General features: G+C 53.8%; 58 protein-coding genes and 3 pseudogenes (2 of these 61 cut by a window edge). 29 read left to right on the top strand and 32 right to left on the bottom strand.

All coding sequences use genetic code 11. From position 1 onward, the window contains the following. The 3 genes from G7064_RS05945 to G7064_RS05935 all read left to right on the top strand — a co-directional run. Positions 1-673 carry the 3' end of a TonB-dependent receptor gene (locus G7064_RS05945; RefSeq protein WP_166072866.1) on the top strand. 1,886 nt of this gene lie to the left of the window's left edge, so only the last 673 of its 2,559 coding nucleotides appear in the window; its start codon lies off the left edge, out of view; the stop codon is at positions 671-673. A gap of 146 nt (positions 674-819) precedes the next feature. Further along, positions 820-1,356 (top strand): ATP-dependent protease subunit HslV, encoded by a 537-nt coding sequence (hslV, locus tag G7064_RS05940; RefSeq protein WP_133272147.1) that lies wholly within the window; start codon positions 820-822, stop codon positions 1,354-1,356. 135 nt (positions 1,357-1,491) lie between these two features. Further along, complete coding sequence (locus tag G7064_RS05935) at positions 1,492-2,463, top strand: deoxyhypusine synthase family protein (protein WP_133274616.1); 972 nt, start codon at positions 1,492-1,494, stop codon at positions 2,461-2,463. Between the two features lie 78 nt (positions 2,464-2,541). Here G7064_RS05935 and G7064_RS05930 read toward each other — a convergent pair whose 3' ends face one another. Beyond that, on the bottom strand, positions 2,542-3,429 hold the full coding sequence (locus tag G7064_RS05930; RefSeq protein ID WP_166072865.1) for a DUF3667 domain-containing protein: 888 nt from the start codon (positions 3,427-3,429) through the stop codon (positions 2,542-2,544). Between the two features lie 133 nt (positions 3,430-3,562). Here G7064_RS05930 and G7064_RS05925 point away from each other — a divergent pair, with 133 nt between their 5' ends. Both G7064_RS05925 and G7064_RS05920 read left to right on the top strand, forming a co-directional pair. Continuing rightward, positions 3,563-3,982, top strand: a complete 420-nt coding sequence (locus G7064_RS05925; protein ID WP_166072864.1) for a helix-turn-helix domain-containing protein — start codon at positions 3,563-3,565, stop codon at positions 3,980-3,982. A 71-nt stretch (positions 3,983-4,053) separates the two neighbouring features. Beyond that, a complete protein-coding gene (locus G7064_RS05920; protein WP_166072862.1) occupies positions 4,054-4,815 on the top strand; it encodes an SDR family NAD(P)-dependent oxidoreductase in 762 nt (253 codons plus the stop codon). 71 nt (positions 4,816-4,886) lie between these two features. Here the strand turns inward: G7064_RS05920 and G7064_RS05915 are convergent, their stop codons facing one another. The 5 genes from G7064_RS05915 to G7064_RS05895 all read right to left on the bottom strand — a co-directional run bounded on the left by G7064_RS05915 (position 4,887) and on the right by G7064_RS05895 (position 9,294). Then, positions 4,887-6,269, bottom strand: a complete 1,383-nt coding sequence (locus G7064_RS05915) for an OmpA family protein (RefSeq protein WP_166072861.1) — start codon at positions 6,267-6,269, stop codon at positions 4,887-4,889. 186 nt (positions 6,270-6,455) lie between these two features. Continuing rightward, entirely contained in the window at positions 6,456-6,917 is a 462-nt protein-coding gene (locus tag G7064_RS05910) for a hypothetical protein (protein WP_133272152.1), read from the bottom strand. Positions 6,918-7,029: 112 nt separating this feature from the next. Continuing rightward, the gene (locus G7064_RS05905; protein WP_133272153.1) at positions 7,030-7,596 is read right to left on the bottom strand and encodes a 2'-5' RNA ligase family protein; all 567 of its coding nucleotides are present in this window, start codon (positions 7,594-7,596) and stop codon (positions 7,030-7,032) included. Positions 7,597-7,602: 6 nt separating this feature from the next. Further along, entirely contained in the window at positions 7,603-8,187 is a 585-nt protein-coding gene (locus tag G7064_RS05900) for a DinB family protein (RefSeq protein ID WP_166072860.1), read from the bottom strand. A gap of 105 nt (positions 8,188-8,292) precedes the next feature. Beyond that, a complete protein-coding gene (locus tag G7064_RS05895; protein WP_166072859.1) occupies positions 8,293-9,294 on the bottom strand; it encodes an SMP-30/gluconolactonase/LRE family protein in 1,002 nt (333 codons plus the stop codon). A 192-nt stretch (positions 9,295-9,486) separates the two neighbouring features. Here G7064_RS05895 and G7064_RS05890 point away from each other — a divergent pair, with 192 nt between their 5' ends. Further along, positions 9,487-9,645, top strand: a complete 159-nt coding sequence (locus tag G7064_RS05890; RefSeq protein WP_133272155.1) for a DUF2256 domain-containing protein — start codon at positions 9,487-9,489, stop codon at positions 9,643-9,645. Between the two features lie 70 nt (positions 9,646-9,715). Here the strand turns inward: G7064_RS05890 and G7064_RS05885 are convergent, their stop codons facing one another. Continuing rightward, complete coding sequence (locus tag G7064_RS05885) at positions 9,716-10,588, bottom strand: HAEPLYID family protein (protein ID WP_166072858.1); 873 nt, start codon at positions 10,586-10,588, stop codon at positions 9,716-9,718. 209 nt (positions 10,589-10,797) lie between these two features. Between G7064_RS05885 and G7064_RS05880 the strand changes: the two genes are divergently transcribed. From G7064_RS05880 to G7064_RS05835, 11 genes and pseudogenes are all read left to right on the top strand, one after another. Next, positions 10,798-12,078 carry an MFS transporter gene (locus G7064_RS05880; protein ID WP_166072857.1) on the top strand — a complete coding sequence of 427 codons (1,281 nt, stop codon included), beginning with the start codon at positions 10,798-10,800 and terminating at the stop codon, positions 12,076-12,078. A gap of 407 nt (positions 12,079-12,485) precedes the next feature. After that, a complete protein-coding gene (locus tag G7064_RS05875; protein WP_133272158.1) occupies positions 12,486-13,235 on the top strand; it encodes a ferritin-like domain-containing protein in 750 nt (249 codons plus the stop codon). A gap of 48 nt (positions 13,236-13,283) precedes the next feature. Next, positions 13,284-14,177, top strand: coding sequence for a ferritin-like domain-containing protein (locus G7064_RS05870; RefSeq protein ID WP_166072856.1), 894 nt, complete (start codon positions 13,284-13,286; stop codon positions 14,175-14,177). Positions 14,178-14,359: 182 nt separating this feature from the next. After that, positions 14,360-15,658, top strand: a complete 1,299-nt coding sequence (locus G7064_RS05865; protein WP_166072855.1) for a DUF5686 and carboxypeptidase-like regulatory domain-containing protein — start codon at positions 14,360-14,362, stop codon at positions 15,656-15,658. Continuing rightward, positions 15,658-17,012, top strand: a pseudogene (locus G7064_RS05860) (DUF5686 family protein). Before G7064_RS05865 ends, G7064_RS05860 begins: the two are co-directional and overlap by 1 nt. Positions 17,013-17,245: 233 nt before the next feature. Next, positions 17,246-18,865 carry an amidase gene (locus tag G7064_RS05855; protein ID WP_166072853.1) on the top strand — a complete coding sequence of 540 codons (1,620 nt, stop codon included), beginning with the start codon at positions 17,246-17,248 and terminating at the stop codon, positions 18,863-18,865. A gap of 82 nt (positions 18,866-18,947) precedes the next feature. Then, the gene (locus tag G7064_RS05850; RefSeq protein WP_166072852.1) at positions 18,948-20,168 is read left to right on the top strand and encodes a hypothetical protein; all 1,221 of its coding nucleotides are present in this window, start codon (positions 18,948-18,950) and stop codon (positions 20,166-20,168) included. Positions 20,169-20,239: 71 nt separating this feature from the next. After that, a pseudogene (locus tag G7064_RS23220) lies at positions 20,240-20,740 on the top strand (ATP-binding cassette domain-containing protein); the annotation flags it as partial. Positions 20,741-20,937: 197 nt separating this feature from the next. Next, positions 20,938-21,978 carry an ABC-F family ATP-binding cassette domain-containing protein gene (locus G7064_RS23215; protein WP_410505541.1) on the top strand — a complete coding sequence of 347 codons (1,041 nt, stop codon included), beginning with the start codon at positions 20,938-20,940 and terminating at the stop codon, positions 21,976-21,978. A gap of 8 nt (positions 21,979-21,986) precedes the next feature. Beyond that, positions 21,987-22,145, top strand: a complete 159-nt coding sequence (locus G7064_RS23210; RefSeq protein WP_410505548.1) for an ABC transporter C-terminal domain-containing protein — start codon at positions 21,987-21,989, stop codon at positions 22,143-22,145. A gap of 187 nt (positions 22,146-22,332) precedes the next feature. Further along, positions 22,333-22,881: a YybH family protein gene (locus G7064_RS05835; protein ID WP_166072850.1), complete on the top strand. Its 549-nt coding sequence runs from the start codon at positions 22,333-22,335 to the stop codon at positions 22,879-22,881. Between the two features lie 294 nt (positions 22,882-23,175). Here the strand turns inward: G7064_RS05835 and G7064_RS05830 are convergent, their stop codons facing one another. Both G7064_RS05830 and G7064_RS05825 read right to left on the bottom strand, forming a co-directional pair. Next, positions 23,176-23,442 (bottom strand): hypothetical protein, encoded by a 267-nt coding sequence (locus tag G7064_RS05830; protein WP_166072849.1) that lies wholly within the window; start codon positions 23,440-23,442, stop codon positions 23,176-23,178. 69 nt (positions 23,443-23,511) lie between these two features. Next, positions 23,512-24,726, bottom strand: a complete 1,215-nt coding sequence (locus G7064_RS05825; protein WP_166072848.1) for an exo-beta-N-acetylmuramidase NamZ domain-containing protein — start codon at positions 24,724-24,726, stop codon at positions 23,512-23,514. A 153-nt stretch (positions 24,727-24,879) separates the two neighbouring features. On the opposite strand from G7064_RS05825, the gene G7064_RS05820 reads away from it, so the two are divergent. From G7064_RS05820 to G7064_RS05810, 3 genes are all read left to right on the top strand, one after another. Next, positions 24,880-26,208, top strand: a complete 1,329-nt coding sequence (locus G7064_RS05820) for a DUF5103 domain-containing protein (RefSeq protein WP_166072847.1) — start codon at positions 24,880-24,882, stop codon at positions 26,206-26,208. Between the two features lie 346 nt (positions 26,209-26,554). Further along, positions 26,555-28,036, top strand: a complete 1,482-nt coding sequence (locus G7064_RS05815) for a M48 family metalloprotease (RefSeq protein ID WP_166072846.1) — start codon at positions 26,555-26,557, stop codon at positions 28,034-28,036. 94 nt (positions 28,037-28,130) lie between these two features. Beyond that, entirely contained in the window at positions 28,131-29,576 is a 1,446-nt protein-coding gene (locus G7064_RS05810; protein ID WP_166072845.1) for a M48 family metalloprotease, read from the top strand. Positions 29,577-29,615: 39 nt separating this feature from the next. Here G7064_RS05810 and G7064_RS05805 read toward each other — a convergent pair whose 3' ends face one another. The 4 genes from G7064_RS05805 to G7064_RS05790 all read right to left on the bottom strand — a co-directional run bounded on the left by G7064_RS05805 (position 29,616) and on the right by G7064_RS05790 (position 32,317). Further along, entirely contained in the window at positions 29,616-30,128 is a 513-nt protein-coding gene (locus G7064_RS05805; RefSeq protein ID WP_166072844.1) for a hypothetical protein, read from the bottom strand. Positions 30,129-30,329: 201 nt separating this feature from the next. Next, positions 30,330-30,539, bottom strand: a complete 210-nt coding sequence (locus G7064_RS05800; protein ID WP_166072843.1) for a zinc ribbon domain-containing protein YjdM — start codon at positions 30,537-30,539, stop codon at positions 30,330-30,332. Positions 30,540-30,658: 119 nt separating this feature from the next. Then, entirely contained in the window at positions 30,659-31,756 is a 1,098-nt protein-coding gene (ychF, locus tag G7064_RS05795; RefSeq protein WP_166072842.1) for a redox-regulated ATPase YchF, read from the bottom strand. Positions 31,757-31,975: 219 nt separating this feature from the next. Beyond that, complete coding sequence (locus G7064_RS05790; RefSeq protein ID WP_133272170.1) at positions 31,976-32,317, bottom strand: DUF3276 family protein; 342 nt, start codon at positions 32,315-32,317, stop codon at positions 31,976-31,978. 307 nt (positions 32,318-32,624) lie between these two features. Here G7064_RS05790 and G7064_RS05785 point away from each other — a divergent pair, with 307 nt between their 5' ends. After that, positions 32,625-33,539, top strand: coding sequence for a DUF58 domain-containing protein (locus G7064_RS05785; RefSeq protein ID WP_133272171.1), 915 nt, complete (start codon positions 32,625-32,627; stop codon positions 33,537-33,539). 26 nt (positions 33,540-33,565) lie between these two features. Here the strand turns inward: G7064_RS05785 and G7064_RS05780 are convergent, their stop codons facing one another. Beyond that, the gene (locus G7064_RS05780; RefSeq protein WP_166072841.1) at positions 33,566-34,204 is read right to left on the bottom strand and encodes a DNA-3-methyladenine glycosylase family protein; all 639 of its coding nucleotides are present in this window, start codon (positions 34,202-34,204) and stop codon (positions 33,566-33,568) included. A gap of 16 nt (positions 34,205-34,220) precedes the next feature. Beyond that, the gene (locus G7064_RS05775; protein WP_133272173.1) at positions 34,221-34,880 is read right to left on the bottom strand and encodes a metallophosphoesterase family protein; all 660 of its coding nucleotides are present in this window, start codon (positions 34,878-34,880) and stop codon (positions 34,221-34,223) included. A 475-nt stretch (positions 34,881-35,355) separates the two neighbouring features. Between G7064_RS05775 and nhaA the strand changes: the two genes are divergently transcribed. Further along, a complete protein-coding gene (gene nhaA / locus G7064_RS05770) occupies positions 35,356-36,540 on the top strand; it encodes a Na+/H+ antiporter NhaA (RefSeq protein ID WP_166072840.1) in 1,185 nt (394 codons plus the stop codon). On the opposite strand, the gene G7064_RS05765 is transcribed toward nhaA, so the two are convergent. After that, positions 36,537-37,586: a threonine aldolase family protein gene (locus G7064_RS05765; protein ID WP_166072839.1), complete on the bottom strand. Its 1,050-nt coding sequence runs from the start codon at positions 37,584-37,586 to the stop codon at positions 36,537-36,539. The two genes, nhaA and G7064_RS05765, sit on opposite strands and share 4 nt — an antisense overlap. A 105-nt stretch (positions 37,587-37,691) precedes the next feature. On the opposite strand from G7064_RS05765, the gene G7064_RS05760 reads away from it, so the two are divergent. After that, on the top strand, positions 37,692-38,060 hold the full coding sequence (locus G7064_RS05760) for a hypothetical protein (protein WP_133272176.1): 369 nt from the start codon (positions 37,692-37,694) through the stop codon (positions 38,058-38,060). Positions 38,061-38,162: 102 nt separating this feature from the next. On the opposite strand, the gene G7064_RS05755 is transcribed toward G7064_RS05760, so the two are convergent. Beyond that, on the bottom strand, positions 38,163-38,657 hold the full coding sequence (locus G7064_RS05755) for a metallophosphoesterase family protein (protein ID WP_166072838.1): 495 nt from the start codon (positions 38,655-38,657) through the stop codon (positions 38,163-38,165). 232 nt (positions 38,658-38,889) lie between these two features. On the opposite strand from G7064_RS05755, the gene G7064_RS05750 reads away from it, so the two are divergent. Then, a complete protein-coding gene (locus G7064_RS05750) occupies positions 38,890-39,591 on the top strand; it encodes an NUDIX hydrolase (RefSeq protein ID WP_133272178.1) in 702 nt (233 codons plus the stop codon). 22 nt (positions 39,592-39,613) lie between these two features. Beyond that, entirely contained in the window at positions 39,614-40,102 is a 489-nt protein-coding gene (locus G7064_RS05745; RefSeq protein ID WP_166072837.1) for a hypothetical protein, read from the top strand. Here G7064_RS05745 and coaD read toward each other — a convergent pair. From coaD to G7064_RS05730, 3 genes are all read right to left on the bottom strand, one after another. After that, the gene (gene coaD, locus G7064_RS05740) at positions 40,099-40,581 is read right to left on the bottom strand and encodes a pantetheine-phosphate adenylyltransferase (protein WP_133272180.1); all 483 of its coding nucleotides are present in this window, start codon (positions 40,579-40,581) and stop codon (positions 40,099-40,101) included. The genes G7064_RS05745 and coaD overlap by 4 nt on opposite strands. Positions 40,582-40,669: 88 nt before the next feature. Beyond that, positions 40,670-41,557: a DUF3822 family protein gene (locus G7064_RS05735; RefSeq protein WP_166072836.1), complete on the bottom strand. Its 888-nt coding sequence runs from the start codon at positions 41,555-41,557 to the stop codon at positions 40,670-40,672. Positions 41,558-41,743: 186 nt separating this feature from the next. Beyond that, positions 41,744-42,238 (bottom strand): NUDIX domain-containing protein, encoded by a 495-nt coding sequence (locus G7064_RS05730; protein WP_165963507.1) that lies wholly within the window; start codon positions 42,236-42,238, stop codon positions 41,744-41,746. Positions 42,239-42,284: 46 nt separating this feature from the next. Here G7064_RS05730 and G7064_RS05725 point away from each other — a divergent pair, with 46 nt between their 5' ends. The 3 genes and pseudogenes from G7064_RS05725 (at position 42,285) to G7064_RS05715 (ending at position 45,065) form a co-directional block, all read left to right on the top strand. Next, positions 42,285-42,719: a PaaI family thioesterase gene (locus G7064_RS05725; RefSeq protein ID WP_133272183.1), complete on the top strand. Its 435-nt coding sequence runs from the start codon at positions 42,285-42,287 to the stop codon at positions 42,717-42,719. 291 nt (positions 42,720-43,010) lie between these two features. After that, positions 43,011-44,422 (top strand): annotated as a pseudogene (locus G7064_RS05720) (ATP-dependent RecD-like DNA helicase). A 106-nt stretch (positions 44,423-44,528) separates the two neighbouring features. Next, positions 44,529-45,065 (top strand): DUF1573 domain-containing protein, encoded by a 537-nt coding sequence (locus G7064_RS05715; protein ID WP_166072835.1) that lies wholly within the window; start codon positions 44,529-44,531, stop codon positions 45,063-45,065. Between the two features lie 85 nt (positions 45,066-45,150). Here the strand turns inward: G7064_RS05715 and G7064_RS05710 are convergent, their stop codons facing one another. The 5 genes from G7064_RS05710 to G7064_RS05690 form a co-directional block, all read right to left on the bottom strand. After that, complete coding sequence (locus G7064_RS05710; RefSeq protein WP_166072834.1) at positions 45,151-45,528, bottom strand: DUF423 domain-containing protein; 378 nt, start codon at positions 45,526-45,528, stop codon at positions 45,151-45,153. A gap of 85 nt (positions 45,529-45,613) precedes the next feature. Next, positions 45,614-46,294 (bottom strand): YggS family pyridoxal phosphate-dependent enzyme, encoded by a 681-nt coding sequence (locus G7064_RS05705; RefSeq protein WP_166072833.1) that lies wholly within the window; start codon positions 46,292-46,294, stop codon positions 45,614-45,616. A gap of 70 nt (positions 46,295-46,364) precedes the next feature. Continuing rightward, positions 46,365-47,417, bottom strand: a complete 1,053-nt coding sequence (locus tag G7064_RS05700; RefSeq protein ID WP_166072832.1) for a vWA domain-containing protein — start codon at positions 47,415-47,417, stop codon at positions 46,365-46,367. Between the two features lie 78 nt (positions 47,418-47,495). Continuing rightward, on the bottom strand, positions 47,496-48,398 hold the full coding sequence (locus tag G7064_RS05695) for a hypothetical protein (protein WP_166072831.1): 903 nt from the start codon (positions 48,396-48,398) through the stop codon (positions 47,496-47,498). A gap of 68 nt (positions 48,399-48,466) precedes the next feature. After that, positions 48,467-49,369, bottom strand: a complete 903-nt coding sequence (locus tag G7064_RS05690; protein WP_133272189.1) for a DUF58 domain-containing protein — start codon at positions 49,367-49,369, stop codon at positions 48,467-48,469. A 37-nt stretch (positions 49,370-49,406) separates the two neighbouring features. On the opposite strand from G7064_RS05690, the gene G7064_RS05685 reads away from it, so the two are divergent. Continuing rightward, positions 49,407-49,805 carry a DUF4296 domain-containing protein gene (locus tag G7064_RS05685; protein ID WP_166072830.1) on the top strand — a complete coding sequence of 133 codons (399 nt, stop codon included), beginning with the start codon at positions 49,407-49,409 and terminating at the stop codon, positions 49,803-49,805. Position 49,806: 1 nt separating this feature from the next. Here G7064_RS05685 and G7064_RS05680 read toward each other — a convergent pair whose 3' ends face one another. From G7064_RS05680 to egtB, 7 genes are all read right to left on the bottom strand, one after another. Continuing rightward, entirely contained in the window at positions 49,807-50,157 is a 351-nt protein-coding gene (locus tag G7064_RS05680; protein WP_166072829.1) for a tRNA-binding protein, read from the bottom strand. Positions 50,158-50,178: 21 nt separating this feature from the next. Then, positions 50,179-50,769, bottom strand: a complete 591-nt coding sequence (locus G7064_RS05675) for a DUF922 domain-containing protein (RefSeq protein ID WP_166072828.1) — start codon at positions 50,767-50,769, stop codon at positions 50,179-50,181. A gap of 113 nt (positions 50,770-50,882) precedes the next feature. Continuing rightward, positions 50,883-51,860 (bottom strand): MATE family efflux transporter, encoded by a 978-nt coding sequence (locus tag G7064_RS05670; protein WP_317172832.1) that lies wholly within the window; start codon positions 51,858-51,860, stop codon positions 50,883-50,885. Further along, on the bottom strand, positions 51,818-52,243 hold the full coding sequence (locus G7064_RS22990) for an MATE family efflux transporter (protein WP_317172831.1): 426 nt from the start codon (positions 52,241-52,243) through the stop codon (positions 51,818-51,820). Before G7064_RS22990 ends, G7064_RS05670 begins: the two co-directional genes overlap by 43 nt. 154 nt (positions 52,244-52,397) lie before the next feature. Further along, the gene (locus tag G7064_RS05665; RefSeq protein WP_166072827.1) at positions 52,398-53,492 is read right to left on the bottom strand and encodes a pyridoxal phosphate-dependent aminotransferase; all 1,095 of its coding nucleotides are present in this window, start codon (positions 53,490-53,492) and stop codon (positions 52,398-52,400) included. Positions 53,493-53,497: 5 nt separating this feature from the next. Further along, positions 53,498-54,466: an L-histidine N(alpha)-methyltransferase gene (gene egtD / locus G7064_RS05660; protein ID WP_166072826.1), complete on the bottom strand. Its 969-nt coding sequence runs from the start codon at positions 54,464-54,466 to the stop codon at positions 53,498-53,500. A gap of 92 nt (positions 54,467-54,558) precedes the next feature. Continuing rightward, positions 54,559-55,236, bottom strand: partial view of an ergothioneine biosynthesis protein EgtB gene (gene egtB / locus G7064_RS05655; RefSeq protein WP_317172830.1) — the 3' portion only. Its footprint extends 627 nt past the window's final position; the window shows 678 of its 1,305 coding nt (coding positions 628-1,305); its start codon lies off the right edge, out of view — the gene reads right to left on this strand; the stop codon is at positions 54,559-54,561.

The following is a 55,236-nucleotide window of genomic DNA, read 5'->3' as shown; positions in this document are numbered from 1 at the left end:
CCGGATAGGCTCGTCATTGAGCTTAACTCTGGATGGCTATTACATCAAGATAAAGGATCGGGTGGTACTCACCAGTCAATTCTCCAACGACGACCCTGTGATTGGAGCTGATTTGCAGGCGTTGAACGTGGGACAAGCCCAGTTCTTTGCCAACGCCGCTTCCACTTCTTCGCTGGGCCTCGATGCCGTGTTGAGCCATTCACTCATCCTAACCGGCAGCCGGTTGAACTCCACGCTGGCCGCCAACTTTAACCGCTTGCGTATCGACCGGGTGACGACTTCGGGCCGACTGGCCGGGCGCGAAGATGAGTTTTTTGGCCCCCGCGAGCAGGCATTTGTTAAGGCATCCGCGCCGCCCTCCAAAATTAATCTCACGTTTGATTATCAGCTCGGCCGCTTTGGGGCGCTGCTGCGGTTTGTGCGCTTCGCCGAGATTGAGCTGATTGGGTACGATGATAATCCGCAGGTGTATAAGCCTCGCACCACCACCGACCTCTCACTCAGCTACGCCCTTACCGACCACTTGCAGCTCTCGGTGGGCAGCTCCAACCTGTTTGATGTGTACCCCAACCGCTTCGACCCGCAGCTCACCGAAACCGGTGGCGCCTGGGACCCAGTGCAGATGGGTTCGAACGGCCGGTTTTACTTTGCTAAATTGCAGGCCCGTTTCTAAGCAGGTGCCAGCCAATAATCATCTGTCATCCTACGAAGGAAGGACCTTGCCCAGTTGGAACACCTCATTCCGGCTGGACAAGGTCCTTCCTTCGTAGGATGACAAGTATTTTCTGACAGCTGCCAACTACTAATTCTCACCTAAGCATGAAAATAAGATCAACTACTGTCCTGGGAGTGCGCCACAACGGGCAGATTGCCGTGGGCGCTGATGGACAGGCTACCATGGACAAGCACGTGGCCAAGAGCAATGTGCGTAAAATTCGTAAGCTGCACGATGGTAAAGTAGTAACCGGGTTTGCCGGCTCCACGGCTGATGCCTTCATGCTGCTCGATAAGTTTGAGGAAAAGCTAGGCAGCTATAATGGTCAGTTGCGTCGCGCTGCTATTGAACTCGCCAAAGAGTGGCGCAAAGATCAGTATTTGCGCAAGTTGGAGGCTATGATGGTGGTAGCCGACAAAGATGAGCTTCTCATCATTGCTGGTACTGGCGACGTACTAGAGCCTGATTTCGACGTCGCGGCCATCGGTTCAGGTGCCATGTATGCCCAGGCCGCTGCGCTGGCTCTGAAGAAGCACGCGCCCCACCTCACGGCCCGCCAAATGGTAGAAGATGCTCTGCACATCGCGGCAGATATCTGCATCTACACCAACCACAACCTCATGATTGAGGAGCTTAAATAAAGCTGCTTTTGTAAGCAACCCAGGTCGGATTGAGCGCTGCTAATAATCTTTACTAAGCAGGGCTCGTAATGAACGATTCTGAACTGCTGATTGATTGTACACCGCACACCCACTATTACACTGAACGACGATTCGATGAACGTAACGAACTTCCTCAAGCACCACTACCGCCACTTCAACGCCGCTGCGCTGATTGATGCCGCTGAAGGCTACAACAAGCACCTCGCGGAAGGTGGCAAAATGATGATCACGCTGGCTGGCGCGATGAGCACGGCCGAAATGGGCATCCAACTGGCCGAGTTGATTCGCCAGGATAAGGTGCAAATCATCAGCTGCACCGGTGCCAACCTGGAAGAGGATATCTTCAACTTGGTAGCCCACGACTTTTACGAGCGGGTGCCTAATTACCGTGACCTAACGCCCGCCGACGAGCAGGCCCTGCTGGAGCGTCACATGAACCGCGTAACCGATACTTGCATTCCGGAAGAAGAGGCGATGCGCCGCCTCGAGCACTCGGTGCTGAAGTTCTGGGAGCAGGCCGACAAGGCCGGTGAGCGGTACTTCCCTCATGAGTTCTTCTATCAAATCCTGAAGTCGGGCGAGCTGGAGCAGTACTACCAGATTGACCCCAAAGACTCCTGGATGCTGGCCGCCGCCGAGAAAAACCTGCCGATCATCTGCCCCGGTTGGGAAGATTCTACACTGGGCAACATCTTCGCGGGCCACGTTATTTCGGGCGATGTGAAGAATGTACACACCGTGCGTACGGGCATCGAGTACATGATTTATCTGGCCGAATGGTACACCAAGCAGGCTACCGAGGAAAGCAAAGTAGGTTTCTTCCAGATTGGCGGCGGTATTGCCGGCGACTTCCCGATTTGTGTAGTGCCGATGCTGCACCAAGACCTGGGCCGCACCAGCGTGCCGCTGTGGGGCTATTTCTGCCAGATTTCGGACTCTACTACCTCGTATGGTTCGTACTCCGGCGCTGTGCCCAACGAGAAAATCACTTGGGGCAAGCTGGGCCAGGACACGCCTAAGTTCATCATTGAGTCGGATGCTACGATTGTAGCGCCGCTGGTGTTTGCTATGGTGCTGGGGCAATAATTTGCAGTAGCCTTTAAAAGAAAAGCCCCCCACTGGATTCAGTGGGGGCTTTTTTGTGCCTTGATGATAACCCCAGCTTTAGCGGGTCTGTGGTGTAGCAGCCGGCTTAGTGGCGCTAGCTTGCTTTTGCATTTCCTGCTTCATGGCCTCTTTAAACGTAGACCAGTTCAGGGCATAAGTGAGAGACACCATAACTATGACGCAGGTCAGATAGCCCAGTAGATAAGTCATGAAGCCGCGCCAGAGGCGGCCAGCCAAGCTCATGCCGGTGTGGGCCAGCAAGCTGCCGTAGGCCCAGGTGGCGTATCCAAAGACTGGCAGCATGAACACTAGGCTGACCGTGCCAATTTGGGGCGTGCCGCTGTACGCATATAGAACCGGCAGGTACAGCACGGCAAAAAAGTTCATGATGGCCGTGATGAACGCCACAATGATGAGGCACTCGGCGTAATTGTAGCCGCCACGCCGCAAAAACCAACGCGCAAACAGTGCCCACACTGGCACCATGGCTATATAGCACCAACTCAGGTACTTCATCATGAAGCCAGTGGATGCCTGCTGCATCTGCCACACGGCATCTGGGATGGAAGGGTCTTTAGGCGGCAACATCTGGATGTGCAGCACCGACGACACCAAAGCATAAAAGCTGGTCACGATTAGCAGCAGCGACAGCGGCCGAAAATGGTCGACGCGCTTGCCGGCCAAGTAGGCCCGAATGGTGGGGCCAGGCCGCGAGATCATTGTTTTGAGGGTGAATAAAATGCCCTTATCCACATGCCAGATAGAGTGGGGAATGTCGTGGAGCATGTCGGCCATCGTGAGGCGATGGGTGTGATGGGCGTCTTGCCCGCAGCGGCCACAGAAGCGGTCGGGCACCTCATGGCCACAGTTGAGGCAAGCCATTGCGTGGTGATGCGTAGCACTCAGTGTATCTGAAGCTGAACTGGCAGTAAGCGTAGAGTGCATAGACGAAGTGTATGTAACTTGGAATAAGTAATATCTGAAACAAAAGATATGTAGTTCACCGCAGAATCCCCACTTTTTTTAGGTTGATTTGTTGCGTAAGTGTATCGCCACTTCTGCTACTTATTCTGATTGTATGGCCTCCACACCCATTCCCAGGAAAATTCTGGCTCGCCAGCACGAAATAACGGCTGATTTTCTGCGCCTAATTGACGTGCACATAGCCGATGTAGCGGCAGGGAGGGTCACGGAAATGCTTGAAATTCGGGACTTTGCCGATCAGCTGCACATTCATCCTACGCACCTGAGCAATACCATTAAGCTAACCACGGGCCACTCGCCCTGCTACTACTTTGAGGCACGCATTATGGATATAGCCCGGCAGCAACTCACGGATTCCAACCGGTCCGTAGCCGATATAGCCACTGGGCTCACCTTCGACCCTTCCAATTTTACCAAGTTCTTTAAGCGCTTTGCGGGCTGCACGCCCAAGCAGTACCGCGAGCAAGTTTGGGCCCAACAGCGAGCAGCAAAAACGGAAACTGTCACCATTTAAACTGAAGCTGTCACCATACTTTAGGGTATTCGGCGGGCCACCTTTGTGCTATCAACCTAACACTGAAAGTTATGAGCACAAACAAGATAGCCCTCGTCACCGGCGGCAGCCGGGGCCTCGGCCGCAATAGCGCCCTCCAACTCGCCCAAGCCGGCCACGACCTCATTATCACCTACCGCAGCAAAGAAACAGAGGCTAAACAAGTCGTGACCCAGATAGAAGCCTTGGGCCGGAAGGCCGTAGCTCTGCAGCTCGATACCAGCATCACGGCCTCATTTCCAGCGTTTGCGGCCACTGTAACCCAGCACCTGCAGCAGCACTGGAACCGCAGTACTTTCGATTTCCTAATTAATAACGCTGGCATCGACGCCTCCTCGCCCTTCGCCGAAACGACCGAGGAAGACTTCGATAATCTGCTGAATGTGCACTTCAAGGGGGTATATTTTCTGACGCAGAAGCTCCTGCCGCTGCTGGCCGACGGCGGCGGTATTGTGAATTTCTCCACGGGCCTAGCGCGCTTCACCACGCCGGGCTACGCAGCCTATGCCTCCATGAAAGGCGCCGTGGAAACGCTGACAAAGTACATGGCAAAAGAGCTGGGCGGCCGCGGCATTCGCGCCAATATTGTGGCGCCTGGTATCATCAAAACTGACTTTACGGCTAAAGTTCGGGAGGCGCATCCGCAGCTGGAGCAGTATATGGCGGGCAATACCGCCCTAGGCCGTATCGGTGAGCCCGATGATATTGGCAGCGTAGTCGCCTTCCTGTGTTCCGACGCGGCGCGCTGGGTAAACGCACAACGCATAGAAGCTTCTGGTGGCTATTCATTGTAAGCCATTGAAAATGCATAAAAAAGCCTCCCAGAATACTTCTGGGGGGCTTTTTTATGTGACCTAAGGCCAATTTACTTTTTGGTCACGCGCACATCTACGCGCCGGTTCTGAGCGCGGCCTTCAGGGGTGTCGTTTGAGGCAATAGGGTGCTCCTGCCCGTAGCCTTCGGCGGCTACGCGGCCGGCCTCAATGCCGTTATCCATCATCGCTTTGCGGGCGGCGTTGGCACGGTCGGCGCTGAGCGTTAGGTTCATATCGGCTTTGCCTTTATTATCCGTGTAGCCACCTAGCTTGATGGCTGCATTGGGGAAAGCTTTCAGAATAGCTGCTGCATTTTTTAGCTGCGCCTGTGACTCAGCCGTGAGTGCAGACTTGCCCGTGGTGAAGTACACGCGGTCCAGGCTCATCCAACCCTGCGTTTTATCATCGCTCACGGTTTGGTTTGGGTCGTTCAAGAAATTATACAAGCGGGCTTCAAACGAATTGCTGCCCACATTCAGCACCGTGCCATCGGGTAGCTTAATGTCGGTGTTGGCACCGGTATCGTAGATGTAGTTGCCGCTGGCCTCGTCATAGCGACCGGTAGGGGCGGCAATGGGGGCAGCAGCTACGGCGGCCGTGTCGGTTGTCATTTCGGTTGTGGCTGGCGCGGTGGCTTCGGGCTCTTTATCGCAGCCGCGCACGAAGAAAAACGCCGCTGCAAGAGCCAGAAGGCCCAACAGTATCCACGGCCACCGGCTGGGCGAATCGGCGACGGCTTCCACGTCGCGGGCGGTGTTGCGGACCGCGTCGCCGGTGCGGTTGGCGGCCGCCGAAACGGTATTCCCAAAGGTATTGGTAGCCGCGCTGGCGGCGCTGCCTACGCTGGCCGCTGCTCCACCCAGACCCAAACCGGAGAGCATGCCGCCGATGTTACCGGGCAGGCTGCCCAAAGCACCCATTATGCTGCCGCGCTGGCTGCTCAAGTAATTTCCAAAGCCATTGGAGTCTAAGTTGTTATCGGCCGCATGCTTGCCCAGTAAACCCAAAATCACTGGCGTAGCCATACCCATCAGGCTGCTCGTAGTAGAGGTACGCACGCCGGCCTGCTGACTGATGCCATCTACGGCGGAGGTATAATTGCTGCCAAATACGGAGCGCAGCATTTCGGCTCCCTTATTTAGTAGGCTGCCATCGGTGGCGGGTGCCGTGGTGCTGGTGCTACTAGTGCCGCCTACCAAACTGCCCAGATTACCTAGAATGCCGCTGCTGTGCGCTTGGCGGGATAGGTCGAATAATTCGGTGTTACCCCCAGGCTGTTGGGAGCGAGCAAATAATCCGCCTAATACCAAGGGAATTATGCTTTTCAAGGCTGTGCCAATACTACTTTCGTTTTCGCCCAGCGCGTTGCTGGTTTGGCGTACGGTGTCGCCACTGAAGTAGCTCTGAACAAGCTCTAATAAATTCTGGCTCATAGGGTTTTGGCATTTAGTGAAGAGATATATCAATATACGAATCCTTGCCACTTAAGGGCGTTTTTATAGATATTTTAATCTTAAGTAGAACTTATTTCTGACGAGATGATGACTATAGAATTGGCGCACGGCACAAAAAAGCCCCCCAGTCATATGGCTGGGGGGCTTTTTTGTGCTTGAAGAAATCTAGAATCGGAACAGCGGACGCTCAGGATTCCAGATGCCCCACGGAATCATGAGCAGCACCAATACCAGCGCCACAGCAAACCAAATAAAGGCTTTTTTGTGCTTGGAGACGGGGTTGATAGCTTTCTTGGAGAGCGAGCGGCCCACCTGTGCAATGATAACGGCGAGAATCATAGTCGCGATATGCTCCACGCCCCAGAAGCGCAGTTCGGGATTTTTCATGGCGGCGCCCATGCTTTGGGTGGCTGCCTTTGCTACCGGGCTCAGCCCGAAATACAGAATCAGGCCCAGCAGCAGTTGCAGATGCATGGAGCCCACAAAGGCGGCTGCCATGCCATTGTCGGCACCGAGATAAGGACGACGATTTTGCCAACCTACGAAGGCGCGGTACAACGCAATCAGCCCAAAAATAACCACCAGCCAGCGCGACCAGGAGTGCAGCGCAAGTACGATATCATACATAGGAAAAGGGAAAGGTGAGGCGGTAAAGGTCGGGAGTGGGAACGAAAATGCCACGTTGGGGGGCAAAATCTTGGTTGATGGCCTTTATCAGAGGGTAGCCGAAAGGGAAAAGCTAAAAAAGCAGTGGGGCTTTTTCATTTTTATGCCCTTCAAAAGCGAAGACTTTTTCCTGCACGAACTGCTCGCCTTCCTGCCGCAGAATAGCGATGTTGTTGATGTTGAGCCTCAGGTTAAACGTCTCCTCATTAAGGTGTTGGAGCACTGGTCCCAATAAATCAGGGGAGGTGTCGTGCAGGGCCAGCGAAATGTGCGGCATCCAGCAGTCGGGGCCGCTGAACTTATCGGTGCGCAGACAAAGCGGCGCGGTGGCATTCACGATGCGCATGTGCAGCTGGTTGAGCGCGTCGGAGCGCAGCACTGGGATGTAGATTACCGGATTGGGCCCCGGAAACACTCCCAGACCCGTCGTAAAGGCCGGAAATGGCTTGGTAGTGCGGGCCACATCGCGCAGCACAGACTTCAGCAACGACAGCTTACGCACCCCCGCCAGCTGGTAGGTGATATGCGGATCGGCGGTGGCCTGCACGTCGTCGAGGCCAAACTGCGTTTCCAGCTCCTTTATAATGCGGTTGATGCGCGCCGCATTGGGCGGACTGAGCAGGGTAGTGATTGCGAGCATAGGTCCCTAAACTACCGAATCTTGTGTAGGGTTTGCCCGCGCCCGCACTTGCTGGGTGAACTTTTCGCTTTGCCCGCGCGGCACACTCAGGTTTTGCCACGCCTCGCCCCGGATCATCTTGGCCAAAAATACCAGTTGTCCTACGTGTAAGCTGTAGTGAGCTACCTGCCGTTGCAACGCCTCCAGCACCGAGTGCGCCTCGCCCCGGATCGTAACGGTGCGCAGCAAATCGCTGGGCTGCAACGTGTTCAGTAAATCGAGTAAGATAGCCCAGGCCTGTTCCCAATGCTGCTGCAAAGCCGGTACGTAGCTGGCAGCGGCGGAAGCAGGCTCCTCAAATTCTTGGTCTCGGCTACGGGTTGGCTTTTCGCCGTCGGTGGTCAGAAAATCGGTGAAGCGGGAGCGGAGATTGCCCACCATGTGCTGCACAATCACGGCGGCGCTGTTGGAGCCGGGGGCGGGGCTGTATAGCCAGTCATCGGGCGTAAGCTGCGCCAGTGCTCGATCGGCTAGCGTTTTGTACTGCGCAAAAGTGGTGCGGAAATTGGCCAGTACAGCTTGGCCCAGCGTATCATTCAGCGGCGTTGACATAGCGCTTGCAACGAGGGTTTAACAAGTACTAGATTACAAAAAAGGCTGCCCAAATGCACGGGCAGCCTTTCGGTTTTTGCGGGTAGCGCCGCTGGGTTCGCTAGTTTAGAACCGAACTTTATTGATGCTGAAGTCTGATACCGGCGGATTTTGCCCCCCAAATAGCGCGCTCAGGTAAGCGTAGAGCACATAGGTTTCGGGGCCGCGGCGCGTGAGGGTTGTTGGGAAGACGTTGCCGGTGGCAAAATTGCCCCCCACAGTAGCCGAAGCGAAGTTATCTGACGAGGTAAGCCGAAATACGGTGCTTTGGCTGTTTGATACGACTAGCAGCGTGCGGTTATCCTGAAGCAGAATGCCGTCGGCACCTTCCAGATTCTGAGCGCTGGCCACCGGGCTAAACGCGGCGGGGTTGCTCAACGGCACTTTATACACTACGCCCTGTGTCGATTGGGCCACCAGCAAATAGCCATCGGGATGATAAGCGATACCGTTCAGGCCGAATGCGCCGGCTGGTGCGGCCAGTTGGCTGCTCTCGAGAAATACAGAAGCATTGCCCCGTAAATCGACCTTGTAAATAATGGGCGAGAAGCTATCCGTGATATACGCATTGCCCTGCGCGTCAACGGCAATATCATTGGCAAAGTGCCCTTGGCCAGGCCGCAAAGCCCCCAGATTAACAAAGGTGTCAAGCTTGCTATTGTCGGAGTTGAAAATAGCGAGGGCCGCCAACTGGCCCGCAGTGGCGGCGGTAGAGCGGCTCGAATTAGCACCCGGATCGGAAACGGCCGCCAGAAGCCGCTTGCGGCCCGCATCGAGGTGGAGGCCGATGGTGGAAACCAGGCGGGCGTCATCGGCAAACACGCGGTAATTGCCATTGTCCTGCACCTGCCCAATTGCGCCGCGCGTCAGGGAGCTGACGAAGAAATTATTGGTTTTGTCGTTGTACTGTACGCCTTCGGGATACAGCGCGGGCTGGGTGAAGGTGATGGTGTTTGGCCCAACAGGGGAGGGAAGAGCCCCGTTGTCTTCGGAGCAGGAGGAAGCGACGCTCAGCAAGCCACTAAGCAGCAAAGCAGAAAAAGCGCGCGGGGAGAAAGAGTAGGTCATAATGGGTGGATAGGTAAGCTGGAACATGGATGCTAAACCAGCAGGACCCAGTAGTGGGGGTTGGTGGGGGCTTTTATTCGTTGAACGGGGAGTAAGCTCCGCCGAAATGCCCCCACAGCCTTTGATTGCGTTCGCTTACTACCAACTATTCCACTGCGCCGGTGTTATTGGCGCACACGTTATCCCCGTTTTATGCTGCCGGCCAAGCTCACCAAAGGCAACCTTCCCACCAAGATCTGCGCCACCTGCGGCCGCCCTTTTGAGTACCGTAAGAAGTGGCGCAACTGCTGGGATGAAGTGAAATATTGCGGCGAGAAGTGTCAGCGCTCTAAGCCCAAAAGCCAGGCGTAAAAAGAAAGCGAAGCCCGCAGGCTTCGCTTGTAAAAGTATTGCGCGCTACGAAAAAAGCCCCCCGGTGCTGCTATTTGTGCTTGTGGCCAGGCTCGTAGATCAGGCGCACGAAGGAGCTGAGCCGCTGCTCTTCCCGCCGTACCGGAATGCCCCCCACAATGCCCACAAGTAGATTGTCGGCAATACCCACGCGCATCTGGGGCCGGATGGTCACGTCAAAGTCGCCGTGCTGCCACCCTTTGTTGAACTCGACGCCCAGAAAGTTGCGGGTGCCTGGTATCATGTAGTGAAAGCTGGAGTTGAGTTGATACGACCACTCGACGTGGCCCGTGGCAAAGTGCTGATCGGCAATGGGGCCGGTATAAATCAGGGAGTGATAATTGTCGCCCCAGCGCTTGGCCGCCACGAAGAAGGGACTGTACACGTTGCCCGTAATAAACTTCTGATTAAGCTGCCGAAACTCATTCATGGTCAGCTCATTAATGTAGCCAACGGCCATCGAGGTCTTCAGCTTCTCCGAGACGAAGAAGGAATATTGAAAAGCCGTTTTTAGCCCATTTAGTTGGCTGCGGGGCTGCCGCACATCTTCCCCGCGGGCACCAGAGTAGAAAGTCAGGGGCACTTCTACTTCCAGCCCCAGGCGGTTGAGGGGCGCCCACTCGTATTCGACCAACACCTCGTAGCTGTCGTAGCGCAGATTATCGGTCAGGCCCGCACCCACATTCCACTCTCTTTCGCCTTTTCGGGCGCCCAAGTCACGGATAAGGTCAACAAACAGAGGCTCGGCGTGCAGCACTTTATTCGGCTCCTGCGCATCCTCAATTTCCTGCACATAAAGGCTGTCGAGCGTGCTGTTGGTTGGTTCCGTGGGTTCAAGTTGTTGGGCCCAAGCCGAAGAAACTGTCAGGCAGAAAACCGACAAAAGAAGAGAAAGAAATTTCATGAAAATAAAGGATTAGCGAAGCCGCCGGCGAACAAAAACGTTGCCGCTGGCCTGCTAGGCCACTATTTTTAATCACCTTTTAACAAGAAGCTGCCATAACCGTTTCTACTCCGACGCGAACTGACAGGGCACACAACGCACGCTGTAGTAGCGAATGAGCAAAGGTTGTATCTGTACCAGCAGCGGTAGCTGTACCCACTTTTATTCCAGTGAAAAATAACCGCCGTGCCGTGGCGCTTCTGTTCACGGCCAATGCTATTTCTGGCTTTGCTCAAGGCATCACGATGCTGGCCGTGCCGTGGTTTTTTGCCCGCCAAGGCGCTTCCAGTACCTTTAATTTATTGTACGGACTAGTCACATTTGCCTCCTTATTCTGGGGTATGTACGCCGGCGCCTTAGTCGACCGTTTCGACCGGAAGCGGGTGTTTTTGGCGTCGAATATGGTGGAAGGGGCAGTGCTGCTCGGCGTGGCCAGCTATGGCTTTGCGACGGGCGGTGTGCCGCTGGGGGGCATTTTGCTGGCTTTCACTACCACCGTGTTCGGCTACGGCATTCACTACCCCAACCTCTACGCCTTTGCCCAGGAAATCAGTCTGCCTAAAGACTACCCGCGCATCACTTCCGCCATCGAAATTGTGGGGCAGGCTACGTCGGTGGTGAGTGGAGCGCTGGCGGCGCTGTTGCTGGAGGGCTTGCCCGCGGGCCAAACGTATACTTTGTTTGGGGCGCAGCTAGCCTTGCCTTTTTCGCTGGAAGCCTGGCCTTTGCATCAGATATTCCTGCTCGACGGCATTACTTACGCGGTGGCCGTTGGGCTCATCGCTTTCATTCGTCACCAGCCAGTCATACATACCCAAGTAGAGTTGGGCTCACTCTGGAAAAGGCTGGGTACGGGCATCACATACCTGCGGGAGCACCGCGCCGTGTGGGTATTTGGCCTGTTTTCCTTCTCAGTGTTTGTAGGGCTGCTGGTTAGCCTGAATGCACTTATGCCCCTATATGTGCACAATCATTTGAAAGCCGGAGCGGGCGTCTTTGGCGCAGCCGAAGTCGCTTACGCCGTGGGGGCCCTCAGTGCTGGCCTTTTTGTGCGGCGGGTATTTCTGCGCCACCCCACGTTGCGCTCCGTCATTGTACTAATGATGATTGCCGGAGTAAGCTTTGGCGTAGCTGCGGCCACGCGGTCAGTGGGATTATTTCTGGCCTTTTCACTGGTTCTGGGCTTCACCAATGCAGGCACGCGTATCCTACGAGTCAGCTACTTGTTTGTACACGTGCCGAACGAGGTAATTGGGCGGGTAAACAGCATTTTCAACGTCGTAAATGTGCTTTTGCGCACTGGCTTCATTCTGCTGTTTTCGTTGCGGTTTTTCACCCTGGGCTCCAATATAGCATGGGGCTATGCCTTGCTGGGGGGCTTTATTGTGGCCTCGGCGACGGTTCTGGTGGTGCGCTACCGTGAGCTAAGCGCTACGCCAGTTCCGGCCTAGCCTTCGGCGCAGGTGGGGGGCTTTTCTGGGGTCCGAATCTGGGAGTTACCCTTAGTATTCCACGAAGCATAGTCATTTCTATATCGTATACCCAGCTTCCAATGCGCGCTTTTTTTTACCCTCAATAACGCTACACCAAGGCTGTATTTTCTGCCATTGCTAAAGTCGAGCTTCAAATAGCATAATTAACGGATGGCATGAGGCTTTCATGAGGCAGATATATGGAGGAAAAGGATGAATTTTATCCGTATAAAGTGCAAAATGCATGAGAATAGTTTAACAAAATTGCGCAAAAAATACTTATTTAAGTGATATAAATACGGGTTATTGGATTTTGTGAAATATAACTGCTACCTTAATTACGTATGGAGATAGTCAACAATTTTCACCACTTAATACAAATAATTATGTCGCATATTTCTCACAAAAGCTCCGAGGCAGAAAATGCTCAGGAGGAAGTACTAGTGCCCCTGCAACGCCGGGCGTTTTTGCGCTACTCTGGTGCCAGTGTGGCTTTGGGCGGACTAGTTTTGTCTGGCTGTACCGACGACCGTTTGAATGATATATTCAAGCAGGTTGACCGCAACAGCGGCGTAGTAAATGTAGGCAGTGGTGATGTTGGCATTTTGAACTATGCGTACGCGCTCGAGCAACTCGAAGCGGCTTTCTACGCTAAAGTGACGCAGGAGCAGTATTATCTAAACGCCACGCGCGCCGAAAGAATTATTCTGAAGGACCTGGCCGATCACGAAAAAATTCACTCTGATTTCCTGTACGCCGCTATCAAAGCGGCGGGGGCCATTCCGATCAAAAAGCTGACCCCTGATTTCTCGTCCGTCAACTTCGCCAGCCGGGCTAGTGTATTGGGTACGGCCAAGGCGTTTGAAGATCTGGGCGTAGCTGCCTATAACGGCGCTGGTAAGCTGATCAGCAATCCAGCGTATTTGACGATTGCTGGTAAAATTGTGTCGGTAGAAGCCCGCCACGCGGCTCTTATCCGCGACTTGTTGCAGAATGGCACTTTCGTAGGACCCGATGTAGTCGATCTGAACACAGGTTTAGAGAAGTCGAAGTCGCCTGCTGAGGTAGCTGCTGTTGCCAATACTTTCTTGGCTCAAGGCTCCAAAATCGATGTGAGCAGCCTGCCTAAGGACTAAGGCTAGTCCGCAACATTCTATTCCTTCTATCGTCAAAAAACTTACCCCATGAATATTCTCAAAATCATTACCGAAATCGAGAAAGTAGATCCAGAAGTCTACGAGCGTCTCGATCAGCGCCGCCAGATGTTCAAGCATTTCGCTGGTTTCGGCAAAAAGCTCGCCGTGGCCGCCGTGCCACTGGCAATGGGCTCCATGTTGCAGAAAGCCTACGGCCAATCCAGCGGGCTCAGTGCTCAGATTCGTGAAGTTTTGAATTTTGCCCTCCGCCTGGAGTATCTGGAAACGTATTTCTACCAGCTGGGCTTGGCTGCGCCAGGTCTGCTCACAGGACAGAATCGTTCCGATATCAACCTGATCTATATCGACGAGCAAAATCACGTCAAGTTTTTGCGCTCTGTGCTGGGTGCTGATGCTATTCCGGATCCTACGGTTAATGCTTTCGACTACACTGGTGCTAAGGGTGGTGCCCGTCCGGCGCTACTGCCTAACGTATTCAGTAACCTCGGTACTTTCTTAGCACTCGCTCAATCGTTTGAAGACACTGGGGTACGCGCTTATAAAGGTGGCGCGCCGTTGCTCATCAGCAACAACACCGTACTGGAAGCTGCTCTGAATATTCACTCTGTAGAAGCCCGCCATGCGTCGCACTTGCGCACCATGCGCCGCGGCGGCCCGCAAAGTGAGCCCGGTGATCCAAGCAGCGCACCTCAAAGCTGGCCCTCGCTCAATGATAATGGCGGCCCGGCACCTGCTATTACGGCGGCGATCTATGGCGCCGGTAACCCAGCCAGCCTGTATCCTAGCGAAGCTAACGTAGTTCAGGGTGGCCTCAATGTTCAGAATATCAGCCAGGTATCGCCAAACGAAGCCTCTGAGGCCTTCGACGAGCCATTGGATATGGGAACGGTGCTTGCCATCGCCGCTAACTTCATCAAATAAGCGCCAATTCAGTTTGCTTAAGCTATTAAAGGACAGCCCTCAAGGCTGTCCTTTTTTGTTTTAAACGAAATCGGAACCGATTTCAATGCTGCCAGACAGCATTCTTGTTTTCGAGCAAGCTGCTAAGCAACCTTATTACCCTGGTTTCTATCTACCTTGACAAAGATTGAACTATCCGCCCAATGCGCTCCTATCTACTTTTTGCTTTAGTCTTATGCAAGGCTGTTCTGTTCACAACACTATATGGGTATGCTGGTATTATCCGGGGCCGGGTAACGGATGCGCAGGGAACAGCGCTGGCCTACGCCAACGTGGCGGTGCGCACCACTGCCACCAGTACGGCCGCTAATGAGCAGGGCGATTATCAGCTAAAATTGCCCCCCGGTCGCTACGAATTAGTATTTCAGTACGTGGGCTACAAGCCGCGCATAGAAGCCGTACAGGTAGCCGGCGGCGACACACTGACGGTGCTCAACGTGAGTCTGCAAACCGAGACCTATAAAGTAGGTGAGGTGCTGGTACGCTCCACCGACCGCGACCCCGCTTATGCCTTGGTGCAGCACGCTATTCAGTGGCGGCGTTACCACCGCTCGGAAATTGCGGCCTTCTCAGCGCGAACTTATATCAAAGCCATCATCCGCCTGACTGATGTGCCCGGCAAGATTCTGGGTCTTATCAAAACGGATCCTAGCCTGAAGCCGGGCGTTATTTATTTGTCAGAATCGGTGTCGGAACTCTCGTTTCGCCAGCCGGGCCAGATTCGGGAGCGCATGATTTCCTCGCGGGTAAGCGGCAGCAGTAAGGGCTTCAGCTTTAACCGCGCCTCGGGGCGGAGCTTTAATTTCTACGATAACCTGATTCAGTCGGGCTTCTCAGAGCGGGGCTTCGTGTCGCCTATTGCCCAGAACGCCATGCTGTTCTACCGCTACGAGCTAGTGGGCACCAGCACCCAGGATGGGCGGCAAATCCATAAAATACGCGTCACGCCCCGCCGCCGCAACGACCCAGCTTTCACCGGCTTTATCTATCTGGTTGATGGCACCTGGCGTATCCATAGCCTGGAATTGAGCTTGAGTAAGAATTCGGGAATTGAGTACGTAGAGAGCATTCGCATTGCCCAGCAGTTTGCGCCCGCGCCGGGACCGTCGGATGTGTGGGTGATGCAGTCGCAAAAGGTAAACTTAGTAGGGGAGGGGCTGGGGTTTAAAGGCAATGGCTCGTTCAACGCCATCCTGTCCAACTACCGCGTCACGCCTACTTATCCCAACCGCCCCGACGAGAAAGTAGTAGCCGCCGCACCCGTTGCGCCTGAAGCAACGCCCGCACCCGTAGGCCGCGAGACCGTAGCCGATGTGAAGAAGCAGCGCCCCGATCTGGGGGCATTTCTCGCCAGGTGCGCAAGCAAACTAAGCTGGCCGATAAGCAGCTGGAGCAGCAAGCCCGCGAGGCCGGGATTGAGCCACTGGCCAAAGGTGAAGTAATGCGCGTGGAAGAAGGCGCCAACGAGCGCGACTCGGCCTATTGGGCCCAAATCAGGCCCATTCCGCTCACCGACGAAGAGGCGCGCGACTATCAGGTAAAGGACAGCACGGAGGTAATTAAAAGGTCGAGGCCCTACCAGGATTCGCTGGACCGCAAGCGCAATGAGATAGAGCCCGCCGAAATTTTGCTCACTGGCTACGAGTATTCTAACTCGTTCCGGCGGCGCACCGTCCGGCTAGAGCCCATCTTCAACACCTTGCAATACAGCACGGTAGAAGGCACTATCGTAAATGCTCAAGCCACCTTTACCCAGCGCTACGAAGACCGCCGCAATTACTCTTTCACGCCGACCTTGCGCTATGGCTTTGCGGCCAAACTGTTCAGTCCGAGCCTATCGGGTGGCTATACGTACAAGCCGCTTTCATTTAGCCGCATTGGCTTTATCGTAGGCCGCACCATTGAGAATTTCGACCCAGCCAGCCAGCTGACGCCATTCATTAACACCCAGTACACGCTGCTGCGCAACACCAATTACGCCAAGTACTACCAGCGCGACGGGGGCGAAATCAACTTCCGCACCGAGTTGGTTAATGGCCTGACGCTGCGCACTGCCCTTGGCTACGCTGACCGCCGCGAACTGCCAAACGCCACCATCAAAACCATTGTGGATGTGCCCGGCCGCGCTTTCACGCCCAATGATCCGATAAATGAAGAATTGCCCGGCGGCACTAGCTTCGGCCGCAACCAGTCACTCACGGCTTTTGCCGAGCTGCTCTGGCAGCCAGGGCAGCAGTACATCATCCGGCCGACGGGTAAGTTTAACCTAGGCTCCAAGTACCCAACTTTCCGGTTGGGGCTGCGGCAGGGATTTGGCGGCGTGCTCGGCTCCGATGTGCGCTACTCGCGCCTGGAAGGCGGCTTGCGTAAGACGCTGGAGTTGGGCCTTTTTGGCGAAAGCAACTTCGACGTAACCGTGGGGGCTTTTTGGGCCGGCCCCAACTCTCGTTTATGGACTACCGGCACTTCGCCGGCAACCAAACCATTTTCGCCGCCGACTTCAGCCAGTTTCAGCTACTCGATTACTACAACTTCAGCACGCGCCGCAGCTATATTGAAGGCCACTACAACCACCATTTCAACGGCTTCTTCCTGAATAAAATACCGCTGCTACGCCGCCTGAAATGGCAGGAAGTAGCCACGCTAAATTACCTGCGTACGCCCAACGTCGGCCATTATGTAGAGCTAGGCGTAGGCGTAGAGCACATTTTCAAGGTATTTCGGTTTGATGTGTATACGGCCCTGCGTTCCGGCCAGAAGCTGGATACGGGCATTCGCATCGGGGCTGGCTTTTAGAGCCTTCATGTTATTACGCCCGGTGGTCATGTTAACGTAGCCGGTCATGCAGAGCAACGCGAAGCATCTCGCGGGCGATCGTTGCCAAGCTAAACAATGAAGCACGCGAGATGCTTCGCGTTGCTCTGCATGACGTTCTGAAATCAAGAGCCACAACTGATTCCCACTTTCCCACCCGCGCCCCGCTAGCTACCCAAGCCAACTCATCTTATCTTAACAAGAAAAAACAGAAGATGAACCGAAGAGTATTTCTGCGTAACAGCAGCTTAGTTGGCGTCGCCCTTTCCACCCTCTCCCTCGACGCCTGCACCTCCGATACGAAAACTGCCGCTGCCACCGCTGCTGATACCGACGATACCTTCGCTCTCAATGAAATAACGGTAACGGAGCTACAGGAGAAGATGAGTGCGGGCCAGTACACTTCTCGCAGCATCACCGAGCTCTACCTGCGTCGCATAGCAGGCATGGACAAAAAAGGTCCCCAACTGCGCTCTGTCATTGAGCTGAACCCCGATGCGCTCAGCATTGCGGATGAGATGGACAAAGAGCGCCGAGCCGGCAAAGTGCGCGGCCTGCTGCACGGTATTCCCGTTCTCATCAAAGACAATATCAACTCCGCCGACCAGATGCAGACCACCGCCGGCTCGTTGGCGCTGGCCGGCAACAAAGCTTCGCAGGATGCCTTCATTGTCAAAAAGCTGCGCGAAGCGGGTGCGGTGCTGCTGGGCAAAACTAACCTGAGCGAGTGGGCCAACTTCCGCTCCACGCGCTCGACTAGCGGCTGGAGCAGCCGTGGGGGGCAAACCAAGAACGCCTATATCCTCGACCGCACGCCCAGCGGCTCCAGCTCCGGCTCCGGCACGGCCGTGGCGGCCAACTTCTGTGCCCTGGCCATCGGGACCGAAACGGATGGCTCTATTGTGTCGCCGGCCTCGTGCAATGGGCTGGTCGGTTTCAAGCCGACCGTGGGACTGCTCAGCCGCACCGGTATTATTCCCATCTCCGCCACTCAGGACACGGCCGGCCCCATGACGCGCACCGTCCGCGACGCGGCCATCCTGCTCTCCGCCCTCGCCGGCCCCGATCCTGCCGACCCCATCACCCAGCAAAGCGCCGGCAAAACGGCTTCTGACTACACCAAATTCCTGTTTCCGCAGGCGTTGGGGGGCAAAATTATTGGCGTGGAGAAGTCCCACCTGGAAGGCAGCTCCGACGCTATTCCGCTGTTCAAAAAAGCCATTGAGCTACTCAAGACCCAGGGCGCGACCATCGTGGAAGTGGACGTGCTCAAGCAAATCAACCCCTTGGGCGAGGCCGAGTACGACGTGCTGCTCTACGAGTTCAAGGACGGCGTAAATAAGTACCTGGCCACGGCCAACGCCAAGGTGAAAACCCTGGCCGACGTTATTGCCTTCAACAAGCAGAACGAGCCCAAAGCCATGCCCTTTTTCAAGCAGGAAATTCTGGAAGCCTCCGAGAAGCTCGGCGACCTAAGCACTCCCAAATACATGGAAGCCCGTCGCAAATCGTATGCTGGTGCCCGCCAGATTCTAAGCTCGACACTACGCAACAACAGGCTCGCCGCCATCATCGGCATCACCAACAGTCCCGCTCCCGCTATCGACCTGATTAACGGCGACTCTTGGCCCGGCCCTGGCTTCTCGTCGCCCGCCGCTATGGCTGGCTACCCGCACATTACGGTGCCCATGGGCCAGGCGCACGGCCTGCCGGTGGGCTTGTCCTTCGTCGGCCCGGCGTACGGGGAGGCGGGGTTATTGAGCGTGGCTTACGCCTACGAGCAAGCCTCGAAGCAGCGCAAGGCACCAGAGTTTCGGGGGCCTTTTGTGGGGTAGAGGAAATTTCTGAGTATGAGCCCTGATTCGTACTGAGACTAAAAACGACTGATTGACTAAAAGAATAAATTAAATAATAGCAGTGGCAAAGAGAATTACATTACTGAAAGTATTTTTAGCGTCACCTAGCGACGTAATAGATGAGAGAGCAATTGCTGAAGAAGTAATTGAGGATTTTAATTTAACTACGGGAGAATATTTTGATGTGAGACTTGAGTTGGTTAAATGGGAGACCCATACTTATCCAGGCATAGGTGAGGATGGGCAAGATGTAATCAATAAGCAACTAAAAGATGACTATGATATATTCGTTGGGATTATGTGGAAAAAGTTTGGCTACCCAACTAAACGTTTTGATTCTGGAACCGCAGAAGAATTTAATAGAGCGTACGAAAAATTTCGCGATGATCCAACTAGTTCACATATAATGTTCTATTTCTGTAATAGAGCGCCTGCTAGTATTGATGATATAGATACTGACCAATTAAAATCAGTAAGAGATTTTAAATCGATGGTTTCTGATATGGGGTTATTGTATCATAAATATGAAGGCGTAAAAGACTTTGAAAAGTTGCTAAAGTTGCACTTAAACAGAGTGGTTCTTGAAATAGTTGAGAATGATCAGATGCTGGATTTAAAAGTTGGCTACAGTAAAGACAAGTCAAAAGATATAAGAAGAGAAAACAAAATCAGGGATGATGAAGATGAAAAAGGTATTTTAGATTATTTTATTGAAGGTAAAAGTTATATAGATTTAGGAGTTAAAAGTTTGCATAGTATTATTAGTTATCAGAATGATTTTACGTCTAAAATAAAGAAACAAGACCAATATTTAACATTCCTCGGATCATCAACTGCTTTAATTGATATATCTACTAAGATGGATTTATCAAATTTGTTCGCCGCAGACTTGCAGGGGTTTGCTGATAAAATTAATCCTGAATTAGATAGATTAGAATCTAATTTTAATAAAGGTATTGAGCTGTATACTGAAGCTCTACAATATTATTACGAAATAGGAGTTGCTGATGTTGAATCATTGAAATCTAATTTTAAAGAATTTGATGGTTTTGATAATAATATTTCTATTGCTAAGTCTGGAATAAATGTTTTTAAAAATTCTATAGATGATTTTCCTAAGCTAAATAGTAATGTTATTAAAGCCAGAAAAGAAGCATCTGCGAGCTTAGGTAAGTTATTGAGTATTTTAGATTCAATGAACACACTGGTGAAAGGATACAGTGAAAACCTAAAGAAGATAATTGATGACATAGAATCTAATGACGGAGGACCTGAGCTATAGCTAAGTTCATTACCTTCTCATTCACTAAGAACCATATACATCGTACCTTTGCAGCTTCATAGCAAAGTAGGATGATTTCCATTAACGACTTAGACTTCCATTTTGGCTCGCGTACGCTCTACGACAAGGCCAGTCTCCACATAAAGCCCAAAGACAAAATTGGCCTGATTGGGCTGAATGGAACGGGCAAATCCACGCTGCTGCGCATTCTGGTGGGCGAGTACAAGCCCGACGGTGGTAGCATTCAGATGGGTAAAGAAGTGTCGTTGGGCTTCCTGAATCAGGACTTGCTCAGCTACGACACGCACGAGAGCATCCTCAACGTAGCCATGCAGGCCTTTGAGGAAGCCCTGAACGTGCAGAAGAAAATTGACCAGATTCTGGTCGAGTTTGAGAACAACTACCACGACGACCTCGTGCAGAAGCTCGCCGATTTGCAGGAGCGCTTCGAGGCCCTGGGCGGCTACACTATGCAGGCCGAGGCCGAGGAGATTCTGGAAGGTCTGGGCTTCACGACCGAGGAGCTACAGCGTCCGCTCAAAACCTTCAGCGGTGGCTGGCGGATGCGGGTAATGCTGGCCAAAATCCTGCTCCAGAAACCCTCGCTGCTCCTGCTCGACGAGCCTACCAACCACTTGGACCTCCCCAGTATTAAGTGGATCGAGAACTACCTGGCCGACTACGAGGGCGCCGTTATCATCGTATCCCACGACCGCGAGTTCCTGGACCGCACCACCAACACGACGGTGGAAGTGACGGGGGTAAATTGGTGCAATACGCTGGTAACTACACGTATTACCTGGAGGAAAAGGAAGAGCGTAACGCTATTCAGAAAGGCGCTTTCGAAAACCAGCAGGCCCAAATCAGGCAGGCGGAGAAGTTTATTGAGCGCTTTAAAGCCAAAGCCTCCAAGGCCAAGCAGGCGCAAAGCCGCGTGAAGATGCTCGACAAGTTGGAGCGCATCGACGACGTAGCCAACGACGCGGCCCGCGTGAATATCAAGTTCAACTTCACGGTGCAGCCCGGCCGCCACATCCTGCGCATGGAGCATGTGGGCAAAAAGTACGGCGATAAACTCATCTTCCGCGACACCAACTTGCACATCGAGCGCGGCGACAAAATTGCGCTTGTCGGGGCCAACGGTAAAGGTAAATCGACGCTGATGCGCCTGGTAGCAGGGCAGGAGGCGCCTTCCAACGGCAACCACCAGCTCGGCCACAACGTGATTATGTCGTTCTATGCCCAGCACCAGCTGGAAAGCCTGAACGTGAACAACGAGATTTTGCAGGAGATGAACGAGGCCGGCTCCAAGCGCAACGAGATGGAGTTGCGCTCCGTGCTGGGTTCCTTCCTCTTCACCGGCGAGCAGGTGTACAAGAAGATCAAGGTGCTCTCCGGTGGCGAAAAAAGCCGCGTAGCCCTGGCCAAAACGCTCATCTCGGAAGCTAACTTCCTCCTGCTTGACGAGCCGACCAACCACTTGGACATGCAATCAGTGAACATCCTGATTCAAGCCCTGGAGCAGTACGAAGGCACCTACATCGTCATCAGCCACGACCGTTTCTTCGTGGAGAATGTGGCCAACAAGATCTGGTTTATCGAGGATTACCAGCTCAAGGAATATCCCGGCACCTACTCCGAGTTTGAGCAGTGGCAGGAAGACCGCGACAAAGCTGCCAAGAAAGCGGCGCTAATTGCCCCCAGCCCTCCGCTAAAGCTACTTCCAACCAGAAGCCAGCGTTTAAAGCCGAGCCGGCCAAATCAACCAGCAACGGCAGCGCCAAAAGCAGCCGGGAGCTACAGGAAGTAGAAAGCCGCATCACCACCCTGGAAAAAGAGCTGGCCCAATACGAGGCCCAACTCGCTGATCCCGGCATCTACAGCAATGCCGCCCAGTTGAAAGACGCTACGCTTAAATTTGAGCAAGTGCAGAAAGAGTTGACTCTCCAAACGAAGCGCTGGGAAGAACTCGTGTGAGGAAGTATAAAGTACCTTATTAGGTATACAAAAAGCCCCCCTGAAATATTTCTGGGGGCTTTTTCTTTAACGAATAACAATTTGTGAAGGCATTAGAATTCTTACTCAACGGCCTCATCACCTTGACGCCGATCATTAAAGGTAATTATCTGAAGCTATATACATCAGCCCTGCTTTTAAAAACCTGATGTTGTACGCCGCTCTCAAACGCGGCAAAGTTGAAGTAGAATCTATTGCATTACGGATATTTAATATTATCTTAAGTAACGCATCCTTTATACTTAAAAGTAATTCCATGAAAAAGACATGTTATTTAATCGCACTTCTACTTTGTGGTAATACAATTAATGCCCAAAGCCAGAATTTAGAAAAAGAAATCAGGAATCTAGAGCAGATAGAAGTAAAAGCCGTTCTGGAAAAAGATTCCACTATGCTTTTGAAGTTGTGGGATAAAGAATATGTGGTTAATTCACCTGATAACGTAATTGTTTTTCCTGGAAAATCAACTTTGGATCGGCCCGTTATGAAAAGATCCAGAACGTCTTTCTCCCGCAACACCGAACAAGTTGTTTTTAAAGGTGATATGGCTTTTGCAATGGGGAGCGAAACTGTAGTTACTACTGGTGATCAATCCCAAGCAGGACAAACCATCAAGAGACGTTATACAAATGTCTGGATGAAAAAAAACAGCAGTTGGAAGTTGGTTGCCAGGCACGCGAATATCATTTGTCGATAATAAAGAGCTTTGATATCAGCAGTCCATCCTGTTCAAGAATTCACACGAACAACTTTAATTTATTTACGATAGGTAGCGTACAACATTTAGGTGCCCGCTACGAGCAGCAGATCCACAGATCACCAGAACGCAGCCAAGCTAAGACGCCACTCTGAAGTTTGAGAAGGTCAAAAAAGTTCTAGCCAATTTAACGACCGTTAGGAAATGTTGACGGAAGTGTAATTTTATTTATTAGGTATATACAAAAGCTCCCCAGGACTACTTTTGGGGGCTTTTTTATCTGTCTTCAACATGTTAGTTTGATCTTTTAATGTTGATTTCAGCTCGAATTTGCTTGAGATTTTGCTTTTGAGTTTGTGAGTTCTTATAAAATAAGAATATTAAGAATAATGGAATGGCAATATAGAGGAAGCCAAAACCATTCTTCACAATACCATAAATCATTATACCCACCATAAAACCTATAAATCCCGCAGAAAAGATTTCGTTCTTTTTAGCTTTTTTCTCTTCTAATACCAACTCTTCAAGTGTCAATTTTGAGTAATCTTTTTTGTCAGACATATTTTATTTTGCTGTTAAAGTTTGTTTGTCGTTTTGACTACTGCCAATATTTACTTACTCACCACGCCCTCACGGATACAGCAGATATTTCAGGCGCCGCTGCTTGTACTGGCTGAGCTGCGGCTCCCAGGAGGCGCGGATTTCTTTGGCCGATTTACCGGCTTCGATCTGTTGGCGGAACTCAGCCACGCCGGCCAGTTTGTTGATGTCGCCCATTTCCTTGCTCAGGGTGCGGTCGAAGAACTGGGCTTTGTTGGGGGAGGCGCGATACAGCTCCAGCATCCATTCGATGTGGATGCGGCCGGCGGTGCGCAGCTGGCGGGCATCGTAGCGGCGCAAGTCTAGGCCATAGCACACTTGGTCCATGAACAAAGGCGTTTCGCTCATGCCTTTGATGCTGGTGGGCGTGAAGGAGAACGGGTATTTGCCTTTCAGGTGAGGGCTGCCCAGCACCGTGAACGGAAATTGCGTGCCCCGACCCAGGTTGATGTACGCTCCCTCAAACAAGCACACCGATGGGTACAGCAGCACGCTTTGCTGGGTGTTGAGGTTGGGAGAAGGCGGCACCGGTAGCGTGTATTCCAGGTCGTGGCGGTAGTTTTTGATCTGCACGATGCGGAGCTTGCAGGTGCGCTTATCCGGTAGCCAGCCTTCGCCGTTTATCATCTTCGCAAACTCGGCAATGGTGAGGCCGTGGGCAATGGGAATCGGAAACTGCCCGATGCCCGACTTGTACTGCATATCCAGCACCGGGCCGTCGATGAGGTAGCCGTTGGGATTGGGTCGGTCCAGAATGAGTAGCTCCTTATTGTTCTCGGCGCAGGCCTCCATGATGTTGCGCAGCACATTGATGTAGGTGTAAAAGCGCGTCCCCACATCCTGCACGTCGAACAGCATCACATCCACGTCGGCCAAATCTTCAGTGGAGGGCTTGCGCTTAGGGCCGTAGAGGGAAATAATAGGAATACCCGTGGCCGCATCCACTTCGTTCTGCACCTTCACGCCGGCGCTGGCATTGCCCCGAAAACCATGTTCCGGCCCGAACACCTTCACGATGTTGATGCCCCGCTTCTGAAGACTATCCACGAGGTGACGCCGGCCGATGATGGTGGTGGGGTTCGCCAGTACACCTACGCGCTTGCCTTTCAGATAGGGGAGGTACTGCTCCGTTTGGTCGGCGCCGGTGATGATGGGGGGCTTTTTTGGCGTCTGCGGAACTGGCAGCAGGAAGCTGGTCAGCCAGAACAGGGGCGCTAGAAAATTGGAAAGCAGAATGTTGAGCATAGGAGCGCGGGATAAAATCACCGTTAAGATAGGAAGCTGCCGCAGACCGAAGCGCCTGAGCAGGTCTGTGGTAAGAAGCGAAGCGCTAGGGCATGCGCCGCAAAGTGATTCTACAGCAGGGCATAACCCGTGGCAAGTCCTATCTTCGCCCTTATGCGTCGCTACCTCTTTCTACTTCTGCTTGCCACTGCTTGCGTGCCCCTGGGTACGCCCATCACCGACCCTAATGCCGCCCGCTCGCCCGGCCAGCAAAGGCCCCCCGAGTATTATGCCGACAAAACCCTGCGTTATCAAGACTTCATCTATAACCCCGATGTAAAGTCGGTGCAGTGCTACGTAGGCACGGGCCAGCCGACGGAAGTGTTTCAGCCGCCGGTGGCGCCGTTGCAGGGGCAAGGCTTTACGCTAGAGTTTGATTTGCTGGGCAGTAAGTCGGAGCGGCTGACGGCAAAGCTCGTGCACTGCGATGTGGACTGGAAGCCCTCCGTGCTCACCGATATGCAGTTTCTGAACGAGATAAACGAGTTTCTTATCACCGATTACCGCACTGGCGTCGGTACCAAAGTGCCCTACTACCACTACCGTTTGCGCGTGCCGCCGGTCAAAATCAGCGGTAATTACTTGCTGGTGGTGCAGAGTACGGGGCGCGTGCCGCTGCTTACGCGGCGGCTGATGGTGTACCAAAACGACGTGGAAGTAGACCTGCGCCAGGGCATTCCGGTGGCAGGCGAGGAGCGCTACACCTTGCAGCAGATTGACTTCGCCATTCGCTACGGCGCGATGAATCTGGTGAATCCGGCCCAGGAAGTGAAGGTGATTCTGCGCCAGAATTTTCGCTGGGATAACGCCAAAATCAACCTACGGCCCACGTTCGTGCGCGATGCCGAGCGTCTGCTCCAATACCAGTATTTCAACTTCGAAAATGCCTTTCCGGGCCTCAGCGAGTTTCGCTTTTTTGACACCCGCTCCCTGCGCGTACTCGGTCAGGGCATGGCCAAACTAGACCCTGAAGCCAACCCCCGTGCCGTCCTCCTGACGCTGGAAGGCACCCGTAACGGCCAGGGCTACACCCAATACGAGGATATCAATGGCCAGCGCGTATTTGAGAACCGCGAGTACGGCAACGGCGACTCCAATGCCGACTACGCCAACGTGACGTTTGAGCTGAAAGCCGAACAGCCCGCACCCGGCCCGGTATACATCATCGGCGCCCTCACCGATTGGCAGTTTAAGGATGAGTTTAAGCTCACCTACGATGCCGAGAATCAGATTTATCGCACCACGGCCCTGCTCAAGCAAGGCTACTACAACTACTACTACGCCACCCAAACGCCTCAGGGCCCGAATAGTGTGCCGTGGGAAGGCAGCCATCAAGAAACCGAGAACCAATATGATCTGCTGGTGTACTACCGTCCGCCCGGCACCCGCGCCGACCTGCTGATCGGGTACCAAACGATAACTGCCAATGCCCGCCGACCCTGAGTAAGCTATTGTAGCTGTCAGAATAGCTGCAAAAAAGCCCCCCAGTCCTCCAGTATGTGTTTCCCAATTGTCAGGAGAGCATACCGGGGCGCTGGGGGGCTTTTTTGCTGATGATCAGCCCGATTTGGTTATTGTTTTGGCTGCCTTGGGGTTAGCTACGCACACATTACAGGTGCGCCGGACTCTATAATTAGAAGATACATAGCAATATATAATTTATATAAGTATTGCCGGGCGTGTAAAGTGCAACCATTCAGCTAGGTTGTCGTTGCAGGAACACTCCTAGTTTCCTGCTTCGTCCACGCCTCCAGACTAGTGCTGGGGGGCTTTTCTGCCACCCACTCCTATGAAAAGATCCTTCCTCTTCGCCAGCAATGCGGCATTTCTGCTGCTGTTGGCGGCCTGCACGACGAACCCCGTCACGGGCAAAAAGCAAGTCAGCCTGATGTCGGAAAGTCAGGAAGTGGCGTTGGGGCAGCAGTCCGACCCACAGGTGCTGGCCCAGTTTGGCTTGGTAGATAATCCAGCTTTGCAGCGTTTCATTCAGGATAAAGGCCAAAAGATGGCGGCTGTATCGCACCGGCCAGAACTCAAATATGAGTTCAAAATAGTCGATTCGCCGGTTATTAATGCCTTTGCCGTACCGGGTGGCTACGTGTACTTTACGCGGGGCATTATGGCGCACTTTAATAATGAGGCGCAGTTTGCCGGCGTGCTGGGCCACGAAATCGGGCACATCACGGCTCGCCATTCTGCTCAGCAGCAAACCAAAGCCACCTTCGGGCAATTGCTCCTTATCGGCGGCATGATTGCCTCGCCTCAACTAGCCCAATATGGCGAGCAAGCCATGCAGGGCTTGCAGGTACTCTTTCTCAAATTCGGCCGCGACGACGAGCGCGAATCCGACCGCCTGGGCGTGGAGTATTCCACCAAAATCGGCTACGACGCCAAGCAGATGGCCGATTTCTTCCTCACGCTTCAGCGCGAGCAGGATAAGGCAAGCGCCGCGGCTGGCGCCGAGCCCATTCCCGATTTTCTTTCTTCTCACCCCAACCCCGAAGACCGCTACAACACGGTAAAGCAGCTAGCGGCCGAGACGCAGCAGCAGGTCGGTACAACCAATCTGGCCGTTGGCCGCGACTCCTACCTGCGCATGATTGAGGGCTTGGTGTATGGCGAAGATCCCAAGCAGGGCTTTGTGGAGAACAATACCTTTTACCATCCTGAGCTGAAGTTTCAATTCTCGGTTCCTACGGGCTGGAAGCACCAAAACTCCCCCCAGCAGTTTCAGATGGCCGCCCCCGATGGCAAAGCCCTGATGGTACTAACGTTGGCCCCCGGAGAGTCGTTGGAAGCGGCGGCTCAGCAGATGGTGCAGCAGTTCAAGTTACAGCCCGTTGAGTCGAAGCAGCTGACGGTGAACAGCTTCCCGGCTCTGGCTGTCGTGGCTGATCAGGTGGCTGAGCAACAGCAAGGCCAACCCCAACAGCAGCAGGGACCCGCTACGCGGGCGCTGATCTACCTTATTCAGGATGGCAAAACCATCTATGCGATGATTGGCGCCAGCAGCGGCCCGGATTTTGCAACTTACTTCCCAACGTTCACCAGTTCGATGGAGAACTTTCGCCGCCTCACCGATGCCGACAAGCTTAACCGCCAGCCTGAACGCGTCCGGATAAAGTCGGTAACCAGCGCTACTACCTTGTCGCAGGCCCTGACCCGTTTTCAGGTACCTAACGACCGTCTGGAAGAAATGGCTATCCTAAATGGCATGCAGCTTACCGACCGCCTGACGGCCGGTCAACTCATCAAGATAGTAGCAAAATAAAGTTTAGCAGTCCTTCCGTTTAGAGCGAAGAATGCCTGCTGGATTTTTACTTTCCTCCTCATTCTGGCGGCCACCTTACTCACTACTCTTCCTTATGCAATCCACCCAATTTCGTCGTTTGAGTGCCGCCGCCTTGCTGACTGCACTCTTGCCCCTGACCAGTGCCATCAGCCTGAACTCCGGCCCTACCAAAGCCGCCGCACCTGTGCAAGGCGCGCAGCCCGATCCGCAGATTATAGCGCAGTTTGGCCTGCTTGATAATGCCAAGCTACAGAGCTACATCGACAGCAAAGGCATGCAGATGGGCAAAATCTCCGACCGCCCCGCTGATGTTAAGGGCTTTACCGTCGTCGATTCGCCGGTTATCAACGCCTTTGCCACGCCCGATGGCCACGTGTATTTCACCCGTGGTATTATGGCGCACTTTAATAATGAGGCGCAGTTTGCCGGTGTGCTAGGCCATGAAATCGGGCACATCACGGCTCGCCATGGCCAGAAGCAGCAAACGCGCTCTACCGTTGCCAATGGGGCTATTCTGTTGGGGTCCATCTTCTCGCGGCGCATTGCCTCTATTGCGCAGCCTGCCGCGCAGGTGGTCGGGCTGGGCCTGCTTAAGTACGGCCGCGACGACGAAAACGAATCCGATCAGTTGGGCGTGAAGTATTCCAGCAAAATCGGATACGACCCGGCTTCCATGGCCGATTTCTTCCTGACGTTGCAGCGCACCGAGCAGAGCAGCGGCGCATCTCCCATCCCCACTTTTCTCTCATCGCACCCCAACTCCGCCGACCGGTATCAGAACGTGAAAAAGCTGGCTCAACAGGCCGAGCAGCAAGCCGGTCGTCAGCTAGCCGTCAACCGCGAGCAGTATCTGCGTCTCATCGAGGGCTTGCCTTACGGCGAAGATCCACGCCAGGGCTACGTAGAATCCGGCACCTTTTACCACCCTGATTTAAAATTCAGCTTTCCCATTCCTTCGGGCTGGAAGTCGCAGAATTCGCCTTCGCAGTTTCAGATGGGCGAGCCCAATGGTAAGGCCGTCTTGGTGTTGTTGCCTGCCCCCGGCAACTCCCTCGATGCCGCCGCGGAAGCCTTGGTGAAGCAGCTTAGCTTGCAGTCGGCCCAGGCCCAGCGCACTACTATCAACAGCTTTCCCGCTATTGCCATCCAGGCCGACCAAGTGCAACAGGCGCAAAACGGGCAGCAAGGCGTAAGCGCCCGCACGTTGTCTTACCTTATTCAAGATGGCCAGACTATTTATGCCTTAGTGGGCCTTACTTCCCCCGCCGATTTCAATACGTATGCGCCCCAGTTTCAGCGTAGTGCCCAAGGTTTCGCCCGCCTCACTGACGCCAGCAAACTGAACCGTCAGTCGGAGAAAATTCGCATCAAAACGGCCGCCAAAGCTACTACGCTAGCCCAGGCGCTGGCCGCCAATGGCGTTCCCGCTGCTCGACGCGAGGAGTTAGCCGTGCTCAACGGCATGAAGCTGACCGATCCGCTAAGCGCGGGGAGTCTGTATAAGGTGGTGGGAAAGTAATCCCAGACTAAGGTTAACAAAACGAGAGAGAATATCACATTAGTGCATATTCTCTCTCGTTTTGTCTTCGGTAACATTTGATAAAATGAATTTCTTAACTTTTACTATATGATAGTATTTATTGTAAAACTTATCAATATTCAGTATTCCAGCTAATCGAACAGTGTCTACTCGCTCTACTAAATCACTGTCTTCTTTAAAATTTTCGTTCTCTTCGAGTGTCAGTTGAACGGCTGTTATATATCGGCGCGGTGCGTTGTTGATTTTATCGAAGATATAAAAGGAATCGGCGGTTGAAATCCAAGCCGATTCAATAATGTCAAATTGATAAATATTAGGATTTACACGTCTTGCTATTGGTGCTTTAATATTATTCAGATTCTCCCATAGATTGAGAGTGTCATTAATTACACATGGAATAAAGTAATCAAAACTTCCATGATTGCGAGCACTGTCTAATACTAATATTCCATTCTCATGGATATATTCCTTTCGCTGACTGCAATTTGAAAAGCAGATAGTTAGTGACAACATTAAAATAAGTAGCTTCATGATTGGCTTGGTTGAATAAAATAAAAACGCCCCGACCAAATAATGGCCGGGGCGTTTAAGTTACAGAGCCGCCGAAGAAGTTGCAGCTTTTGTGTCTGTCATGCAGAGCGGCGCGAAGCATCTTGCTCGCGCCGTTATTTTACTAATCCTGCGTCAGCACGCGAGATGCTTCGCTACCGCTCTGCATGACGTTCTGAATTGCTATGCCTTCTTCAAAAACTCAGTTTTCAGCACCATGGTGCTGCCGCCCGTGCGGCCTTCAATTTCCTGAGGGCTGTTGGTGAGGCGGATGTTTTTTACCATCGTGCCGCGCTTTAGCGTGAGCGACGAGCCTTTTACTTTCAAATCTTTGATGAGGGTAACGGAGTCGCCTTCGTTGAGTAGGGTGCCGTTGCTGTCTTTTACGTCCATGGGGGGCATTTTTAAGGATGTCGTGTGCGTGCGCTGGCTTGCCCTTCAACGATAGTGGTCCTACGACATTGGAGTCGTAGGACCACCGCAGGCATCCGCAACGTCTGGAAATCCGTGGATCAGACGTTGAAACGGAAGTGCATGATATCGCCATCCTGCACCACGTATTCCTTGCCTTCCACGGCCATCTTGCCAGCTTCTTTGATCTTGGCTTCCGTTTTATAATTCTGATAATCAGGGAGCTTAATCACCTCGGCGCGGATGAAGCCTTTCTCGAAGTCGGAGTGGATAACGCCGGCGGCCTGGGGGGCTTTATCGCCGCGGTGAATGGTCCAGGCACGTACTTCTTTTACGCCGGCGGTGAAGTAGGTAATCAGGTTGAGCAACTCGTAGCTAGCGCGGATCAAGCGGCTCAAGCCGGACTCTTTCAAGCCGTACTCACCCAAGAACATCTCCTTTTCCTCGGGGTCTTCCATTTCAGCAATCTGCGACTCGATGGCGGCCGAAATCGGTACTACCTCGGCATTTTCGCTTTTTACGTACTCGCGCAGCGCGTCCAAGTGCTTATTGCCGGTGCGGATAGCGGCTTCATCCACGTTGGCCACGTAGATAACGGGCTTGATGGTGAGCAATTGCAAATCTTCTACTGCTTCCAGCTCATCGGCATCAGCTTGGAGCGAACGGGCGTTCTGGCCAGCTTCCAGGTGAGCCTTAAAACGCTGGAGCGCGGCTACTTCCTTCTTGGCCTTGGCATCGCCGGCCTTCGCAGAGCGCTCCGACTTAATCAACTTCTTGTCGATGCCTTCCAAATCTTTGAGCTGCAACTCCGTGTCGATAACTTCTTTGTCGAATACGGGATCAACGGAACCGGCTACGTGCACGATGTTGGGGTCGTCGAAGCAGCGGACAACGTGAATGATGGCGTCAACCTCGCGGATGTTGGCCAGGAACTTATTGCCCAAACCTTCGCCTTTGCTGGCGCCTTTTACGAGGCCGGCAATGTCCACGAACTCAATAACCGTGGGCAGCACGCGCTCCGGGTTTACCAGCGCTTCGAGTATCTGAAGGCGCTCATCGGGCACGGTGATGATGCCCACGTTCGGCTCGATGGTGCAAAAAGGATAGTTGGCCGATTCGGCCTTGGCATTCGAGAGGGCGTTGAATAGCGTGGACTTACCCACGTTCGGCAAACCGACGATTCCGCAGCGGAGACCCATTCTTTGTAAGTTTTGAGGGATGAATAGTAAGGGTTGAACTGGCCTTGGGGGGCAAATTCGAGGGGCAAAGGTACGGGTTGTTCACCGGGAAAGCACGGTGAGCCAACGATATGCGTACGAGGCCCCTTGCGGATAGCAAAACGGCGCGCTTTGGCCGAAACCAAAGCGCGCCGCGCGCTAAATAAATAGAGAAGTAAAAGCTTGTTTCGCTAGGCTGGCTTAATAAGTAGTGTCGGTGGTGTTGCCGTTGTAGGGCTCGTCGTTGTAGGCGGGGCGGGGGCGGTCTAGCTCGGCTACCTCTTCCTCTGTTAATAACTCTTCGCGCACATAATCCACGGCATCTTGCAGGGCATCTACAAACTTGGCAAAATCTTCCTTGTACAGGAAGATCTTGTGCTTCTCATACGAAAAGGTGTCGTCGTCTCGGAGCTTGCGCTTACTCTCGGTGATGGTGAGGTAATAGTCTTGGCCGCGCGTGGCTTTCACGTCGAAGAAGTACGTGCGTTTACCAGCTTTAATGCGCTGCGAATAAATTTCTTCCTGATCGTGACGGTCTTCCACGGTTCCTTCGGTAAAGTTTTCTTATTAAATAGTTGAATGGCCGACCAAAGTACTCTTCTCGAATGGGATATAAAAATTTAAATCTTAGGTTTTTGAATGAAAAAGCCCCCCAAAGTAGGAGTAGCTCGGCTGTGGGTGCGAGCAGCGGTTACCACCACTAGGGGCGATTCGCTACGTATCTTTACTCTGCTTCTTATAATCAGTACAAGAATTAGCTATCAATAAAGGGACGTAATGCCGAGCGCAAGCGAAGCAGTCCGCGTGTTTTCCTTAGGCAATCTCAAAAGCATCACATCCCTAATCGCATATGGCTCAACCCCTTGATTTAGCTGCCGTCAGCTCGTTTGAGAATCTGGAGTTTCTGGCCCGTCAGCTGGTCGAAGGCTTTATTACGGGCTTGCACCAGTCGCCGTACCACGGCTTTTCGGTGGAGTTTTCGGAGCACAGGCTCTACAACCCCGGCGAAAGTACCCGCCACCTCGACTGGAAAGTGTTTGCCCGTACCGATAAGCTGTTTGTGAAGCGCTACGAGGAGGAAACCAACCTGCGCTGCCACTTGCTGCTCGATGTATCGCCGAGTATGTATTACCCAGCGCCGGGCAACGACAAACTGCGCTTTTCTATCCTGTGCGCTGCAGCCCTTATTACTCTGCTCCAGAAGCAGCGCGATGCCGTGGGCTTGGTCACGTTTGCCGATCAGGTAGAACTACAAACACCGGTTCGTTCCACCAGCACCCACCGCCACACGCTGCTCCTGACGCTGCAACAACTGCTGGAAAGGCCCCCCACGCGCCGCGTTACCGATGTAGCGCATGTGATTCATCAGATTGCCCAGCAGATTCCCAAGCGCTCCTTGGTGGTGCTCTTTAGCGATATGCTGGGCCGTGCGCCGGAGGAGCAAACGACCATGTTGGCGGCTTTGCAACACCTGCGCCACCAGCATCATGAGGTATTGCTGTTTCACATCATGGACCGCGCCACGGAGTCGGAGTTTGCCTTTGCCGACCGCCCGTATCTGTTCGAAGACATCGAAACTGGGGAGCAAATCAAGCTTCAGCCCAATCAGGTGCGCGACCAGTACCGTGCCGCCATGCAGCGCTACGAGCAGGAATTGGCCCTGCGCTGCGGGCAGTATAAGATTGATTTCGTGCCGGTAGATATCCGGGAGCCATTTGATAAGGCCCTTTATGCGTACCTGGTAAAGCGGGGGAAAGTGCGGTAAAAAGCCCCCCAGCGGGAGAAATACGGTTACTTCTCTGGTTTTGGGGTAGTTGGCAACGACTGCCACAAGTACTTGCAGGCCAGCGTTCGATATGGCCGCCAGTCTTCCGCTATGTGCGTGATGCGGCGTAGCAGCGGCCGGCCAGTTTCTTCCAGCTGGTACGCGCGGCGCATTGCGTTTTGCACGCCTAAATCACCTTCGGGAAACACGTCGGGCTGATCTAAGGCGAACATCTGAATCATCTGGGCTGTCCAGCGGCCTACGCCGCGAATGGCGGTAAGATGATTCGTGAGTTCCTCCTCTGTCAAGCCCGCAATGAAGGTGTATTCAAGCTTATCTTGGAGAGAAAACTCAGCAATAGCCCGCAGGTAACCCGCTTTCTGACGCGACAAACCAGCGGCGCGCAACTCGTCATCGCTCATCAGCACCAGAACGCTGGGCTCCGGATAGCCATCGGGCCGAAACAGGGCTTCTACCTTTTTCCAGATGGCCGCCGCGGCTTTCGTCGAAATCTGCTGGCTGACAATTGCTTTGATCAGCGCCAGATAAATGTCTTCGTGGGGGCGGGGCTCAACGGGACGGCAACCATCGATAATGGTAGCCAGGATGGGGTCGCGGCGCAGGTGCGCCACAGCGGCTTCGTGGGAAAAATCAGGGAGCAGCATAAAAACGAAAGCTGATTTAACGAAAGCTGATGTCGGTACGGTGCGTATCGACGGCAATGTATTCCAATACTTCGCCATCGGGAGTCAGCTTCACGCCAGTCAAACAGTTGCCCATATAAGCGCCTGTATCAATGTAGAGGGCTTGGTGGGCCGCATCGAAGGCCGGCCGGCAATCCTGGGTGGGCGTGTGGCCAACTATCTGCAGACGACCAATATTGCGCAAGGGTCCCCGACGCCATAATACGCCGTCCTGATCATCCTCGTCCAACGGGTTGGGCGTACTGGCTAGGCCTGCGTGGCTCACAAACATGGCTTCGTTTTCCCAGTACAAAGGGCGCTGAGCCAGCCAGATAAGGTGCGGCAGTTGCAAGTGAGCCTGCGTAGTATACTGCTCCAAGGTTTCGCGCCCTCCCCACTCCAGCCAGCTCGGATACGGGCCTTGGGGGCCATAATATTTCAGCATACCCGCTTCGTGGTTGCCTTTCAAAAATACAGTCTGCTTGGGGTGCTTCAGGTTGAGGGAAATGGCGGCGGCTACCGTTTCGGGCGAGAAGTTGCCCCGATCCACGAGGTCGCCCACCTGAATGAGGATTTCCCGGGCCGGGTTCCAGTGCTGCAAAAGCTCCAGAAAGGTGAAATAACAGCCATGCACATCACCAACTATAAACAGGTTCATACGGAAGCAATCAAGCGAAAAGCCGGAGGTCAAAACGAGACTTCCGTGGGGCCGCCCACATACCTGCTGCTGCACCACAGGGGAGCTTCGCAGAATGGGTGAGCAAAAGTAGCACAAACCCTAGTTGTTGCCTTGTTCTTCTGTCGGCACTTCAGGAATAGATTAGCCCAGCCATTTCACCAGTAAACCGCTGGAGGAATATCACGCGCCAGCCAGCGGCAATAACCATCTTATTGTTACTGCTCCTCATGAATGCTGCATGCAATGATAAAGTCAGGACCAGAAAAGCCCCCCAGTAGCCTAATAGAGTGCTGGGGGGCTTTTTTATGGTAGGATCAGAGGCCCAGATAGCTGGGGAAATGTTCTGGGTACGAATGCACATCAGGCGCCCTGTTGCTCATTTATCGTTTTTTAGACTCGTAAATTTGCTTTTTCCCCCGTATTGCTTTTTGCCCGAGCACAAACGACCCTTTCAATGCCTACATTATACCGAAAAGTTATTAGCCCTATCCGCGATTTATCAGAAAGTGGAAAGCTTTCGGGCCTGCTGTTGCTGCTGGCTACGGTATTTTCGTTGGCAATCAGCAATTCGGCTTTGGGCGAAAGCTATTTGCGCCTGTGGGAAACGCACATCGGTATTGCTCCGCTTGAGAAAACCATGTCCCATTGGATAAATGATGGGTTAATGGTCATCTTTTTCTTTTTGGTAGGACTGGAAATCAAACGCGAAGTGCTCTACGGGGAGCTAACCAATTTGCGGGCGGCCTTATTGCCGGTAGTAGCGGCCGTGGGCGGCGTCGCGGCGCCGGCCCTCATCTACTTACTATTTACCACGGGCACCGACCTAACGCACGGCTGGGCAGTGCCCACTGCCACCGACATTGCTTTTTCGCTGGGTATTCTCTCACTGCTCGGGGATCGGGTGCCATTCAGCCTACGCATTTTCCTCACGGCGCTGGCTATTATCGATGATTTGATGGCGGTCGTGATTATCGCAATTTTCTATACCGCCGATCTGAATATGACCTACTTGCTCAGTAGTGTAGGCATATTAGCGGTTTTGACTGTGCTAAATCGGCTGAAAATAGGTTGGTTGCCGCTTTACTTTTTGATGGGTCTAGCCTTGTGGTATTGCGTGCTGAAATCGGGGGTGCACGCTACCATTGCAGGAGTATTGCTCGCGCTTACCATTCCTACCGATGCTATTGAACGAATTGAGCACGCCTTGCAAAAGCCTGTCAGCTACATTATTCTGCCCGTGTTTGCCTTGGCCAATACGGCCATTATCCTCTCCGTCGATACGCTGCGTGAATTAACCTCGCCGTTGAGCTTGGGTATCGCACTGGGACTGCTTTTGGGCAAGCCCATCGGAATTTTTGGGGCCTGCTGGCTCATGATTAAAACCGGAATGGCTTCTTTGCCGGCTAACGTGAACTGGCGGCGCTTGCTGGGGCTGGGCTTCACGGCTGGCATCGGCTTCACGATGGCAATATTTATCGCCAACCTTTCTTTCTCCGATGCCAGCCGCATTGACCTAGCCAAGCTAGCCGTCATTTTAGGCTCTATTCTTTCCGCCTTGGTCGGTATTTTTCTGCTGCGTCCGCGCCCAGATATGGTGGCCGCAGCAGCCGATAAACCTGAGCTGGTGAAGGAAGCCTAAGCACTGACCGTCGCTACGGGCACGGAAGCTAATGCTGCTTCTATTCGAGTCACCATAGCATCATCGATATCGAGGTGGGTTACGAAGCGAATCATTTGGGGGCCAAATGATGACGCCCGAATACCTTGCTCTTCCAGATGCTCCAGGAAAGCTTTAGAGGACATGTCATCGGCCAGCCGGAAGATGAGCAGGTTGGTTTCGACGGGCAGCACCTCCGCTACATACGGCTGGCTTTGAAGAACTGTACTCAACTGACGGGCGCGACGGTGGTCATCGGCTAGGCGCGCTACGTTATGCTCCAGTGCGTACAATCCGGCTGCCGCCAGATAGCCCGCCTGCCGCATTCCCCCGCCCATTACCTTCCGAATGCGCTTCGACTTTTGAATCAACGCTTTACTGCCTAACAGCACGGAGCCAACTGGGGCTCCTAAGCCCTTCGATAAGCACACCGAGATAGAATCAAAGTACTCGCCGTATTCTTGCGCCGACTGGCCAGTGGCAACCAAAGCGTTATAAACGCGGGCGCCATCCAAGTGTAAACTCAAACCATGACGACGCGTCACTTCCGCAATTTGCTGGATGCCTTCCATGGAGTAGCAGCTGCCGCCGCCGCGGTTACTGGTGTTTTCGAGGCACACGAGGCGGGTATCTGGGTAGTGCACGTTGTTGGCGGGCCGAATAGCCGCTTCCACCTGTGCCGCGGAAAGACGCCCCCGGTCGCCGGGAAGCAGGGCCGTAGAGGCACCCGAGTGAAAGGCAATACCACCCACTTCCCACAGATAGACGTGGGCGGTCTGCTCGCAGATAACCTCAGCTAACGGCTCCGTCTGCGCTTTAATAGCAATCTGGTTAGTCATGGTGCCGGAAGGGCAAAACAAGCCGGCTTCCAAGCCAAACTGAGCAGCGGCCGTTGCCTCTAGCTCCCGCACGGTTGGGTCTTCTTCGTACACATCGTCGCCGACCGGGGCGCGGAACATGGCCTCCAGCATAGCCGGCGTCGGACGGGTGACAGTGTCGGAGCGCAAATCGATAATAGGTTCAGACATAGGGCTTGGGCGTGAGAATACAGATATACAAACGATGGTTTCAGGATTCAAAAATAAGACTTACTTTTGCCCCTCCTTTACAAATCGACTTTAACCGACCCGGATATGAGCGTCACCCGACTGAAGCGTAAGCACCGCAAGAACATTGCGCGTCAAAATAACAAGCAGCGTATCATTAAGCAGCTACTCCTCACGCCCGTTCTGAAGAACGTGGACATCGAAGAGCTGAAAGCCAGCTTCAATGGCGGTGCTGCCCCTGCCCAATCTGCAACGAAGGCTGAAAAAGCTGCCGCCCGCTCGCAAAAGCAGGCCGATGCTAACGCTGCCGATGCTGCTGCCCAGTCAGCTCCTACCCAGTCGGTAGAAGCCAATCAGACCGGTACGGAAGGCTTCGACGAAGCTGAAGCTGTTACCAAGCCAGTAAACGAAGACGGTCAGGAAGGCGACAAGCCGAAGCCTGAAATTGCCCTCTAAATCGGCCTGCCACCGGCGTCGGTTGGCTCAATAATTCACAAAAAGCGTCTTTCTTGCAAAGGAAAGACGCTTTTTCGTTGTAGAGTTAGCCAAAGTAAATTTTTATTTTGGACCTAATTCTACCACTTGTAACTTTTGAATTTTGCCCCCCAGTACTTCAAATAGCAGCAGCGTACGCACTTTATGAAAGCCATGCCTCCCAGCAGCCCCCGGATTCAAGTGTAGTAGCCCCAGCCTCGGGTCGGGCATAACTTTGAGAATGTGCGAATGACCGCTAATGAATAAGCCGGGATGCTCTTGGGCAAGCAGTAGCCGAGCGGCTGGACTGTAATGCCCCGGATAACCACCAATATGTGTCATGAGCACGCGCAAACCCTCTAGCTCAAACGATTGGACCAGCGGTTGGGTGCGACGTACATCCTGCCCATCGATGTTACCGTAAACGCCGCGTAGGGGGGCAATTTCTGCCAATTCCTCCGCTACCGCAGCAGTTCCGAAGTCGCCGGCGTGCCATATTTCGTCGCGGCCAGTAAGATGATGGCAGATACGCTCATCGAGGTAGCTGTGCGTATCAGATAATAAGCCGATTTTCTTCATCTAAATTTAGGAATAGGGTAGGAAGCAACGGGGTATAAACTGCATAAAACGCCGAATACGGCTCAAAATCAAGCGGTAATAGTTGAAACAGCCATATTCACCAACTCTTAAACATACTACCTCGTATCTTGCCCATTCATTAAGTAATTTTCGTTTGCGGATATTTATCCGCTGTTTTATGGCAAGCTTTGCCTGATTTTCTCTTTCCGCCCTCTCTTCATATTGCCCTCCGATGAATGTGTTCATCAACGACATTCCGCTGATCATCAAGAAGAACAGCGAGAAAGTGTACAAGCACCGCTACGACCTGATTCTGAACGCGGAAGATGAATTTATCTCCAAGGATCTGGTAGGCGACGTGCTGGTACGCGACGTGACCGACGTCTTCGTCGATCGATTATTGCGGCTGATGGAGGTGAAAAAGCTGAAGAAGCTAACTTCGTTGACGCTGCTGGCCCGCAAAAAAAAGCGTCTCATTCTCCATCTTAAAGACCAGTTCCGAATCGTGAAAGCGGCCGGGGGCTTGGTGGTAAAAGATGGCATGGTGCTGATGATCTACCGACTTGGTAAGTGGGATTTGCCCAAGGGCAAACTCAAAAAGGATGAAGATCCGGCTTTGGGCGCCCTGCGAGAAGTAGAGGAGGAGTGCAACGTAAAGGTTGAGCTAGGCGAAGAATTGCCTAGCACTTGGCACTCCTACGCCTACAATGGCAATAAAATTCTGAAGAAGACGAATTGGTATGTGATGAACTGCCTCGACGATTCGCTTATTAAGCCCCAGGCCGAGGAATATATTGAGGAAGTGCGCTGGATGACGCCCCAGGAGGCGCTAGCGGTACTTTCTGAGTCCTATGCCTCTATCACGTTAGTTGTGCGCCACTACCTAAGCGAAAAGGTTGGCACGACCTCTGCCGAAGAAGCTCCCGCGAAGTAGCATCTTCGCTCCGTGGGAGCCTATGCGTTTATTTTACCCGTCAATTTTTGCAGTACTAGTCTTGGGCGCGGGGGCCTGTACCCGCTCGCAGCCGCCGAGTGAAATAAAGCCCCCCGCCGCGGTAGCGCCCTCCATCACACTTCCGGTAGCCGTAGACCTGCCTTCTTTAGTGGGCTATTCGATTGAAGAAATTCGCGAGCGCCTTGGCGCACCCCGCGAAACCCAGGTGGAGCCGCTTGCTGTCCAGCCGAAGCCACGCAATAGCAAGTCGCTTCGCATCAAAGACGAGGGCTGGATAAACACGTTTGAGACAGGAGGCATTACGCTTATTGTTACTTTCAACGCCCGCACTCGTAAAGTGCGCGATATCGTGATGACGGGTAATAATGAAGAAGAACTCATGCAGCGCGGTAACCTGACCCTGACGGCTCCCTCGTACATCGTGCTACCGGTATTTGCCCCTGAGACAGCCACCCAGTTATCAGGCGTACGGGTAATCAAGCGTCGTTAGGACGCAGTAGGTGCTTCGTAGGCGGGCAAGCTAAAGGGCACAAAGCTGTCCACATTGCCTCCGAAGCGATGCACCTCCCGGATGATGGTGCTGCTAATGGCCGCCAAGGCCGGCGCCGTAATCAGAAACACGGTTTCCAGTTCCGGATTCAGGTGGCGGTTGGCCTGCGCGATGGTATTCTCATACTCAAAGTCGGTGGTGTTGCGCAGCCCGCGCAATAAGTATCGTGCCCCTACTTCCCGGGCAAAGTCGGCGGTCAGGCCCTTGTAAGAGCGCACGGATACACGCGGCTCATCCCGAAAAACCTCCTCAATCATCGCCACCATTTGCTCTACGGGCAGATAGCGGCTTTTACTGCTGTTGTTGCCAATGGCAATAATTACCTCGTCGAACAAATTTGCCCCCCGGCGCACTACATCAAGATGACCATTGGTAAACGGGTCAAAGGAGCCGGGAAACAAGGCAACGCGGGTTGTCATAGGTATGCTGGTTTGTGCTAATGCGGATTCTGTGCAATAACTGTCAGGGTGAAAACTTCTGACTTTTCTGTGGAATCAATAATCAGCGTTACTCGCAAAGATGCAGGCTGTACAGCTCAAAATAGCGATATTCAAACACTTCATTCAGTCGATAGCTGTACGACAGATCCAGCGGACGATTGCCAAACTTGAGGTGGCGAATGTATTTGCGCAGGATAGTGAATAGCTCGGAGTGATGCATCAAATCGCCCCACAGCACCACGGGGTCCTGGTCAGGGTTGAGCTGGAGTTCCTGCATCACCAGGATAGTGTAGTAGATAAGGTCTTCAGCAGTGGTGAAGGCAAACGTGTTGCAAAACTCCGGACGCTTGCCGCGCACGGCTACTATCGTTACTTCTTGGTGGCCAATGCTCAGGTACAGGCGGCGGGGAGTGGCTTGCTGACTCTGGTGTACAACACCTTCGAGTAAGGCGCTGGTTTGGTGAATAAGGCGACCCGTCGGGTATACGCTGCGAAACCACTCAGCAAGAGCCTTTTCGACTGCAAACACGCTTACCATCTCTAGGCCCGGATGCGTGTAGTGATGTACCGTTTCGTGGCCCGGATCAAAGGTATGGTGGAGCTGCAGATAACGGCCCTCGTCGCCGGCCCGGAAGAGGGGCTGAGGCAACTGCGTGAAATGGCGATTCTGCACCGCCAACCGAACGTGGTTCCAGCCCGCCTGACCTACCAGATCGTGCTGGGCAGCCAAGGTGCGAAATTGGCCAGCCAGCGAGGTGGCTGAAAGTGCGGAATACTCTTCTAACACTACAAACTTATTGCGACGCACATCGGCCACGCCTACGCGCAAGCCTGCGGGCCCCGCTGTGAGGTAAAGGTTGTAAGTGCCTAGTTGGGCAGCATCGAAGGTCTCGTCGCGCAGATCGAGGAGGGAAGTAGGCGACGAAGAGGAAAAGGTAGGGGAGGAAGCGGACACGGCAGAAAGGGCAATAAGCGCCAGGTAGACCGCTAAAGGTAAGAAGGCAAATGGCTACGTAGCTAAAAAGATAACCGCCCAAAGAAGCAAGCATTGGCTAACCAGTTCATTAGCGACAGATCTGATTATCAAAAAAGCCCCCCAACGCCATGTGCTGGGGGCTTTTTCAGGAAAGTTTAGAGCCAGTTACTTGAATTGGATATGCGGAATGTACAGGTCGTCGGGGCTGATGATTTGGTGCAAGATGGGGTGCACATGCGGCAAGGGCATGGCTACCAACTGCCGCGGCGTAATAAATGCCAGCTGCGTAAGCAACTGCGCATCAGTGGCGTGCTCAGGATCGGTGCCGAGTTTGGGTACGGCAGTGGCGTCCACGGGCTTTACCTCAAAGAATAGCTCTAACGCCTGCAGGTTGTTGCTCCGAAACTCGTGCAGGTGCAGAAAACGCCCTACTGTAATCGCTAACCCGGTTTCCTCCTGAAACTCCCGCACCAAGCATTCCTTTACCGACTCGCCAAAATGCCAGCCGCCGCCCGGGGGCGACCAAAAGAGAGCAGTATTGGGCAGCCCACGATGGGCAGTAAGCAGTATCGCGCCTTGGTGCACGAGCAGGCCGCAAACGCGCACGCGCACTTGGCCATTGTAAGCGTTTAGCAAGTCGGGGTGTGATTCGGAGGGCATAATGGGGTTGGAGGGGCCGCCCAAAAGGCGGTATCTTTGACTATTGATGCCTCCTACGCAAAACTCCGCCCCATCGCCCGATTTGGTCGCCCGAATCCGGCAAAAGCTCACCCGCCAACAGTTTATGCACCACATCGGTGCCGACCTAACGCTCATCGAACCTGGCCGGGTCGAAGCTGAACTTCCCCTCGAACTCCTTCACCAACAGCAGCGCGGCTTCGTGCATGGCGGCGTCATCGCCACTATGGCCGATTTGGTAGCCGGTTTTGCCGGCGTTACGCTCATCCCGGACAATTACGGCATGGTAACGGCCGACCTGAAAGTGTCTTATCTGAATCCGGGCGTTGGGAAAAAAATTGTGGCCAAAGGTTGGGTGCTAAAAGCCGGCCGTCGCCTTCATTTTTGCGAGGCCGAAGTTTGGTGCGACGACGTGCTCATCGCTAAAGCTACCGCGACGATGGCCGTAATTGAACCTCAGTAGATAATTTGATGGTCGCTGATCCGAATAAGGCTTTAAAAGCAATCCACAAACTGCTAGTGCACGGCAGAATTTTAGCTCATGAAGGGCTCAAGGGGGCTGAATTAGTTGATTTTTTTGATACCCTAGAATATCTGCCAGGACTTATGTTGGAACGAGATGATAAAAGCGCATGGTTTGGTGAGTATCTGAAAGAGATATGCTTAAGGTTTAGATGTGACCACATTTATCTGCGATACATTGAATAATCGCTAGCAATGTTTCTGCTTTTGAATCACAGTTTTCATTATAAATATGCTTACCGTCCGCACGCCTTCTGTCCGCGATTATTTTCCGTACGAACCCACCCAGGATCAGGCGCAGCTTTTCCGACAGCTCGATGAGTTTCTGAAAGATGATCTGCCTGGCCGTAAGGTGTTCGTGCTGCGTGGCTACGCGGGTACGGGCAAAACCACCGTGGTTAGTGCGTTGGTGCAATGGCTGCATCAGCTAGGCCGCAAATACACACTGATGGCTCCTACGGGCCGCGCCGCGAAGGTGATGAGCGCATACTCAGGCGTTGCGGCCAGCACCATTCACAAGAAGATTTACCGCCAAACCTCTGGCTCACCTTCCGAAAGCCTGAGCTTCCAGCGCCAGCCCAACCGCACCGCTGATACGCTGTACATCGTGGATGAGGCCTCCATGATTTCCGACGAAAAAGCCTTCGGCGAAAATGGCCTGCTCGATGATTTGCTAGGCTACGTGTTCGAAAAGCCGACTAATCGTCTACTCCTTATTGGTGATACGGCCCAGCTGCCACCCGTAGGCCAACTGCTCAGCCCCGCCCTCGACCCGGAGCTGTTGGCGGCGCGCTTCCGAGCGAAAGTAGATTCGGTGGAGCTTCGTCAGGTAATGCGACAAGCGGAGGAATCGGGGATTCTGGTGAATGCGACCATTCTGCGGGAGGAGTTGCGGGAGGAAAAGCCGCATATCCAGTTTCACACTCGCGGCTACTCCGATATTTTTCCGGTGGGGGCGAAAAGTTGGAGGATGGACTACGGTGGGCCTACAAAAACTTCGGGCACGAGAACACGACCATCATTTGCCGTTCCAACAAAAACGCCAACATGTATAACCAGCACATTCGGCACGCGCTGTTTGGGGCGGAGGAGGAGATAGAAGCTGGCGACTACCTCATGGTGGTGCGCAACAACTATTTCTGGCTGCCCAAAGACTCCGAAATGGGTTTTCTGGCCAACGGCGACTTTGTGCAGGTCAGCAAAATCGTGCGGCGGCAGGAGGAGTTCGGCTTCCGTTTCGCCGATGCCCGCATTCGCTTCGTTGATTATCCGGATGAGGAAGAAATAGAGGTGAAGCTGATGCTCGATACGCTGCACACCGAGTCGCCAGCATTACCCGCCGACCGTAGCAATGCGCTGTATCAGACCATTTCGGCCGATTACGCGCATCTTGGCACGAAGCGCGAGAAAAGCGCCGCTCTACGCAAAGATCCGTATTTGAACGCTTTACAGGTAAAATTTGCTTATGCCCTTACCTGCCACAAGGCGCAAGGCGGACAGTGGCAGGCGGTATTCGTTGACCACGGATTTTTGAAAGAAGACATGGTAAACGCCGAATTTGCCCGCTGGCTGTATACAGCCGTCACGCGCGCTGCCGATCGGTTATTTTTGCTTAATTTCAATAGTAAGCTACTAGCCGATTAAGTAAAAACGTATTACTGACTTGGGGTAAGCAGTTTGGCTACGCCTCCCGTATCTGGAATTGATAAATCATATATTTGTACCTCTCAACACTTTAAGCTTTCAACTCATGAAAAAAGCACTTGTTCTGGCATTGTCGCTTTCGCTGGCTGGCTTCGCTGCCCAAGCCCAAACAGCGGCCGTAAAGCCGGCCAACGCTCAGCAAAAAGTAGCTGGCCCGCAGATTCAGTTTGAAGAAATGAAGTACGACTTCGGCAGCGTGAAGCAGGGCGACATCGTAGAGCACGTGTTCAAATTCAAGAACGTGGGTACTGCGCCGCTTGTCATTGCCAACATTGGTACCACCTGCGGCTGCACCGTGCCTGATTGGACAAAGGAGCCCATCATGCCCGGCAAATCGGGTACTGTAACGGCTAAGTTCAACAGCGCCGGCAAAATGGGTATGCAGAATAAAGTGCTTACCGTAGAGTCGAACTCAGCTGGTGGAAACACCATGGTAGCGCTGGTAGGCGAAATCAAAGATGCCGCAACCGCCACTACCGAAGCTATACCCGCCAAAACCGACGTTTCGGCTGGGGAAGGCGATGCCAAGCAAAAAACCAAGATGAACGACAGCAAAATCAAAGCGAAGCGCAAGTCTTCGTAAGGATTAGTGCACAAAAAGGCCCCCCAGCAGCTATATGAGCGTCTGGGGGCTTTTTTGTGCGCTGATGCGAGTCAGAAATTCGTGCTTATAGTTGGCGCGCCGCCCACAATAGTCGCAGCCAGCCAGCAATCAGCAGTAGGCCGCCAATGGGCGCAACGGCGCCCATCTTGATAATGCCCGTAAAGCAAAGGGTGTACAGGGAGCCGCTGAACAGCAAAATGCCCCCCAGAAACAGCCAAGCGGTTAAGCTCAGTCCGCGAATGTCGGGGCGCATGGCCAGCAAAATACCCACAGCCAGCAGCGCCAGCGTATGATAAAACTGATAGCGCACGGCCGTTTCAAAGGTGTCGAAGCGGCCGGTTTCTTCCAGCATTTTGCGTAAGCCGTGTGCCCCGAAGGCGCCGATACCCACGCCCAGGGCACCAAGCAAAGCCGCGATTTGTAAAATTAAGCGAGCCGTCATAGTAGATCGGATAGGATGTGTCGTGTGATGGAGAAGCGGTTTTTGAACGAGGAAAGAAAGCGGCTACTGAGCTTGAATCTTGTTGTTAGCCTTGCAGAGCTGGCCGGGCACCAAAAATAGCGCTGCCCACCCGAATAAGCGTGCTTCCCTCTTCAATAGCCAGCTTATAATCGGCGCTCATACCCATCGAAATCTCCTTGAACGTGGGCTGGGGGGCAAAATACCGCTCCTTCAGTAACTCAAAGTAGCCCCGCAGCTCCCGAAACTCGCGGCGTAGCTGATTTTCATCGTCGGTGAAGGTGGCCACGCCCATCACGCCCGTTAGCTGCACGTGCTGCAAAGTGCGGAATGCGTCCGATTGCAGGATGTCCTCCGCTTCCGCCAAACTCAGACCCGACTTCGTTTCTTCCGAAGCAATGTGGAATTGCAGTAGTCCGCAGATAACACGGTTGTGCTTGGCGGCTTGCTTTTCGATTTCGAGCAGTAGCTTCAGACTGTCGATACTCTGAATGGTGTGCACGAAAGGCGCTATATACTTCACCTTGTTCGTTTGCAGATGACCGATCAGATGCCACTCCACGTCGGGGGGCAAATCGGGTTGTTTGGCGGCCATTTCCTGCACTTTATTTTCGCCAAAAAGCCGCGCACCGGCATCATACACTTCGCGCAAGCGCTCTACCGGATGCGTTTTGGTGACAGCTACTAAACGGCAGTTAGTGCCTTGCAACTCGCTTTGAACGGCGTGAAAATTATCGGCGATGGACATTAATTTGAATTAGTGGTAATCAGTAATACTCAGCCTGCCAGGCAGCTATTAAATGCGAAGGACGAGCAGTTCAGTCCTCCAAAGCATTAGTCAAAAACGTATTTTTCAACCCCAGCCAAACAAGCCACAAACCTATACAGCAAAACAGATATAAGCGGTAATAGTCTTTGGTATTGCGAAAACGAGTCTGTTTAATTTCTGATTTCTCGTACGTATTGATCTGGCGGAACACGCGCTGCAAGCCGGCGTTGTCGGTGGCCCGGAAGAATTGCCCTTCGCCCGCCTGGGCAATCTGGCGCATGGTGGTCTCGTCGAGGCGAGTTTCGACGTAGCGCGGCCGGCCAGTTTCATCTGTTCCGTAGGGCACAGTGCCATCCTGGCCAAGCCCTACGGTGTAGATCTTGAGGCCATAAGCATGCGCCAATTGGGCGGCCGTCAGCGGGTCGAGGCTGCCGGCGGTGTTTTCGCCATCTGAAATAAGGATGATAACTTTCGTGCGGCTGCGGGAATCGCGCAGGCGGTTGGTGGCTACACCTAGGGCCGTACCGATGGCCGTGCCGTCGTTGGCAATCATGCCTAGGCGCAAGCCGTCGAGGCTTTCGCGTAGCAAATCGTAATCGGTGGTGAGGGGCGCAAGCGAGTAAGCGTCACCAGCAAAAACCACCAAGCCCAGCCGGTCGCCGATGCGTCCGGCTATAAATTCCCGCCCTACCCGCTTCGCTGCCTCTAGTCGATTAGGTAGCAAATCCTGTAGTTCCATCGAGCCCGATACGTCCATCACCAGCAGCATATCAATACCCTCGCCGGTTTGTACCACGCGTTCATCCGTGCGCTGAGGGCGCGCCAAGGCCACTAGGCCAAATGCCAAGCTGAACATCAGCAAGATATCGGGGAGGAAGCGGAGCAGCGCGCTCCAATCGCGCCTTGCTTGGCCAGCTACAAAAGCAACGTCGAGGTGCGGGCGCCGCCGATGCACCAGCAGCCAGCGTAGCCCAAATAGCAGGGGTAGCGCCGGAATCAGCAGCAGCAGGCGCGGCTCTTGCCAGGTGTAGCTACTCAGCGTGGCATAGCGCAGCCCATCAAGCAAAGGGGCTAGAAAGCGTTGCCAGAACTGTTCAATCATGAGTTGTTTCAATCCTTAAGTACTGAGCCAAGTTGCCTCACTTGCTATTCTATTCCTACGAAATCACCTTCGTTGCTATCAGCTTCTGGCCGCTCCACTAAGCAAGGTATAACGCCTGTCGGCAAAGTCGCGCAGCAGGTCGAAAGCAGTACCGGTTTCCGTGTCATCTTCGTTAAACTGGTTGCCATATATCAGCCGATCCGTGATGCGCAGGGCACGGCTCACCGCCACATCATTCTGATAATAAGCCACAATCTCGCGCGTGGTGAGGCTGTTGATTGTGTTGTTTTCGAGGGTTGTGAGGTAGTTTTTCCAGAGCGTAATGGCGCGCTCCATATTCGTGAGGGAGCGCGACAGCTCGAACCGCTCAATATGGCGCGCATATTGGGCCAGGAAATATGCGTGGTTTTTTCGCAGCTTATACAACTGGTAGCGGCGCCGCCAGTAGCTGCCAAAGCCAAACCACAAGCCGGCGCCCACCAGTGCTACTAATCCTAGCCCCGCCAGCCAAAACGGATAATTGAACGCCTCATCTACTGGCAGTAACGTGGTATTTTGCTTCAGCACAGGCGTAGTGGGCGGAATAACTTCCGGCACTGGTGCCGTGCGCTCCAGCCGAATGCTGGCTACCTGCGTGTTCACGGTAAGCGTGTCGTGCCCGCGCAGAATCATAACCGGCAAACTCAGGCGCTGCACCGAGTCGAGGCTGAACGTGCGGAGCTGATATACAGTCCGATCGAAGCTGCGGCCCCGGCGGGTGAGCGTGGGCTGAAAGGTTTTGCCCACATACTCAAACGGTTTAAACTCGGCCGTAGAGTCAGGGAATACAACCTCAAGTGTAGGGTCGTGACGGAAGGTGAGTTCGTAGCTGATAATTTCCCCTACGCGCACCGATTGGCGAAGAAAACGTCCCGTCGGCTGCTCGGGGGCAATTCCTGGCCCTGCACACCTGACGAAAGGAACAGCAGCCAAACCAGCCATATGCTGGGTGCCAGCAACTGCACATTGCCCCGCAACAAAACTACTGGGGGCTTTTTTTCGCTGAATCCTTACGCACGCCCACCCCGCTGATTGCGCCGCCGAAACAAACTGGCCAACTGCGTCACGTAGTCGGCGTCGGTGGCAATGGATAAGAACTCCGTCCGATGACGCCGGCAAATCTGCCCGATTTGCGCCCGGTTCTGCTCATAGGTGGCCCGGTACCGCGCCCGAAACGACTCTGCCGACGTATTCACCCACATGGTGCGGCCGGTTTCCTGGTCGTGAAGCGGCACAATGCCCAGGGGCGGAAATTCCCGTTCGCGCTTGTCAAGCAGCTGCAATACCACCAAGTCGTGCTTGCGGGCCAGCATGGTTAGTTCCCGCTCGTAGTTGGTATCAATAAAGTCGGAAATCAGCAGCACAATGCTGCGGCGCTTCAGCATGCCTAATGCTTGTTTGATACCGGCCCCGACCGCCGTACGGGGAGAGCGGGGCGTCAATTCAAACAGGCGCTTGATGAGGCTATAGGCGTGCCGGATGCCTTTGCCGGGGGCCAAATACAGCTCTTTTTGATCAGAGAAAGCCAGGATTCCGAGTTGCGCATCCTGGCGGGCAGCGGCCAACGCCAGCAGCCCACAGATTTCACGGCCCACATCGAGCTTGCGCCGGCCGGCGGCACCCACTTGCTGCGAAGCACTGACATCCAGCAAAAGCAGAACTGATTGCTCGCGTTCTTCCTTATATGTTTTGACGAAGGTGCCGTGGCCTTTGCTCGATACAGCCCAGTCGATGGCCCGCACCTCATCGCCGTACTGGTAGAGGCGCACATCGTCGAATTCAAGCCCCGTACCTTTAAAGACGGAGTGAAAATTGCCCTGCAACTGCGCATCTACTGTCTTGATGATGCGTATCTCCATCTGCCGAAGCTTACGCACGAGTTGCTGGAGCGGAGTGAGGTCGGCGGTATTCATTTCAGCTAAACTACGGGTTCCTCCTAACTTTGCCGTTGTGAAAAAGCTCCCTGCATCCATTTACTCTACCTTAAGCCTGCTGCTGATGCTGATATTTACGCAGTGTCAGCGCCCCGAAGAGCCATTGGTGCCACAGCCATTGTTACCGAAAGATAAAATGGTAGCCATGCTCATCGACGTGCATCTGAACGAAAGCCGCGTAGATGCTGCCGCTTTGCCCCCCGATTCAGCTCGTGCGGCCTTCAACTTGCTGCATCGTCAGCTGCTGACTCGCTACAAGGTCACCGACACTATTTTTCAGCGCAGCTACCGCTATTACGCCATCCACGACAAAGACTTGGATGATATTTACGGAGCCGTCATCGACAGCCTCTCTGCCCGCGAGGCCAAGCTAGGAGCAAAAGATCAGGCCGAAGAAGCAAAGCGTCGGCAGTAGATCAAATTAATCGGCTGCCATTGGGTACTGCGCCGGCAAGAGCCGCCAACACAATATCACCGTTTTCGTCGGCGGCACCGGTTACCAACACTTCCGAGCGGAAGGGGCCAATTTTCTTCACCGGAAAATTAACCACGCACAACACCTGCCGGCCCACTAAATCCTCGGGTTGATAGTGACGGGTAATCTGCGCGCTGGAGCGTTTAGTGCCAATCTCCGGGCCTAGGTCTATCAATAGTTGATAAGCGGGCTTGCGCGCTTCGGGAAAAGTACGGGCTTCCAACACGGTACCAACGCGCAAATCCACGCGCTCAAACTCCGACCAAGTAAGGGGGACTACTGATGTTTCCATGGTCGCAAAGTAGCAAAAAGGCTATTTCCCGGTGGTGGGCTTCGAAGCATATTGCTCCAGCAAAGCCATTCGCTGCTTTACCTGAATCTCCCAGGTTTTCTGGCGGTCAAGGTTCAGACCGTGGTTGGTTTCCTGGTCATAACGCGCTTCCTCTTTTTGCCACTCCGTGAAAATAGCGTTGGTCGCATTCTTAAAAGCGGGTTGCAGACGTTTGCAGTCCAACTTCAGCAGCGCTATTTTCTGGCGCATGCGCCGCGCATGCAATTCCGTGATGTTGAAGTGAATCTGCTCGTGACGCAGTAAGTTGGGTGTGGCCGTAGCCGAATCGCGTACCCACGATTCGGTAGGCACAAATACGGCTTGCACCGAAGACGTGAACTTGAAATCGACGCAGCCAGCTTTTACGTCAATAGTGGCTGAGGTAAGAGCTGCCAGCCTATCGGCTGGAGTGGGCTTGCTCTTAAAATCGGCCCAGGTAAGCGGCCGGTTTGCCGCCCAAACAATGGTGCCAGGCACATCTGCTGGAGCAGTAGGCGCTCTCTGAGGTGGACTAACAACCGGTAGAAAAGGAAGCAAAAAGGAAATAAAGGAAAGCGGCAAGCCGTGCAACATAGGAAAGGGGCTGGGGGGCTTTTTTAGAAGTGAATGGCGATTCTGGAGTATGAACGCAGCTACCTAACGGTTGAGTGCAACCGTCCATGCTAAAAAATAATGCCAGCCTCAATTTAATGCACCGCCACCGCCGCTGGCATTGGCACCACGCTTAGCCGACGGAAGCGCCAGAGCAGAAGGCCAGCCACCAGCGTAAGGCCCGTGAGCAAACCTATCCAGATGCCAACAGCGCCCATATTCAGTTTGAAGCCAAGGCAGTAACCTAATGGTAAGGCTACCGCCCAATAAGCCAACAACGCCACTACAGAGGGGATTTTGACATCTTCCAGCCCTCGCAATGCTCCCAACCCCACAACCTGTAAGCCGTCGGATATCTGAAACAGCGCTGCGATGAGCAATAGCGTAGCCGCTTGCGCCACCACGGCTGCATCGTTGTTGTAGAAATAGGGAATAAACTCACGGGCCAGAATCAAAATCAAGCCCATCGCACCCATAAACAGAAAGGTGAGGCCGTAAGCCGTAAAGCCTGCCTGGCGTGCTCCCTCCGCATCGCCAAGGCCGCGCATATTACCCACCCGAATGGTAGCCGCCGCTGCAATGCCGCTGGCCGCCATATAGGTAGCCGAAGCCACATTAATGGCAATTTGATGCGCGGCCAGACTGGTAGTGCCCAACCAGCCAATCATGACGGCCGAAAAGCTGAACGCGCCCATCTCAAACATCATCTGCACGCCAATAGGGGAGCCCAAACCCAGCAGACGCCGCAGTGTGGGGCCGTGGAGGCCCAGCCCGCTAGCCGCTGCTTCGCGGTAGGGCCGTAGGCGGGCGGCACGCAATACATACGTAGCCATCAGGATGGCCATCAGAACACGGGAAATGAGCGTGGCCCAGGCGGCTCCAATCATGCCCATCTGCGGGGCGCCAAGGTTGCCGAATACGAACATGTAGCACAGCAGAGCATTCAGCAAATTGGCTCCTACTGACAGATACATCGCCTGACGTGTGAGCCCTAAGCCTTCGGCAAACTGTTTGAAACCCTGAAAAATCATCAGGGGCAGGAAGGATAGGAAGATGAGGCGGACCCACGGCATAGCCAAGGCCACCACCTCCGCTGGCTGATTGAGGTATCGAAGCTGGGGGCAATTACAAGCCCCAAACCCGCCAGCCCCACGCCAGCCAGGGTGCTAAGTAGTACTCCATTTACTAGCAGCCGGCCCAACAAAGGCATATCGCGCTTGCCATCGGCGGCCGCAACTAAAGGCGTAATGCCCATCGATAAACCCAGTCCCAGCACCATTACCACCGTGCTCACGCTTACGCTCAGCGACACGGCGGCCAACGCAACTTTTCCGGTCTGCCCTACTACCACGCTGTCGACTACGTTTACCAGTACGTGGCCTAATTGGCTAAGTATTACTGGGTAAGCCAGTAACAACATAGGTTTGATATGCGGACGAACAGCGGTGAGCGGCATGAGGCAACGGTAAAAAGAGCCGCAAAGGTACGCCCCTAATTCGGGCTATGGGCCAGACCTACCAGAGTAAAACGCTCCTGGCCGTTAGCTCATCCGGCTTGCTTGCCCTAGGAGAACGGCTTGCAAACGCCGCAGGGCCTCCCGCAACGCCAGCTCAGGCACAGCATAAGAAATGCGCGCAAAGCCCGGCGCTCCACAACTTGCGCCATCCACCACATCTACCCCCCGGCCCGCAACTGCGCGACCAATGCCGCCGAAGACTCCGTTGCTGAGCGCGCGGGGGCAAAAACGGCCGCAAATCAGCGAAAACGTAGTACGTACCTTCCGGCTCCACATAGGCCACACCGGGCAGCGCCGACAAGGCAGCTAGGAGCAAAGAGCGGGTGGGGGCTAGCTGTGTGAGCAACTCCTGGGCAATTGTCGCGCTATGCTCCGTTGCCGCCAGGGCCGCGTGCTGATTCGGCACGGGAACGGGCGCGCCGGTAGCAAATTGCCCCCCAGCCGCCGCCCGAACCACCGCTGGCGGCGCCACCAAATATCCCACGCCCCACCCAATCAGTGCCAACGATTTGGAGAAGCCGTTTACGACTAAATACTGCCCATGTGGATCGGGAAATGCCAGCAGAGTAGGCACCGGCGCCGAACTGAAGTTGATGAGATTATATATCTCATCGGAAAGAACAAACAGCTCTGGGTAGTGGCGCGTGACGGTTAGCAGGGCCTCCACCTCATCGTGGCGATAGATTCGGCCAGTCGGGTTATTCGGATTCGAAAAGAGGAAAACCCGCGTGCGCGGTGTAAGTGCGGCTTCCAATATCTCCGGCCGTAGGTCATACCCATCGGCTGAGTCTAGGGGGAGGGAGCGCATGGTCCCACCGGCCCGGGTGATCAATTCACCAAAGCCAAACCAATTGGGAGTAGGCACCAGTACCTCGTCGCCGGGGCGCAGAATGGCTTTTAGCAAAGAAAACAGCGCCGCCTTTACTCCGGGCGTAACCATGATATGGGCGGGCGTAATCTGGGGGGCTTTTTGGTGATGATAATTTGTTGCTATTGCCTCCCGTAGCGCCAGCAAGCCTTCCACCGGCCCCGGTGTAAGCTGGTCAGCATGAATACTAGCGATGGCCCGCTCAGCGGCAACAGTTGGCGTACCAAAATTGCCGTAGCCCGAAGCCAGACTGATAACAGCGGGGGAATCAGCCGCAGCCGGGGGCGTTGTCACGAAGGAATCGGGTAGCGAATCAGCCACTGCTTTTACGCTTGCGGAGCTAGGACTACATCAACAAAATAGGCCTGCTCATCGGTGAAAAAATTCTGCACTTCCAGCCCCGCTTCCGTCGCTAACTGACTGATGAGAGGCCGGGTAAATTTGTAGGAATTTTCGGTATGAATAATTTCCCAAGCAGCGAAATCAACGGTTTGGGCCAGTGCCTCCAGGTGTACTTGCTGGGCGCGGGTGCTCACTAAAAAGGAGCGTACAACGCCCGCAATTGGGTCGTAATCGGTGTAGTGCTGCCAGTGAGCCAGGTCAAAATTGCCCCCCAACTCCCGGTTCAGCCGGGTAAGTAGGTTAAGGTTGAAGGCCGCCGTTACGCCCTGGGTATCATCGTAAGCGGCGCGGATAAGGCGGGGGGCTTTTTGCAGGTCGAAGCCAATGAGCAGGCGGTCGTCGGGGGAGAGCGGCTGCGTGAGGGCGCGTAGAAATTCGCGGCGGTCGGAAGGGGAGAAGTTGCCGATGTTGGACCCCAGAAACAGCACCGCTTTCCGGCCGGGCCGAGCGGCCATCAACGTGAGCGCCGCCGTATACTCGGCCACTACTGGCTCCACCCGCAAGGTGGGCAATTCAGTGCTCAGACTAGCTGCCAGTCCATCTAAGGCTCCCGAAGATATATCAACGGGCACATAGCTGAAATTGGCCCCCAACTCCAATAATTCACGCAGTAATATCTTGGTTTTCAATCCATCACCGGCGCCAAGCTCTATGAGGTAAAACGGCTCATCAGAAGCTGGACGCAGGGCGGCGGTAATGGCGGCGCGGTGGGTAGTTAGCAATCCGAACTCCGTGCGCGTGGGGTAGTACTCCGGCAGCGCCATAATCTGCTGAAACAGCTCGCTGCCCGCGTCATCATAGAAATACTTGGAGGAAAGCGTTTTAGGTGTTTTTTGCAAACCCGCAGCTACATGGCTGGCTAATTCGGTGTTGGCAGTGGCAAGGCGAGGCATGGGGAGCAGTTACGGATGAAATAGGGGAATTACTGGCCTTGCTCCGCAGCTAGTATAAGATGCCTGATTAGACCAGAAATGGCAGCTAAAGCTTAGCGTGCCAAGCGGATACCGGTGAATTGCCAGCGCTTATCCGCGTGAAAGAAATTGCGGTAGGTGAGGCGAATATGGCTCGCGGAGGTAGCGCAGGAGCCGCCGCGCAGCACCAGCTGATTCAGCATAAACTTGCCATTGTACTCGCCCAAAGCGCCAGCCGCGCGCTCATAGCCGGGGTAAGGGTGGTAGGCCGAGTACGTCCATTCCCACACATCGCCCAAAAGCTGATGACATTGCTCGGGATCCGCATCGGCGGGGAGGGGTTGAGGATCAAATAGGTTGCTTTCCAGGAAGTTGCCGGCCGCAATCTGGGGCTGAAACTGGCGGGCCGCTATTTCCCATTCCTGCTCCGTAGGCAACCGATAACCGGCCCAGTGGGCGTACGCATCGGCCTCGTAGAAGCTTATGTGCGTGACCGGCGCGGCCCAATCGACGGGTTGCAGGCCGTGGTGGGTAAAGCGGTGCCACACGCCATCTTTCTGCACCCAATACAAAGGCGCTTCCCAGCCAGCCTGCTCGGCCAGTTCCCAGCCTTCGCCCAGCCAGTAGCGGAAGTCGCGGTAGCCGCCCGCTTCCATAAACTGACGGTACTCGCCGTTGGTCACCAAGCGGTTTTGTAGCGCGAAATCGGCTACATAGGTATCGTGGGGGGCTTTTTCGTTGTCAAAGCAGAA

This window comes from Hymenobacter sp. HDW8, from assembly GCF_011305775.1.
GTDB lineage: Bacteria > Bacteroidota > Bacteroidia > Cytophagales > Hymenobacteraceae > Hymenobacter > Hymenobacter radiodurans.
This window is presented reverse-complemented; position numbering and strand designations above follow the sequence as displayed.

What these genes read in the sequence shown, in the direction of transcription:
- G7064_RS05910 (WP_133272152.1), bottom strand. Translation starts at nt 6,917, where the DNA reads ATGTATGATATCGTACTTGCGCTGCACTCCTGGTCGCGCTGGCTGGTG.
- G7064_RS05765 (WP_166072839.1), bottom strand. Translation starts at nt 37,586, where the DNA reads ATGTCTGAACCTATTATCGATTTGCGCTCCGACACTGTCACCCGTCCG.
- G7064_RS05750 (WP_133272178.1), top strand. Translation starts at nt 38,890, where the DNA reads ATGAATGTGTTCATCAACGACATTCCGCTGATCATCAAGAAGAACAGC.
- G7064_RS05905 (WP_133272153.1), bottom strand. Translation starts at nt 7,596, where the DNA reads ATGCTCGCAATCACTACCCTGCTCAGTCCGCCCAATGCGGCGCGCATC.
- G7064_RS05705 (WP_166072833.1), bottom strand. Translation starts at nt 46,294, where the DNA reads ATGTCCATCGCCGATAATTTTCACGCCGTTCAAAGCGAGTTGCAAGGC.
- G7064_RS05785 (WP_133272171.1), top strand. Translation starts at nt 32,625, where the DNA reads ATGGCTCAACCCCTTGATTTAGCTGCCGTCAGCTCGTTTGAGAATCTG.
- G7064_RS05690 (WP_133272189.1), bottom strand. Translation starts at nt 49,369, where the DNA reads ATGAATACCGCCGACCTCACTCCGCTCCAGCAACTCGTGCGTAAGCTT.
- G7064_RS05800 (WP_166072843.1), bottom strand. Translation starts at nt 30,539, where the DNA reads ATGGACGTAAAAGACAGCAACGGCACCCTACTCAACGAAGGCGACTCC.
- G7064_RS05675 (WP_166072828.1), bottom strand. Translation starts at nt 50,769, where the DNA reads ATGTTGCACGGCTTGCCGCTTTCCTTTATTTCCTTTTTGCTTCCTTTT.
- G7064_RS05935 (WP_133274616.1), top strand. Translation starts at nt 1,492, where the DNA reads ATGAACGTAACGAACTTCCTCAAGCACCACTACCGCCACTTCAACGCC.
- coaD (WP_133272180.1), bottom strand. Translation starts at nt 40,581, where the DNA reads ATGACAACCCGCGTTGCCTTGTTTCCCGGCTCCTTTGACCCGTTTACC.
- G7064_RS05855 (WP_166072853.1), top strand. Translation starts at nt 17,246, where the DNA reads ATGAACCGAAGAGTATTTCTGCGTAACAGCAGCTTAGTTGGCGTCGCC.
- ychF (WP_166072842.1), bottom strand. Translation starts at nt 31,756, where the DNA reads ATGGGTCTCCGCTGCGGAATCGTCGGTTTGCCGAACGTGGGTAAGTCC.
- egtD (WP_166072826.1), bottom strand. Translation starts at nt 54,466, where the DNA reads ATGCCTCGCCTTGCCACTGCCAACACCGAATTAGCCAGCCATGTAGCT.
- G7064_RS05920 (WP_166072862.1), top strand. Translation starts at nt 4,054, where the DNA reads ATGAGCACAAACAAGATAGCCCTCGTCACCGGCGGCAGCCGGGGCCTC.
- G7064_RS05810 (WP_166072845.1), top strand. Translation starts at nt 28,131, where the DNA reads ATGCAATCCACCCAATTTCGTCGTTTGAGTGCCGCCGCCTTGCTGACT.
- nhaA (WP_166072840.1), top strand. Translation starts at nt 35,356, where the DNA reads ATGCCTACATTATACCGAAAAGTTATTAGCCCTATCCGCGATTTATCA.
- G7064_RS05725 (WP_133272183.1), top strand. Translation starts at nt 42,285, where the DNA reads ATGCCTCCTACGCAAAACTCCGCCCCATCGCCCGATTTGGTCGCCCGA.
- G7064_RS05820 (WP_166072847.1), top strand. Translation starts at nt 24,880, where the DNA reads ATGCGTCGCTACCTCTTTCTACTTCTGCTTGCCACTGCTTGCGTGCCC.
- G7064_RS05900 (WP_166072860.1), bottom strand. Translation starts at nt 8,187, where the DNA reads ATGTCAACGCCGCTGAATGATACGCTGGGCCAAGCTGTACTGGCCAAT.
- G7064_RS05925 (WP_166072864.1), top strand. Translation starts at nt 3,563, where the DNA reads ATGGCCTCCACACCCATTCCCAGGAAAATTCTGGCTCGCCAGCACGAA.
- G7064_RS05695 (WP_166072831.1), bottom strand. Translation starts at nt 48,398, where the DNA reads ATGGCTGGTTTGGCTGCTGTTCCTTTCGTCAGGTGTGCAGGGCCAGGA.
- G7064_RS05710 (WP_166072834.1), bottom strand. Translation starts at nt 45,528, where the DNA reads ATGACGGCTCGCTTAATTTTACAAATCGCGGCTTTGCTTGGTGCCCTG.
- G7064_RS05835 (WP_166072850.1), top strand. Translation starts at nt 22,333, where the DNA reads ATGTTGTACGCCGCTCTCAAACGCGGCAAAGTTGAAGTAGAATCTATT.
- G7064_RS05700 (WP_166072832.1), bottom strand. Translation starts at nt 47,417, where the DNA reads ATGATTGAACAGTTCTGGCAACGCTTTCTAGCCCCTTTGCTTGATGGG.
- G7064_RS05715 (WP_166072835.1), top strand. Translation starts at nt 44,529, where the DNA reads ATGAAAAAAGCACTTGTTCTGGCATTGTCGCTTTCGCTGGCTGGCTTC.
- G7064_RS05680 (WP_166072829.1), bottom strand. Translation starts at nt 50,157, where the DNA reads ATGGAAACATCAGTAGTCCCCCTTACTTGGTCGGAGTTTGAGCGCGTG.
- G7064_RS05885 (WP_166072858.1), bottom strand. Translation starts at nt 10,588, where the DNA reads ATGAAATTTCTTTCTCTTCTTTTGTCGGTTTTCTGCCTGACAGTTTCT.
- G7064_RS05755 (WP_166072838.1), bottom strand. Translation starts at nt 38,657, where the DNA reads ATGAAGAAAATCGGCTTATTATCTGATACGCACAGCTACCTCGATGAG.
- G7064_RS05930 (WP_166072865.1), bottom strand. Translation starts at nt 3,429, where the DNA reads ATGCACTCTACGCTTACTGCCAGTTCAGCTTCAGATACACTGAGTGCT.
- G7064_RS05890 (WP_133272155.1), top strand. Translation starts at nt 9,487, where the DNA reads ATGCTGCCGGCCAAGCTCACCAAAGGCAACCTTCCCACCAAGATCTGC.
- G7064_RS05875 (WP_133272158.1), top strand. Translation starts at nt 12,486, where the DNA reads ATGTCGCATATTTCTCACAAAAGCTCCGAGGCAGAAAATGCTCAGGAG.
- G7064_RS05830 (WP_166072849.1), bottom strand. Translation starts at nt 23,442, where the DNA reads ATGTCTGACAAAAAAGATTACTCAAAATTGACACTTGAAGAGTTGGTA.
- hslV (WP_133272147.1), top strand. Translation starts at nt 820, where the DNA reads ATGAAAATAAGATCAACTACTGTCCTGGGAGTGCGCCACAACGGGCAG.
- G7064_RS05775 (WP_133272173.1), bottom strand. Translation starts at nt 34,880, where the DNA reads ATGAACCTGTTTATAGTTGGTGATGTGCATGGCTGTTATTTCACCTTT.
- G7064_RS05670 (WP_317172832.1), bottom strand. Translation starts at nt 51,860, where the DNA reads ATGCCGTGGGTCCGCCTCATCTTCCTATCCTTCCTGCCCCTGATGATT.
- G7064_RS05825 (WP_166072848.1), bottom strand. Translation starts at nt 24,726, where the DNA reads ATGCTCAACATTCTGCTTTCCAATTTTCTAGCGCCCCTGTTCTGGCTG.
- G7064_RS22990 (WP_317172831.1), bottom strand. Translation starts at nt 52,243, where the DNA reads ATGCCGCTCACCGCTGTTCGTCCGCATATCAAACCTATGTTGTTACTG.
- G7064_RS05895 (WP_166072859.1), bottom strand. Translation starts at nt 9,294, where the DNA reads ATGACCTACTCTTTCTCCCCGCGCGCTTTTTCTGCTTTGCTGCTTAGT.
- G7064_RS05730 (WP_165963507.1), bottom strand. Translation starts at nt 42,238, where the DNA reads ATGCCCTCCGAATCACACCCCGACTTGCTAAACGCTTACAATGGCCAA.
- G7064_RS05805 (WP_166072844.1), bottom strand. Translation starts at nt 30,128, where the DNA reads ATGAAGCTACTTATTTTAATGTTGTCACTAACTATCTGCTTTTCAAAT.
- G7064_RS05780 (WP_166072841.1), bottom strand. Translation starts at nt 34,204, where the DNA reads ATGCTGCTCCCTGATTTTTCCCACGAAGCCGCTGTGGCGCACCTGCGC.
- G7064_RS05865 (WP_166072855.1), top strand. Translation starts at nt 14,360, where the DNA reads ATGCGCTCCTATCTACTTTTTGCTTTAGTCTTATGCAAGGCTGTTCTG.
- G7064_RS05870 (WP_166072856.1), top strand. Translation starts at nt 13,284, where the DNA reads ATGAATATTCTCAAAATCATTACCGAAATCGAGAAAGTAGATCCAGAA.
- G7064_RS05915 (WP_166072861.1), bottom strand. Translation starts at nt 6,269, where the DNA reads ATGAGCCAGAATTTATTAGAGCTTGTTCAGAGCTACTTCAGTGGCGAC.
- G7064_RS05760 (WP_133272176.1), top strand. Translation starts at nt 37,692, where the DNA reads ATGAGCGTCACCCGACTGAAGCGTAAGCACCGCAAGAACATTGCGCGT.
- G7064_RS05815 (WP_166072846.1), top strand. Translation starts at nt 26,555, where the DNA reads ATGAAAAGATCCTTCCTCTTCGCCAGCAATGCGGCATTTCTGCTGCTG.
- G7064_RS05745 (WP_166072837.1), top strand. Translation starts at nt 39,614, where the DNA reads ATGCGTTTATTTTACCCGTCAATTTTTGCAGTACTAGTCTTGGGCGCG.